This window comes from Paraburkholderia sp. RL18-101-BIB-B, from assembly GCF_046026985.1.
In the GTDB taxonomy this organism is placed as follows: domain Bacteria; phylum Pseudomonadota; class Gammaproteobacteria; order Burkholderiales; family Burkholderiaceae; genus Paraburkholderia.
Genome location: NZ_JARESV010000064.1, coordinates 1 through 42,400 on the forward strand (window position 1 = coordinate 1; position 42,400 = coordinate 42,400).

39 protein-coding genes and 1 pseudogene are annotated in these 42,400 nt (G+C 63.6%); 15 read left to right on the forward strand and 25 right to left on the reverse strand.

All coding sequences use genetic code 11. The features are described from left to right. Window positions 1-61 precede the first annotated feature (61 nt). From P0D73_RS41495 to P0D73_RS41505, 3 genes are all read right to left on the reverse strand, one after another. Window positions 62-1,732 carry a tannase/feruloyl esterase family alpha/beta hydrolase gene (locus P0D73_RS41495; protein ID WP_408177892.1) on the reverse strand — a complete coding sequence of 557 codons (1,671 nt, stop codon included), beginning with the start codon at window positions 1,730-1,732 and terminating at the stop codon, window positions 62-64. Beyond that, the gene (locus tag P0D73_RS41500; RefSeq protein ID WP_408177891.1) at window positions 1,729-2,862 is read right to left on the reverse strand and encodes an OpgC domain-containing protein; all 1,134 of its coding nucleotides are present in this window, start codon (window positions 2,860-2,862) and stop codon (window positions 1,729-1,731) included. The genes P0D73_RS41495 and P0D73_RS41500 overlap by 4 nt, the downstream gene beginning before the upstream one ends. Before the next feature lie 119 nt (window positions 2,863-2,981). After that, a complete protein-coding gene (locus P0D73_RS41505) occupies window positions 2,982-3,182 on the reverse strand; it encodes a hypothetical protein (protein WP_408177890.1) in 201 nt (66 codons plus the stop codon). A 233-nt stretch (window positions 3,183-3,415) separates the two neighbouring features. On the opposite strand from P0D73_RS41505, the gene P0D73_RS41510 reads away from it, so the two are divergent. From P0D73_RS41510 to P0D73_RS41520, 3 genes are all read left to right on the forward strand, one after another. Further along, window positions 3,416-4,609 carry an acyltransferase family protein gene (locus tag P0D73_RS41510; protein WP_408177889.1) on the forward strand — a complete coding sequence of 398 codons (1,194 nt, stop codon included), beginning with the start codon at window positions 3,416-3,418 and terminating at the stop codon, window positions 4,607-4,609. A 205-nt stretch (window positions 4,610-4,814) separates the two neighbouring features. Continuing rightward, window positions 4,815-5,609, forward strand: a complete 795-nt coding sequence (locus P0D73_RS41515) for a TSUP family transporter (protein WP_408177888.1) — start codon at window positions 4,815-4,817, stop codon at window positions 5,607-5,609. 89 nt (window positions 5,610-5,698) lie between these two features. Then, window positions 5,699-5,965, forward strand: a complete 267-nt coding sequence (locus P0D73_RS41520) for a hypothetical protein (protein ID WP_408177887.1) — start codon at window positions 5,699-5,701, stop codon at window positions 5,963-5,965. Between the two features lie 86 nt (window positions 5,966-6,051). Here P0D73_RS41520 and P0D73_RS41525 read toward each other — a convergent pair whose 3' ends face one another. After that, entirely contained in the window at window positions 6,052-7,956 is a 1,905-nt protein-coding gene (locus P0D73_RS41525) for an AAA family ATPase (protein ID WP_408177886.1), read from the reverse strand. Between the two features lie 531 nt (window positions 7,957-8,487). Between P0D73_RS41525 and P0D73_RS41530 the strand changes: the two genes are divergently transcribed. Next, window positions 8,488-9,513 (forward strand): NAD(P)H-dependent flavin oxidoreductase, encoded by a 1,026-nt coding sequence (locus P0D73_RS41530; protein WP_408177885.1) that lies wholly within the window; start codon window positions 8,488-8,490, stop codon window positions 9,511-9,513. Window positions 9,514-9,672: 159 nt separating this feature from the next. Here P0D73_RS41530 and P0D73_RS41535 read toward each other — a convergent pair whose 3' ends face one another. After that, window positions 9,673-9,966, reverse strand: coding sequence for a hypothetical protein (locus P0D73_RS41535; protein WP_408177884.1), 294 nt, complete (start codon window positions 9,964-9,966; stop codon window positions 9,673-9,675). 293 nt (window positions 9,967-10,259) lie between these two features. Here P0D73_RS41535 and P0D73_RS41540 point away from each other — a divergent pair, with 293 nt between their 5' ends. After that, window positions 10,260-11,300, forward strand: coding sequence for an AraC family transcriptional regulator (locus P0D73_RS41540; RefSeq protein WP_408177883.1), 1,041 nt, complete (start codon window positions 10,260-10,262; stop codon window positions 11,298-11,300). A gap of 4 nt (window positions 11,301-11,304) precedes the next feature. On the opposite strand, the gene P0D73_RS41545 is transcribed toward P0D73_RS41540, so the two are convergent. The 7 genes from P0D73_RS41545 to P0D73_RS41575 form a co-directional block, all read right to left on the reverse strand. Further along, on the reverse strand, window positions 11,305-12,618 hold the full coding sequence (locus P0D73_RS41545) for an MFS transporter (RefSeq protein ID WP_408177882.1): 1,314 nt from the start codon (window positions 12,616-12,618) through the stop codon (window positions 11,305-11,307). Between the two features lie 130 nt (window positions 12,619-12,748). Further along, window positions 12,749-13,603, reverse strand: coding sequence for an IclR family transcriptional regulator (locus P0D73_RS41550; RefSeq protein ID WP_132381976.1), 855 nt, complete (start codon window positions 13,601-13,603; stop codon window positions 12,749-12,751). A 97-nt stretch (window positions 13,604-13,700) separates the two neighbouring features. Beyond that, window positions 13,701-15,086, reverse strand: a complete 1,386-nt coding sequence (locus tag P0D73_RS41555; protein WP_408177881.1) for an MFS transporter — start codon at window positions 15,084-15,086, stop codon at window positions 13,701-13,703. 117 nt (window positions 15,087-15,203) lie between these two features. Continuing rightward, entirely contained in the window at window positions 15,204-16,037 is an 834-nt protein-coding gene (locus P0D73_RS41560) for a sugar phosphate isomerase/epimerase family protein (protein WP_408177880.1), read from the reverse strand. A 40-nt stretch (window positions 16,038-16,077) separates the two neighbouring features. Then, window positions 16,078-16,689: an NIPSNAP family protein gene (locus P0D73_RS41565; protein ID WP_132381971.1), complete on the reverse strand. Its 612-nt coding sequence runs from the start codon at window positions 16,687-16,689 to the stop codon at window positions 16,078-16,080. After that, a complete protein-coding gene (locus tag P0D73_RS41570) occupies window positions 16,689-18,473 on the reverse strand; it encodes an FAD-dependent oxidoreductase (RefSeq protein ID WP_408177879.1) in 1,785 nt (594 codons plus the stop codon). Before P0D73_RS41570 ends, P0D73_RS41565 begins: the two co-directional genes overlap by 1 nt. Before the next feature lie 99 nt (window positions 18,474-18,572). Then, complete coding sequence (locus P0D73_RS41575) at window positions 18,573-20,378, reverse strand: FAD-dependent oxidoreductase (protein WP_408177878.1); 1,806 nt, start codon at window positions 20,376-20,378, stop codon at window positions 18,573-18,575. Window positions 20,379-20,521: 143 nt separating this feature from the next. On the opposite strand from P0D73_RS41575, the gene P0D73_RS41580 reads away from it, so the two are divergent. The 3 genes from P0D73_RS41580 (at window position 20,522) to P0D73_RS41590 (ending at window position 23,178) form a co-directional block, all read left to right on the forward strand. Continuing rightward, entirely contained in the window at window positions 20,522-21,439 is a 918-nt protein-coding gene (locus tag P0D73_RS41580; protein ID WP_132381964.1) for an NAD-dependent epimerase/dehydratase family protein, read from the forward strand. A gap of 148 nt (window positions 21,440-21,587) precedes the next feature. Beyond that, window positions 21,588-22,430, forward strand: a complete 843-nt coding sequence (locus P0D73_RS41585) for a shikimate dehydrogenase family protein (RefSeq protein ID WP_408177877.1) — start codon at window positions 21,588-21,590, stop codon at window positions 22,428-22,430. Window positions 22,431-22,554: 124 nt separating this feature from the next. After that, entirely contained in the window at window positions 22,555-23,178 is a 624-nt protein-coding gene (locus tag P0D73_RS41590; protein WP_408177876.1) for an ABC transporter ATP-binding protein, read from the forward strand. Between the two features lie 83 nt (window positions 23,179-23,261). On the opposite strand, the gene P0D73_RS41595 is transcribed toward P0D73_RS41590, so the two are convergent. From P0D73_RS41595 to P0D73_RS41630, 8 genes are all read right to left on the reverse strand, one after another. After that, window positions 23,262-24,269 (reverse strand): zinc-dependent alcohol dehydrogenase family protein, encoded by a 1,008-nt coding sequence (locus P0D73_RS41595; protein ID WP_408177875.1) that lies wholly within the window; start codon window positions 24,267-24,269, stop codon window positions 23,262-23,264. A gap of 203 nt (window positions 24,270-24,472) precedes the next feature. Next, complete coding sequence (gene hmuQ, locus P0D73_RS41600) at window positions 24,473-24,787, reverse strand: heme-degrading protein HmuQ (protein WP_310816162.1); 315 nt, start codon at window positions 24,785-24,787, stop codon at window positions 24,473-24,475. A 159-nt stretch (window positions 24,788-24,946) separates the two neighbouring features. Further along, window positions 24,947-25,906 carry an O-fucosyltransferase family protein gene (locus tag P0D73_RS41605; RefSeq protein ID WP_408177874.1) on the reverse strand — a complete coding sequence of 320 codons (960 nt, stop codon included), beginning with the start codon at window positions 25,904-25,906 and terminating at the stop codon, window positions 24,947-24,949. Between the two features lie 316 nt (window positions 25,907-26,222). Continuing rightward, window positions 26,223-26,561: a copper-binding protein gene (locus P0D73_RS41610; protein ID WP_408177898.1), complete on the reverse strand. Its 339-nt coding sequence runs from the start codon at window positions 26,559-26,561 to the stop codon at window positions 26,223-26,225. 67 nt (window positions 26,562-26,628) lie between these two features. Further along, the gene (locus P0D73_RS41615; RefSeq protein ID WP_408177873.1) at window positions 26,629-27,924 is read right to left on the reverse strand and encodes a multicopper oxidase family protein; all 1,296 of its coding nucleotides are present in this window, start codon (window positions 27,922-27,924) and stop codon (window positions 26,629-26,631) included. A 1-nt stretch (window position 27,925) separates the two neighbouring features. Then, window positions 27,926-29,356: a TolC family protein gene (locus P0D73_RS41620; protein WP_408177872.1), complete on the reverse strand. Its 1,431-nt coding sequence runs from the start codon at window positions 29,354-29,356 to the stop codon at window positions 27,926-27,928. Next, entirely contained in the window at window positions 29,353-29,655 is a 303-nt protein-coding gene (locus P0D73_RS41625) for a hypothetical protein (protein ID WP_408177871.1), read from the reverse strand. Before P0D73_RS41625 ends, P0D73_RS41620 begins: the two co-directional genes overlap by 4 nt. A gap of 90 nt (window positions 29,656-29,745) precedes the next feature. Continuing rightward, window positions 29,746-30,168 (reverse strand): hypothetical protein, encoded by a 423-nt coding sequence (locus P0D73_RS41630; RefSeq protein WP_408177870.1) that lies wholly within the window; start codon window positions 30,166-30,168, stop codon window positions 29,746-29,748. A gap of 170 nt (window positions 30,169-30,338) precedes the next feature. Here P0D73_RS41630 and P0D73_RS41635 point away from each other — a divergent pair, with 170 nt between their 5' ends. From P0D73_RS41635 to P0D73_RS41650, 4 genes and pseudogenes are all read left to right on the forward strand, one after another. Then, a complete protein-coding gene (locus P0D73_RS41635) occupies window positions 30,339-30,536 on the forward strand; it encodes a heavy-metal-associated domain-containing protein (protein WP_132381944.1) in 198 nt (65 codons plus the stop codon). Window positions 30,537-30,567: 31 nt separating this feature from the next. Beyond that, window positions 30,568-30,963, forward strand: coding sequence for a CopM family metallochaperone (gene copM / locus P0D73_RS41640; RefSeq protein ID WP_408177869.1), 396 nt, complete (start codon window positions 30,568-30,570; stop codon window positions 30,961-30,963). A 110-nt stretch (window positions 30,964-31,073) separates the two neighbouring features. Further along, a pseudogene (locus P0D73_RS41645) lies at window positions 31,074-31,154 on the forward strand (DUF6632 domain-containing protein); the annotation flags it as partial. 115 nt (window positions 31,155-31,269) lie between these two features. Continuing rightward, the gene (locus P0D73_RS41650) at window positions 31,270-31,386 is read left to right on the forward strand and encodes a hypothetical protein (protein WP_408286585.1); all 117 of its coding nucleotides are present in this window, start codon (window positions 31,270-31,272) and stop codon (window positions 31,384-31,386) included. A gap of 45 nt (window positions 31,387-31,431) precedes the next feature. Here the strand turns inward: P0D73_RS41650 and P0D73_RS41655 are convergent, their stop codons facing one another. Beyond that, window positions 31,432-32,478, reverse strand: a complete 1,047-nt coding sequence (locus P0D73_RS41655; protein ID WP_132381938.1) for an AraC family transcriptional regulator — start codon at window positions 32,476-32,478, stop codon at window positions 31,432-31,434. Between the two features lie 231 nt (window positions 32,479-32,709). On the opposite strand from P0D73_RS41655, the gene P0D73_RS41660 reads away from it, so the two are divergent. Continuing rightward, complete coding sequence (locus P0D73_RS41660) at window positions 32,710-33,546, forward strand: class I SAM-dependent methyltransferase (RefSeq protein ID WP_408177867.1); 837 nt, start codon at window positions 32,710-32,712, stop codon at window positions 33,544-33,546. A gap of 273 nt (window positions 33,547-33,819) precedes the next feature. Here P0D73_RS41660 and P0D73_RS41665 read toward each other — a convergent pair whose 3' ends face one another. Further along, complete coding sequence (locus tag P0D73_RS41665; protein WP_408177866.1) at window positions 33,820-34,809, reverse strand: zinc-dependent alcohol dehydrogenase family protein; 990 nt, start codon at window positions 34,807-34,809, stop codon at window positions 33,820-33,822. 104 nt (window positions 34,810-34,913) lie between these two features. On the opposite strand from P0D73_RS41665, the gene P0D73_RS41670 reads away from it, so the two are divergent. Next, window positions 34,914-35,813 (forward strand): LysR family transcriptional regulator, encoded by a 900-nt coding sequence (locus P0D73_RS41670; RefSeq protein WP_408177865.1) that lies wholly within the window; start codon window positions 34,914-34,916, stop codon window positions 35,811-35,813. A gap of 97 nt (window positions 35,814-35,910) precedes the next feature. Next, window positions 35,911-37,239: a hypothetical protein gene (locus tag P0D73_RS41675; protein ID WP_408435666.1), complete on the forward strand. Its 1,329-nt coding sequence runs from the start codon at window positions 35,911-35,913 to the stop codon at window positions 37,237-37,239. A 31-nt stretch (window positions 37,240-37,270) separates the two neighbouring features. Here P0D73_RS41675 and prpF read toward each other — a convergent pair whose 3' ends face one another. From prpF to prpC, 3 genes are all read right to left on the reverse strand, one after another. Next, on the reverse strand, window positions 37,271-38,458 hold the full coding sequence (gene prpF / locus P0D73_RS41680; protein WP_408177863.1) for a 2-methylaconitate cis-trans isomerase PrpF: 1,188 nt from the start codon (window positions 38,456-38,458) through the stop codon (window positions 37,271-37,273). A 110-nt stretch (window positions 38,459-38,568) separates the two neighbouring features. Then, a complete protein-coding gene (gene acnD / locus P0D73_RS41685; RefSeq protein ID WP_408177862.1) occupies window positions 38,569-41,166 on the reverse strand; it encodes a Fe/S-dependent 2-methylisocitrate dehydratase AcnD in 2,598 nt (865 codons plus the stop codon). 306 nt (window positions 41,167-41,472) lie between these two features. Continuing rightward, a partial coding sequence (gene prpC, locus P0D73_RS41690; RefSeq protein ID WP_408435668.1) for a bifunctional 2-methylcitrate synthase/citrate synthase occupies window positions 41,473-42,400 on the reverse strand: 928 nt, incomplete at its 5' end.

Below are 42,400 nucleotides of genomic sequence, written 5' to 3' on the forward strand. Positions count from 1 at the left end.
AGGCCACTGACGCGCATGTGGGTCTTGCCACCTGCGAGGCATTTTTTTCAAGAACTGCCGGTCACGGCTCCGCGCAAACAAAACTGCTGGCGAGATTCACATTGCCCTTGCCGACATAGCGAGGAAACAGCGGATAGCGGCACAGCGGACGTGAGCGTCCATTGGTCGCCGCAGCGATATCCGTTGCCGTCAACGTCTCGGGCGATGCCCCGCGCGTCACCCAATTATCGAGCGCGCCTAGCAGATCGACCGATGGAATGAACGCGCCGCTGCCGTGCTGGAATCCCGGCACCATGTACAAGCGCATGAAACTATTGACCTGGTCGACACCGAACCGGTCGACCAGCGTGTCGTAATACGCGATCGTCTGGTTCGGGCTGATGACTTCGTCGGCGAGTCCTTGCAGCGTGATGAGCTTGCCGCCGCGCGCAATGTAGCGCGTGAGGTCGGGGTTCATCGCGCCGATCGTCTGCGACAGCGCGACCAGTTGCGCGCGATATTTGCCGGGATGTTGCGGGTCGAACCTGAGCGAGTCGAAGCTGGCGTCCCGCGTGACGAAGTAACGGATGTAGCCGTCGCCTTGCGCGAACAGGTAGCCGTTGGCGAAGAACGTCGGCACCGGCAGGCGCTCCGGCTGATGCGCGAGGCCGAGCAGGCCGGTCAGACGCGTGCCCTGAAAAATGTTGTAGCCGCCATAGCCGTTGACGTCCCACGCCAGACGGTAAGGCAAGGCAAGCCCGTCGCGCATCACGAGCAAAGTGGAGAGCTGCGTGTTCGTGAGGCATTCATCGTGCGACGGCGTGCGTCCGCTGCAGCGCAACGAGTCGATGATCTCCGTTTCGTGGTCGTGGCACGCGGCGACGTCGCTGACGATACCGTCCGCCGCGCCGTCGAGCCGGTCGCACGTGGCGAGGGTTCGTTGATAGACGTGTTCGAGCAGCAACGGCGGAATGAAGCCGCCGGGCGTGGTGTATTCCGCCTGGCCGAGTTTCACGCCGAGCAGGCGCACGCCGGAAAAATTGAGCGCGGGCGAATTGGCGATCACGCCGTCGTAGTCGTCGGGAAAGCGCTGCATCACGGTGTACCCTTCGCGGCCGCCGGTCGAGCCGCCGGCGAAATACATCCGTTGCGGCGGCCGTCCATACGCGCGCGCAATCAGGGCAAGCGCGGCATCGTGCGTTTTCTTCAGGTGCGCAAAGCCGAAGTTCGTGACCGCCTCGTCGACGAGGCCGAACACCGCGACCGATGAATCGCCGACGTGCCCCGAGTCGTCGCCGAAGGTCGCATAGCCTTGCGCGAGCGGCGCGCGGTTCGGCGAAAACGGCATCACGCCGGTGCCGCTCACCACCACGCCGTTGTAACCGCCCCCGCCGATCTGCAGCGCGCGGCCGTTCCAGCGACGCGGCAAGTTCAGATCGAAACGGATATCGGGTGTGGTGGCGTTGAACCCTTTAATGCGGCCGGTGATGCGGCAATATTCACCGCCTTGCTGATTGCCGGGCGCGGTGGCGCTCACCATCGCCGCGCTTTCGATCTGTACGCCGGCGGTCGGCAGCGCAATGAGTTCGGGCTGCAGGACGGCGCCCGCTAATTCCGCACAGCGCATGGCGAGCGGCGCTTCCTTGAGAGCGGCGAGCGCCGGGTGAGCGGCGAGCCACAACATCGCGCCGACAACGTGGATGACCGCGCGCGAGTCTCGCGCGACACGCGCACGACGCCGGCGCGACCTCATCCGTAACCCGCGCCATTGGCAGCCGCCGCCGACTGCTGCCCTCTCCAGCCGCGCCAGCCGCGCGCGATCATCAGCACGGCGCCGATGGCGACGAGATCGCCGCCGAGTCCGATCAGCACGCCGCGAAAGCCATGAAACATATGCGGCGTCGCCGTATCGACGATCAGCGAAACCAGTGTGCCCGCAACGAAACACACGAGCCCCGTGCGGCCGACCGTGACCACGGCAGGCAGCCGCCGCGCGAGCCACGCGATACTGCCCATGCGCACGAACTGCGCGGCGAGCCAGGCAATGACGATGAAGTTGATCACGCGGTCAGGAGACAGATTCTGTTTAAACGTGCCGGGCAACGGTTGCGTCAGCACAAAAAGTTTGACGATAGCGAACGCCAGCACCGCGACCACCGAGATCCGCGTGAACCAGCGCGCGGTGCGGGTTGCGTGAAAGCGCTCGCTGATGGGCTGCACCCGGCAGAGAATCCCGAGCACGAACATCAGTTGCCATGCAAACGGATTAAAAGCCCAGTCGGCCACGTCGTCAATGCTGAATAATGCGGCCAACGGCCGGGCCAACGCCCAGATCAGCAAGCTCAAGCCGAGCGCCATGAGCGACGACCGCCGCGCCAGCGGCACCGCGAACGGCACGCACAGCGCGAAGATCACGTACATGGGCAACACGCTCGACAGATAAGGCTGGCGCCGCAGCAGCATGATATCGAAGGCTTCACGCAGCGGCTGAACCGCGAAAGGCGGCCAGCCGGTGAGATCGACCATGGGACGGTTCAGATTGAGCGACGCGAGGATCGCGCCGGACAGCAGCGTCAATACCGCCGTCAACAGATAAGCGCGGTAGATTTCCCAGCAGCGCCTGACAAAGCGCATCTTCGCCGCGTTCTCGCCGCGGCCCGCGAGCACCGCCGTGTACGCCGCCGCCGACGCATATCCGCCCAGAAACACGAACACTTCCGCCGAATCGCACAATGCATACGCGTGCAACATCAGATGCGACAGCGTGCTGCCGGGAATGTGATCCAGCACGATGACAATCAGCACGACGCCGCGGAAGAAGTCCACTTCGATCGAGCGCCCACCAAGGGGACTTCCTCCGGGGCGGCCGCGACGGGTTTCCATTCAGGTTCTCGCAGGATAGGCGCGCGTCTGCCGCGCGTCGTTTTTCGTAGGAACACCATGACAATAAAACGTTCCCAGCGAGGCTGCGCGGTCCATCGGCGCCCGCTGACAACCTGCCTCTAATTTCGAATTACGTCGCGGCGATTTGAAATTCCGTTGTCGGCATGCGGTAATACTGAGTCGTCACACATTCGGTTCGCGGCAAGATTTGCGGCTTTAATTCGCCGGGCGCGAATGCAATCGGTAATCAGCGCAAAAAATAAATCGCAGAGAGCGATGCGCGATTTTTTTTGCTTTTTTTCATCGTAGGATGGTTTCATGCACGCCCGTCGGACCTCGCGCGTTTCGCGCGATGCCACCTTTCGACGGCGTCCACTCATGTGGACCGGACACGCGGCCGGCCGATCCGCGATCGGCCGGCACGCCGAGCGTCATTGCGACGCCTTTCCAACCGCCACGGCCGACCTGAGCGTCACCGATGCGCGCCGGTCCTTCCATTACCGCCCCGAACGGCTGCGCTGCGCGCGCCACCTTCGCACTGGAAGACGACCACATGAACAACAGAATTGCCGGCTTCGACGGATTGCGCGCGATCGCAGTCCTGATGGTATTTTTTCAGCATCGCCTGTTCGGCGACATCGGCGAGATCGGCCATCTCGGCGTATGGATCTTCTTCGCGCTGAGCGGTTTTCTGATCATCGGCATTCTGTCCGCGCAACGCACGCGCATTGAAAGCGGCGCCAGTCGATTCGGCGCTGAATTGAAGCGCTTTCTGTTTCGCCGAACCCTGCGCATCTTTCCGATTTACTACCTGATGCTGGTGGTGATGTGCGTACTGATGGCGTTCGGCATGGCAAGTCCCGAACTGGCGAGCGGCATGCCGTTTCATTTTGCCTATTTGTCGAACATCTGGATCGGCTCTGTGCTGCACTACTGGCCGGGGCGCTACTCGCATTTGTGGAGCCTCGCGATCGAGGAACAGTTTTATCTCGTGTTCGCGCCACTCCTCTTGCTGCTTGCCGCGCGCGGGCATCGCGCGGTGTGTCTCGCGATCGTCGCGGTCGGGCTCGCGTCGCTGCTGGCCATGCGCGCGGCGCATTGGCCGGACATCACCATCTACACGCACCCGCTGACGAACTTCTGGCTGCTCGCGTTGGGCGGCATGGGCGGCTTGATGATTGCGGGCAAAGCGGGCCGCTTGCGGGCGCGGCTAGGACACGGCGTGACGCTCTTCGTGCTGAGTCTCGGGCTCGTGGGCTTTTGCGCGACTGAGCCGATCTGGAGCCAGGTGGACAATCCATTGCTGTTCACCGTGGTGAGCGCCTCGTATGGCGTGTGCATCGCTGCGCTGGTGTGTTCGATTGCCTGCTGCCGCAACGCCGTCGTGATCGGCCTGCTCGAAACGAAATGGCTGGTGAGCTTCGGGCGAATCAGCTATGGCTTCTATCTCTATCACAACCTGATCCCCGACCTGACCCGCAACCATCACGCGGCGGCGCTCTTCGGCGGCACGGTGCCCGTGTGGGCGCACGTTGCGGGCATCGCCGGGTCGTTTGTGATTTCGCTCGTGATGGCGATGCTATCCTGGCGGCTGATCGAAGAGCCGATCCTTCGTTTGAAGACACGGCGTGCGCAGGCAACGGCCGCGACGTCCGCTTCGGCGTACACGCCGGCTGCGTTGCGCTCGCGTCGTGAGCGAGCGGAGCATTCGTCGAGGAATGAGAGCGCCGCGTCGGACGCGGTCTAACCCACGCGCGACTTACGTTTCACTGGCAAGCGGCGCAAGTGAGGGCACGGTATCATGCGGCCTCACTTAGCCGGCTGCTTCCGATCTTGCGTGACACGCGGGCACCGAACTGGCCGAACGATAACAACAAGCCACCGCCCGCGCGCTGTCCGGTCGATCCGATCCGCGCGGCCGGCTCGCGGATTCCGACACGCGCTTTCCAATCATGTCTCATCTCACTTTCGCCGGCGGCGTTCTGGGCGCAGGCCTGCAGGCGCTAAACCTCTACGCGTTGCTCGGCATCGTTGCCGCACTTCTGCTGGGCGGAATGGTCAAGGGCGTGGTCAGCATCGGCGTACCGCTCGTGGCGATGCCGATCCTGAGCCATTTCCTGCCGATCAAGGAAGCGGTTCTTCTGCTGTCGATGCCGATCATCCTCGGCAATATCCCGCAGGCACTCGAAGGCGGTGAACTGCTGCCGACCGTCCGGCGCATCGCCGCGCCGCTGATCGGCACGGTGATCGGCAATATCGTCGGCGTGACCGTATTGATTTCGCTCGCGCCGCATCGCGCGCAAGCGGCTGCCGGCCTCTTGCTGATGGTCGCGGCGTTGCTGTTGCTGGCGTCGCCACGGCTGACGCTGTCGCCGACGTGGGCCAAGCCGGCCGGGTTCGTACTAGGATTCGGCGCGGCCCTCATGGAGAGCATTGCTTCAGTGCCAGGGCCCTTGCTCGCGATGTATCTGATCGCCACCGGCGCGACGGGCAAAGCGTTCACGAAGCAGATCGCCATCATTCTGGTGGTGTCGATCATCACGCTCGTCGCGACATTCAGCGGCGGCGCGCATGCCAGTTGGACGGATCTCGCCATCTCGGCCTGCGCGAGCGTGCCGGTGATCGCGGGAATGCTGCTGGTGCGGCCCTTGCGAGACCGCTTGCCGCCCGCCGCGTTCCGGGTTCTCGTGCTGGTATTCGTGGCGGCCGCCGCAGCGCAGATGATCTGGAAATCCGGCGTTTTATAGGGTTTGCGCCGTTAGCGCTTACGCAAAACGGGCCGTGGTACGCGCATTGCTGCACAACGGTGTATCCCTAATCAACCGGAGAGCCCGTCGTGGCAACCATGGCCAATTCCCCGAATGAGCAAGAGCACGAGCCCGAGCGCCAGCCCGAAGAAGACCCGGGCGGCCCGCCTACCAGGGTGTCCAAGCCGATCGGCGACGCAATTCCCACGCCGGTCGAACCGGGTCTCGATCAACCGCTGCCAAAAAAAGGCGAAACACCGCCGCCCGCTGACGACGCCAACGCTGATGGCGAGGCGCTGGGCGACACCGAAACGCCTCCCGGAGTTCCTGAGCCCGGTCCGTCCGATTTCGCGTAACTAGCTAGCGCCGGGCAATAAAAAAGCGGCGCCATTTACTGGCGCCGCCCGTCGTTTGCCGTCGAGGCAGTCAGTCGATCATCGGTTCACGCCGCTTCCGGCTCGTGAACGATCTTCAGCGTGCTCTTGTGTTCCCTGATCAACCGGTACACGGTTTCTCCGGGCACGGTCTCCTGCTCGAGCAATTCGTCCGCGATTGCGCGCAGCACCGGCTCGTACGCGTGCAGCAAGCCGTAGCACAGTTCATTCAGCTCCTTGAGCAGCACATTCGCATGCTCGATGGCGCTCTTCATTTGCAAACCCGCGTACTGCGACGGCAGCGCCGCGAGGCTGAACAGATCGCCGTCGCTGTTGAAGCCGAATTTCGACACCATGTCGAGGCTGATGCGCGACGCTTCCTGCAAATCCGAAGCCGCACCGCTCGATGCTTCGGAGAACGTGAGAATTTCCGCGTTGCGGCCGCCGAGCAAAACCTGGATTTCGTTGCGAATCTCGGTCTCGCGATACAAATGCTTGTCCTGCGCTTTCGTGATGAGCGCAACACCCAACGCACCGCCGCGCGGCAGGATCGTGACCTCTTCCAGCACGCCCGTGCCCAGCAGCGCGGCGACGAGACCGTGCCCCGCTTCGTGCACGGCGATGCGCGTGCGTTCATCCTCGCTGAGCGCGCGCTCGGCGCCGCTCACGTCGCCGATGCGCGCAATCTTGATCGCTTCCATGAAATGCTTCGAGGTGATTTCGGTGTCGCCGGATTTGCGCGCGACGAGCCCCGCCTGATTCACCACCATCGCGACCGTTGCTGGCGACAGGCCCGTGGTCAGGCGCGCCAACTGATCGTAGTCGATGTCGGCCGCTTTCGACTTCAGCTTCTCCGCGTAGAAACGGAAAATCTTCGCGCGGTCTTCGCGATCGGGCAAACGGACCTGCACGGTGCGATCGAAGCGGCCCGGCCGGCGTAACGCCTCGTCCAGATTGTCGGGGTGATTGGTGGCCGCGACGATGATGACGCCTTCGTTCGAAGCGAAGCCATCCATTTCCGCCAGCAACTGATTGATGATGCGGTTGCTCTCCGCTTCGACCGGGCCGCTGCCCGTATCCGTGCGCTTGGCGAGCCCGTCGGCTTCGTCGATGAAGATCACCGTGGGCGCATTCTTGCGCGCTAGTTCGAACAGATGCTTGACCTTCTGAATGCCGACGCCGTAATACTTCGCGCTGAAATAGCTGCCCGTGATCGAGATGAAGTTCGCGCCGCACTCGCCGGCTAGCGCCTGGGCAAGCCGCGTCTTGCCGACGCCGGGGCCGCCCACCATCAGAATGCCGCACGGCGCGCGCACGCCCATCGACGTGAATTGCTTCGGGTCGGACAGATAGCCGCGAATGTCCGCGAGCGCCGCCTTTGCTTCGCCTGCGCCGATCACATCGTCGAAACGCAGGGCGGGCGCCCTGGCGAGCAGCGTGGCGCCGCCCCGCATTTCGCGGCGCATGAACCACACCATGCCGCCGATCAACAACAGCGGCAACAGCAGACTGATGGCGTCGCGCGTCTGGTCGAAGACCTGCACCCAGCGCGAGCCGCCGGTTTGAATATCCGCATCGGGAAGCCAGACGAGTTGATACGCCGCGGCCTCGTCGGCCTTCGGTTCGCCGAGCAGCAGCGCATGCGAGAACGTCGCGTTGTGGTCGGTGACGAAGTATTTCGTGCCGTCGCGCTTCGAAATCAGAATCGCGTTGGGGCTCACGCCGATCGCGGCAACCTTGGCGTCGTGAATATCGCGCAACATTTGCGAGGCGTCTTTCTCTTCATGCGTCCATGCCGAGGAATCGTGGCGCATCTGGCTCGCGACGCCGGTCAGCGCCGGCGCGACCTGCGCTGCGCGCTGCTGGTAATGCCACACGCCAAAGGCGAGCAACACTGCGATAAGCGCCGCCGTCACCGACATGGCGATCTTGCGTGAGCGTCTTTTACCAAGCGAGTTATTTCCCGGCTTCATGAGTCAGTTCCAAAAACGGGCCCAAAGCGAGCCCCGATACTTGTCAAAGTTCAGATGGGCAGAGGTTGGCGGAGGGGGATCGACTGATGCGACACCATGCATGACCGGAAGAAAGGACACCCAACCATACGTCCCTTTTAACAACGTGCACACGGCCAGTATGCCGTGCCGCCGCTCCTTCCAAATCGCAGAAAAGGCCTAGTTCTACCGTCTATCCGGCGCTTTCGAGCCGCCGGATTTTGGGGAGCGAGCGCTGCGTGCATTGCGGTAACAGACTGCTCCGGCGCACAGTTTATCAGCGCTAAATTCATTGCGTATTCTGCATATCTACTATTAACCGCTCCCTATTTAAAAGCGGTCAGAATTACTGAATATCACCTTGCCGCGCTCGCCTATCTTCTGACGAAAAATACCCGCTGCCGCCGCGCTCGTCTGCATCTACTCTAAAGAGACTGCCGTGGATGCAGGTTCGATGCGGCGAGCCGCACAATCCTGTGCATTACCGCCGCGCGACACGATGAGAGGACCGCCATGCACGACGACATCCCGCTGTTCGATACTGCGCTGACGCGTTTGCTCGGTTGCCGACACCCCGTGATTTCGGCCGGAATGGGCGGCCCGGCGCGCGCCGAGTTGGCGGTCGCCGTTTCCGAAGCCGGCGGATTCGGCCTGCTCGGCATGGTTGGGGAAGCGCCGGAAGTGATCGAGTGTGAGATCGCCGCGGTGCGCGCAACGACGAACCGGCCGTTCGGCGTCAATCTGATTCCTTTCCGGACGGAGCCCGCGCTGCTCGATGCGCAACTCGCCGTGTGCCGCGCGGCGCGGGTGCCGGCCATGTGCTTCTTCTGGGATGTCATGCCCGACGTTGTAAAACGGGCCAAAGATGCCGGCGCGCTCGTCCTCTGGCAGGTCGGCTCGCTCCAAGAGGCACTTGCCGCGCAACAGGCCGGCGTGGACGCGGTCATCGCGCAAGGCGTCGAAGCGGGCGGCCACGTGCGTGGACGCATCGGCATCATGGCGCTGCTGCCGGAAGTCGCGCAGCGTCTGCACGTGCCGGTGGTGGCCTCCGGCGGCTTCGCGACCGGCGCCGGGCTGATTGCCGCGCTAGCGCTCGGCGCAGCGGGCATTCAGTGCGGCACGCTATTCGTCGCGACGCATGAGTCTTTCGCGCACGACTATCACAAGCAGCGGATCGTCGATGCCCGAGCGGGCGACACCGTGCACACCGACCTTTTCGCGATCAACTGGCCACCCGGCTCGCCGGTGCGCGTGCTGTCGAACAGCGTGACGCGCGAGGCCGGCGACCGTCTGTTCGGCAATCATCCGCATGTGTTGCCGCGGGAAGAAATCGCCCACGATGATCAAGGGCCGATCTACAAGTTCAGCACGATTTCGCCGCTCCGCGATACGGTGGGCGATCTTGAGAAAATGGCGTTGTTCGCGGGGGAATCGTCGGCGCTGGTCGAGCGATGCGCGCCGGTGGCGGAAGTCATCGACCGGCTCATGAGCGAGGCGGTGGACGCAGCGGCACGGATTCGCGCCGCAGGTGTTCATTGACACTCAAGCACTGGGGATGTGCGACGCGCCTCTTCGGGCCCGTTCGCACCATCGCCATTTGCTCTCAGGTTCTGCTGCTTTTATTAGCGATGCCGGCATGCATCGATCTGGTTCTCCCCGACTGAAATCCGGTTCTCGCGTTCCTATGCTTCGACCGACTCAAGCGGCCGTGCGCGGCTTCAGCGCATTCCGCGCCATCTGCGCTTCACAAGCGAGTCTGTCGAGAAGTCTCGTCAGGCGGTGCCGCTGGCTGGCAATCAACTCGTAAGTTTCTTCCAGCGCCCGGATCCGTTTTTCCCAATACTCGTGGTCGAGCGGATACAGCCCGCCGGACGCGTCCCCACGCGTCAGGTACTCCACCACGTTCTCGAAATGTTGCAACTGGCTGTCTACCAGACTAGCCGGACGCCGAGCGCCGCGTTGCACGGTCGGTTGCATGTTCGTGCCGCTCATCTTTGATACCCCGTGAATTGCCTGTCGGCAAAGCGTGAACCTCGCGCCCTTGCATCGCGCGAATTGGCTCGGCGCTGTTTCAGCGCGCAGTTGCGATTCCGATAACGGGGCGGCGGTCGACTGCCTGCCGCGCCGTCAGCGAAAACGATCTGCATCTAATCACGCAACATTAATGCCGCTTTTTTGTTAGGCTTGACCGTACGTCTCAAAATTGGACGACGGCGCGTGAAATAGCCGCGTAGACACGCCGCGGCCCCGCCGGCACGCCTTTCTCGCTTGTAACAACCGATTCAATGAACCAGCGCACCCTGCCGCAACATCTGGCCGCGGCCGCCGCGGCCGATTCGCGCTCCGCCATTTCGACGAGCCGTTTCAGTACGCACGGACTGGCACCCGCCGAACAATTCCTCGCCTGGCGCCAGCGCGTGGGCCATGTGGTCGACGCGCCGCCGTCGAAAGCCCAGGTTGCCGGAGGATTTCGCGGTGAAATCGATTTGTACGCGGTCGGCGGCATGATTTTTACGGACTGCCGCACCGATTCGATGCTGCTGGAACGCTCGGTGGCCCGCGTATCCACCGACTCGCGGCGCGATTACGTGTTTCAGCTCTTCGTGGAAGGGGAAGTCGGCCACGTCACCGGCATGCACAAGAAACGCAGCGCGCCGGGTTCGGTGCCAGGCATCGTCGCATTCGATCTGAACCAGCCGTTCCGCGCCGAACGCCCCGAATGCCGCCTTCTGAGCCTGTTCGTACCGGCAGCGGTAGTGGACGAAGCGTTACGCGACGGCGCGGCGATTCACGGCCGCATCGTCCAGCAAGGCTCGCCGCTGACCGGCGTCGTGCTGGATCACATGACAGCGCTCGCCCGCGATATTGCGCGGCTCGATCCGGCCAGCGCCATCGATGCCTTGCAGGCAGGGACGCAGTTGCTGGTGGCCACGTTTCGCAAGGAGGCGCGCCTAAGCGGCGCGGGCCGCGCCGCGCTGCAGGCCGCGGTGATGGGCCGGGTACGCCGCTATATCGAAGCCAATCTGCACCAGGGCGACCTCACGCCAACCAGCGTGGTTCAGACGCTGCAACTGAAGCGCGCGACGATCTATCGCTGGTTCGAGCACGAAGGCGGTCTCGGCGCCTATATTCGCAACCGCCGGCTGCGCGAGGCGGCGGACGAACTAGTCCGTTATCCGCATGTGCAGGTGGCGGAAATCGCTTTTGGACTCGGCTTTCAGAGCGCGTCTGACTTCACCCGCGCGTTTCGCCGCGCCTTCGACATGAGCCCGCAAGACATGCGCGCCCGCGCCCTCGACCTGCAGCACTTGCGCAACGCGGCCTAGCGTTTCAGGCAGCCGGCTGCGACGCGCTTGCAGCGCGAGCGCCCGCCTCCGGTTCCGCCTCCGGGAACGCCTTTAGCGCGATCAGCGTGAGCGCGGTGGCGCCCATCAGATACCACGCCGGGATCATCGGATCGTCCGTCCGATTGATGAGCCACGTCACCAGAAACGGCGAAAATCCGCCGAACAGGACCACGCCCAAGCTGTAAATCACCGATAGTCCGGCCGCGCGCCGGTGCGCCGGAAACGCTTCCATCATCAGCACCGAAGCGGCGCCGGCGTTGTTCACCGCGAGCGCCACGTAAGCCGTGATGATGACGAGCGCCGCGAGATCGCCGGCGCCGTGAGTCAGCGCCCAGAAAGCGGGCCATGCCGCCGCCAGCGACGCCACGAGCGACGCGTATTGCAGCGTTTTGCGGCTCGCGAGCCGGTCGGCCGCGCGCGCGATCAGCGGCGTCACCACGAGAATCACCACGCCTGAGAGGCACGCCGTCAAAAGGCTGATCGCCGGCGGCCGGTGCAATGTACGCACCAGATAGGCCGGCATGTAGAACACGGTGACGTAGATGCTCACGGAAGGCGCCGCCATCATCAGAATGCCGCAGACGAGCGGGCGCGTGTGCTCCGCAAACAGCCGCCGCGGGCTGAGCCGCGTGCGCTCTTGCGGTGCGGCCGCCGGCATGCGGCGGCGCAGGTACCAGCCGACCGGGCCGATCAATCCGCCCAGCACGAACGGAATGCGCCAGCCCCAGTCGTGCATGGCGGCGGGCGACAGAAATGCCGTGGTGGCCGCCCCGACCAGTGCGGCGGCGAAAGCGGCCGCGCCCTGGCTGGCGCCGCGCCAGCTCACCATGAAACAGCGGTGCCGGTAGCCGGCCGACTCCATCAGCGACGCCGACGCCGGGCCGATCTCGCCGCCCGCCGCGAGCCCCTGCATCAGGCGCGCGAGCACCATCAGCACGGTCGCCGCCGGACCGATCGATGCGTAGCTCGGCAGACATGCGATCAGCCACGTGCCGAGCGTCATCAATGTGAGCGATACGGTGAGTCCGGCTTTGCGGCCGCGGCTGTCGGCAATGTGACCGATCATGATCGCGCCGAGCGGACGCATCACGAAGCCCGCGCCGAAGGTGGCAAGCGAGAGCAATAGCGACGACGCCGGATTGTGCGACGGAAAGAACAGATTGCCGATCACGACGGCGGAAAAGCTGTAGACGGTGAAGTCGTAAGCGACAAAACCATTGCCGATCACAATGGCGGCGACGATGCGCCTGAGTTCGGCGCGGGACAGCGGGGCCGCTTTGCCGGCAGCAGTGTGCATGAGTGGCCGTCGACGAATTCGTGGAGATTTTCAGGAAAGAAACGGAAGAAACGCGAGCGGGTTATTCAGCTCAACGGCCCGGCACGATGCAATTTGACGCGGCGCGGGCAAGTGGCAGGCCGCTCGACACTCAAGCGGCACGCGGCCGTCCTTTGCGCTTCGGCTCGACCGGCTGCACCACGGCCGCCACCGGCGCCACGCGCAGACTGCGCTTGAAATACGGCGAACTCATGGTGGCCGCGCCCATATCCGACGCGGCTTCGAGCAAGGCCGGCGCCAGCTCTTTCAGGCGCGCTTCCGGCAAACGGCTGGTCGGGCCCGCGAGACTGACGATCCCCACCACCAGCCCCGTCAACGGATGACGGATCGCCGCCGCCATCGAAGTCATGCCCGCCTCGTAGGTTTCGCTGGCGACGCCGTAGCCGCGCTTGCGCGCGCCCGCCAGGTCCTGCAGGAACTGCTGGATCGTCTTCGGCGCCTTCGGGCCGCGCGGGCCCGCCTTGCCGATGCCGCCCTGACGCGACACGAGTTCGAGCGCTTCCTCGTCGCTCATGGTGGCGAGCCACGCTTGGCCGCTCGCCGTGCAATGCAGCGGCGGCTGGCTGCCCATGTCCGGGTCGTAGCGCAAGCCGGATTTGGCGCCCTGCGCCTTGCCGACGAACGTGATGTGATCGTCCTCCACCACTCCCAACCGCGCCAGTTCGCCCGACGCGGCCGCCAGCCGGTCGAGCACCGGCTGCGAAATATCCAGCACGCCGCCGGTGGACAGCCACATCAGCGCGAGCGACACCAGTTTGAGCGCCAGCACGTATTCGCCGTGCTCGTCCTGCCGCACGTAGCCCTCCTCGCTCAATTCGGCCAGCAGGCGATGGGTGCCGCTGCGCGGAATATTCAGCGTGTCGGCGATCGCGGCCAACTGCATGCTGCCGCCCTGCTTCGCCAGCAATTCGATGATGGCCAGCGCCCGCTCCAGATTCCCCGCCATGTTGCACTCTCGATTCGATTTCGATACCGAATGAGAACACGATTCCATATCGGAACTCAAGAGCGCCCGCACGATGCGCCAATGAATCTCGCTGACCTCAGTGTCCGATGCCCGCGCTGACCTGCAGCACCGGCCCGCGATGGCGTGCGCCCTTGAGCAGCACCGCCGCCGCGCCGACCGCGGCCGGCAGCGCGAGCGACGTGAACACCTGGCCGAAGCCCCAGTTCGCGTGCAGCATGCCGGCGCCCAGCATCGCCCCCGCAATCCCGCCGAAGCGGCCGATGCCGAGCATCCAGCTCGTGCCGGTGGCGCGCATGCGGGTCGGATAGGAGCCCGCCGCCAACGCGCAGAATCCCGTGTTGGAGCCGTTCATGCAGTAGCCCATGCCGAACGCCAGCACGCTGATCGCGGTGATGCCGTGGCCGGGCAAGCCCATGTACCACGCCAGCACGCCGCCCATGAACACGGTTGCGCCCAGCGCCCGATGCGGATTGAAACGGTCCATCTGCCAGCCGATCGCCAGCGAGCCGATCGTGCCGCCCGCCTGAAACAGCGCGCCGACCACCGCCGCTTCGGCGAGCGTGAAGCCCGCGCCGCGAATCAGCGTCGGCAGCCAGCTGCCGAGCAGATACACGGTCAACAAGCCGGCGAAGTAGCAGACCCACAGCATCACCGTGCCGAATGCGTAGTCGCGCGACAGGATCAAACGGACCGGGCTGCGTTCGCACCGCGGCGTGTCATGCGCGACGAAGCGCGTGGACTGATCGGCGCTGCCGGGTTCGAGGCGGTTCATCACCGTCACGAGCCGCGCGCGGCGCGTTTCCTTGAGCGCCAGAAAGCGCGCGGATTCGGGCAGCCATTTGATCATCAGCGGCACGTAGAGAATCGGCAGGACGCCACCGAGAATCAGCACCGAATGCCAGCCGTGCGACGCGATCAGCCATGCGCTCACGAACCCGCCGCCGGCCGCGCCGAGCGTGAAGCCGCAAAACACCGTCGTCACCATCAGCGCGCGGCAGCGTTGCGGCGCGTATTCGGCCATCAGCGTGGCGGCGTTGGGCATGGATGCGCCGAGACCGAGGCCTGTGAGAAAGCGCAGCACCGTGAGTTCGCTGATGTTGCTCGCGAAGGCGGAGCCGAGACTCCAGACGCCGAAGAACAGCACCGCGCCCGTCATCACTGTCTTGCGGCCGAAGCGGTCCGCGAGCGGCCCCGCGCACAGCGCGCCAAACGCGAGACCGAGCAGGCCGCCGCTCATCACCGGACCGAGCGCGTCACGCGGAATCGCCCACGCGCTCGACAAAGCCGGCGCGATGAAACCGACCATCACGGTATCGAGTCCGTCGAGCGTGACGATGAACATGCACATCAACAACACGAGAATCTGAAAGCGCCCGACGGGTTGTTCGTCGAGCAACTGCTGCACGTCGATGACGCGCGAAGCGGACGCGGGTTTCCGCGGCGCCTTGAGTAAAGGTTCCATCAGGTGTCTCCGGACTGTTGTTATCGTTATCGCTATCGATTGAGGTTGCCGGTCTCATGCCGCGCGACATCTTTGGCGTGCGCTTCGGCGGACCGGCTCGAACGAAGATGAAACCGACTACGTCATCGCATAGGTCCGTTCGAGTACGGCGAGCGTCGCCTCGCGCAGCTTGCGGGCGCGCTCCACCGCGGGCGCGGTTTGAGCCCACCGTTGGGTCGGCACTTCGATACTGATCGGCAAATGATCCGGCAGCGCGCGCAGAATGCCGCCAAGGTCGAGGCCGCCCTCGCCCGGAATCAGACGCTCGCAACGCGCCTGGTAGAGCAGCGTGTCGAGGTCGGCAGGACGCTCGGCCGGTGCGTCGCAAAACTGCACATAGCCGAAGTATTCGCGTGGCAACGCGCGCAATGCGTCGGTCGATGAACCCGCGCGGTCGAAGTGAATCGGGTCGACGATCAGGCCGGTATTGCGCCGTGCCGCCGCCTTGACGATGCGCGCGCCCTGCGTGATGTCCTTCACTTCGGTCCATGGCATCGGTTCGAGCGAAGGCGATAGGCCGAGCGGCGCAGCCAGATCGCAGAGTTGCGCGAGATGCTCCGCGGTGCGCGCTTCGTCAGGATCGTTGCCCGCAACGAGTACGTAGCGCGCGCCAATTTCGGCGACGGTATCGAGCATCGGCTTGTATGCGGCCACATCGGTATCGGGCTTGAGCCGCAGAATCTCGACGTCGAGCACCTTGACGCCGGTGTCGCGCAAACACGCAAGCGTCTCGCGCTTCAACGGCGTCGTGCCGATGATGTCGTGGCGTACTTCGTGATCCGTGGCAGGCAACAGGCGCAGCCCGACGAAGCCGTAGCCTGCCTCGGCCGCGCACTCCACCATTTGCGACGGGCTCAGTTCGAGCACGGTCAACGCCGATAGCGAGAGCGCCCGTGAGTTGTGCTGGGTCATGTCATTTCCTGAGTTCGATTTCATCTCCGCGGGTCCGCGCTCAGCGCAACGGCGAGAACGGCGCCGGCACGCAGATCGTCGACTCCATCGTGGTCAGGTGCGCGGGGCCGCCCTTGGGCGGCCAGATGCCGTCCTTCACCGCTTCGGCGCGAATCCGCGAACGTTCGTCGACGCTCGCATACGGCCAGATGTTCAGAAAACGCGGCACGTTGCCGTCGAGCGAATACATCGCGCCGACCAGCGGCGAACGCTGCGTCCGCTCGGGCACCGCTTTCTCCCACGCGTCGATGGTGTGCTGCAGGCTCGCGAGCTTCGTGCCATAAACACGCATCTCGTAGATGCCGCCGTATACGGCCGGTTCGATCGGCGGCAGAAACGGAAAGAGCGAATAGCTGTCGATCTTCACGTCCGTGACGAATTCACCGCAGCCGAACGGGTTGCCTTCGAGCAGCATGCGTTTGCGCTCCGTGATCAACGCGGCTTCCGAATCGAAGCCGCGCAGCACCAGCACCTGGCCAAGCGCGCCGATATCGGAATGCCAGCAGCCGAGCAGCTTCGAGCCCGGTTGATCGCCGCTTGCCTGAATGCTTTCGAAGACCTGCGCGTTCGCGCCGATCTTCACCGTCAGTGTCACTACGTCGTAGAGCGTCATTACATGTGTCCTTGTGGCTGAATGATGGTGTTCGTGGTGTTCAAGGCGGCCGGGTTAGATGCGTCTTGCGCTACGTGCGCCGCGCGAGCTTCTCCGGCGATGGAAAGGCCCGCGAGATAACCGAAGGTCATCGCCGGGCCGAGCGTGATGCCGCCGCTCGGGTAGCAGCCGCCCATCATGCTGGCGCTGTCGTTGCCGACCGCGTAGAGGCCTGCGACGGCCTGGCCCGCGTGATCGAGCACGCGAGCAGTGGCATCGGTGGCGAGGCCCGCAAACGTGCCGAGGCTGCCGGGCAGCAGCTTGACCGCATAGAACGGCCCGTCTTCGAGCGGCGCGAGACACGGACTCGGCGCGTGCCGCGCGTCGCCCTGCACGCGGTTGTACGGCGTCGAGCCCTTGTGGAACTGCGGGTCGAAGCCATCCTTCGCGTAGCTGTTATAGGCCGCCACGGTGCTCTCCAATCCATATCGATCGATGCCGCATTGCGCGGCGAGTTCGGCAAGACTGTCGGCGCATTTCAGATAACCCGAGCGGCGATACGGCGCGGTGGGAAACGGAAACGGCTTCGAGAAGCCCAGCCCGTAGCGCCGCTGGAAACGATGATCGCAAACCAGCCACGCGCAGACCTCCTCACCGGCAGGGGTGGTACCGATCAGCGCGCTGACGAAATCGTGATACGACGAGGCTTCATTGACGAAGCGCTGGCCCGCGCGCGTCACCGCGATCACGCCCGGCTTCGCGCGCTCGATCAGATGCGGAAACGCGACGTCCGCGCGCCCCTCGCCTTGCGGCACGAGCGAGACCGGCGCCCAGGCTGCGGGCGTTTCGAGCGAAGCATCGAAGCGCGCACCGATCGATTCGCCGAGGCGAATGCCGTCGCCGGTATTGGTGAGCGGCGCGGCGGACCAGTGCTCGCGCCCCGACGGCGTATAGGAAAAAGTTTGCGCACGGCGCGCGAGGTCGTGGGGATAACCGCCGCAAGCCAGCACCACGCCACGCGCGGCGCGCACCTCATGCGGCACGCCGTCGATCTCGACACGTGCGCCCACCACGCTGCCCGCCTCGCGCAGCAACGCGACGGCCTCGGCGTTGGTGCGCAGATCGACGCCGAGATCGGCCGCGGATTTGAGCAGTCGCGCGACCAGCGCATTCCCGTTCACCAGATGCATGGATCGGCCGTAACGCAGCTTGTGGCCCGCGAACACCGCGAGCCTGCGCAGCACGTGCCATGCGGCGCGCACTGAACGCGTGGCGTTGAAGAAATGCGCGAGGTCCTGCCCTGAACCGATCGCCATGCCTTTGAGCGTCACCACGCCGAGCGGCTCGCGCAACCGCTCGATCAGCGGCCCGAGTTCGCGGCCGTCGAACGGCATTGCGCACACCGAGCGGCCGCCGCTCACGGCGCCGGGCGTGGTATGAAAATCGGGAATGCGGTTGCCGTCGACGAAACGCATGGACGTATTGCGTTCGAAGAACTCGATCATCTCGGGACCGTAGTCGAGCAACGCGTCGACCTTGTCCGCATCGAAGTGCGCGCCGAGTTCGTTGCGCAGATACGTGCGCGATGCTTCGGGTTCCTCGACAATGCCTGCGCGCGTTGCGAGCGGGTTGCCGGGAATCCACATCCAGCCGCCCGACCATGCGGTCGTACCGCCGAACACCGCGGCTTTTTCCGCCACCATCACGCGCAGCCCGCGCGTCGCGGCGGTGACCGCGGTGGAGAGGCCGCCCGCGCCGGAACCCAGCACCAGCACATCACATTCGAGTATCGGATCGCGCTTCATTACCAGTTCGTTTCGTCGGTTGGGAAGAGATCGTCTCCGATCTGTTTGTTGAATACTATTCCATTCTATAACTTCATTCAAACCAGGCTCACCCCTGGTTCATCGGAAGATTTTCTCTTTGGCCCGCTGTGGGCTTACGTCAGCGGGTTCCGACCACGCCGCCGACGAGGTCCGCGCGGCCGAAGCGGTTTGGGCGCACGCAGCCGCGTCGCGGCCGGCGAGATAGGCAAACGCGAGTCCAGGTCCCAACGTGATGCCGGGTCCGGGATACACGCCGCCCATCACCGATTGCATGTCGTTGCCGCATGCGTACAAGCCGCCGATAGGTTGATCGTCGCGACCCAGCACGCGGGCGTGCTGATCGCTGGCCAGTCCGGTAGCCGCGCCGATGTCGCCGGGATAGAGCCGCACCGCGTAGAACGGCGCGCGGCCGATCGGCCCGAGGCAAGGATTCGGTCCCGGCCAGTTTGCGTCGCCGTTAGCGCGCTGATAGTCGGTCGCGCCGCGCTGAAAATCCGCATCCACGCCGGTCTGCGCGTATTCGTCGATGCGCGCGACGCTATCGGTCAATCCACGTGGGTCGATGTCCAGCTTGCCCGCGAGTTCGTCGAGCGTATCGGCGCGTGTCAGATAGCCGTCGGCGAGAAATGGGGCGATGCCTTTGCCACCGGGACGCACCATGCCGAGACCGTATTTGCGCAAGCCTTCGGCATCCGTGACGAGATACGCAGGCACGCACGGCGACTGGCGATGCGCCTCCTGCATCGCGATACCGAACAGGTGATACGAAGTGTTTTCGTTGAGGAAGCGCTTGCCCGCCTGATTGACGACCACCATGCCGGGCTTGCCGCGATCCATCAGAAAGTGAGGGAACACCGCGGTCGTGCCATCCTTGCGCTTGCGTACGGAGACCGGCGCCCAGAACGCGTTGCTCAACGCGCCTTCGCCATAACGTGCGCCGATGGCGAGCGCGAGATCGTGCGCGCTGCCGGTGTGTCCCGGCGCGCCGGGACACCAGCTCGGATCGACGCCCGGCAGCATCGCGCTGCGCCGTTGCGGATGCCGGTTGAAGCCGCCGCTTGCGAGAATCACGCCACCCGTCACCGCGATTTGACGCCGCTGGCCGTTCTGGCTCAACGTGATTCCGTCGACACTGCCGTTTGCGCCGGTGCGCAGCGCTTCGAGTTTCGTGCTCACCAGCACGGTGACGTTGCGAGCCAGCAGCGAATAAAGCAGACGGCCGATCAGCGCATTGCCCATTACGAGACGCGTGCCGCGCGGCCAACTCATGCGGTCGCAAGCGTGGCGCGCGAGCAGCTTCACGGCGTGGCGCAGGGACTTGAGCGACTTCGTCATGCCGAGCAAATGACCGACGTCGTCGCGATCCACCATCATGCCGCCGAGCACCGTGAACTCGGGAATCGGCGGACGGATCAGCGCGAAGTGCTTGCCGAGCTTGCGGCCGTCGAAAGCGAGCGGCTCCAGCGCGCGGCCTCGTAAAGTCGAGCCTTCGAGTTCGGACAGATAGTCTGGATGAAACGGCCTCGCCCGATATTTCACATCCGAATTCGCCTCGATATGCGCGACGGCCTGCGGGCCGGCGGCCAGAAACGCGCGACGCAACGCCTCGCTGCTGCGCTCTCCCACCGCGCGGCGCAGAAAAGCCTCGGCGTTGGCGCTGCTGTCGTCCGGATTGACGGAAGGGCCGTGCATCGAGTCGGGAATCCACGTTGTGCCGGCCGAATAGGCTGTCGTGCCGCCCACGTATTCGGTGCTTTCCACCAGCAAAACGCGGGCGCCTTCGATGGCAGCGAACAGCGCCGCCGACATCCCTGCCCCGCCGGCGCCGATCACCACGACGTCGAACGTTTCGTTCTGCTGCAATCCGCTGAGTGTCTCCACCATGTCCTGCTCCTTTGCTCCTTGTCTAGGCCCCGACGCGTAGTTCGTCGCAGCTCGTCGACATCTGTAGAATTTGCTTTGCTTTCGGAATACTATTCCACAAATGCAAAAATGCAAAATACTTCTGCACTCACGGAGGAAAGACGATGCGCGTATTGGTGACGGGAGGAAGCGGGTTTCTGGGGGCGTGGATCATGCGACGCCTGCTCCGCAAAGGCATCAGCGTGCGGGCGTTCGATCTGCGCGCCGACACGCGCCTGCTGGAAGCGCTCGCGCCTGAGCAGGCCGCAACAGCGCAATGGGCGAGCGGCGACATGGCGAATCCAGCCGATGTGTCGCGCGCACTGAACGGCTGCGACGCGGTGATTCATCTCGCGGGCGTGCTCACGCCGGCTTGCGCGCTCGATCCGGTGCGCGGCGCGCAAATCAATCTGATCGGCACGCTCAATGTTTTCGAAGCCGCGCGCGCGGCCGGCTTGAAGAATGTGCTGTACGCGAGCAGCGCGGGCGTCTTCGGACCCGATGACGGCGCCGTGCCTTTTCCGCAGACCTTTTACGGCGCGTTCAAGCTCGCCTGCGAAGGCGCGGCGCGCGCGTACTGGCACGACCACGGCATTGCCAGCGTCGGCTTCCGGCCTCTCGTCGTGTATGGCGCAGGGCGCGAAACGGGTTCGAGTGCTGGACCGAGCCTCGCGTGCCGCGCAGCGGCGCGCGGCGAGCCGTACACGATTCCGTTCACCGGCTCGACAGGCCTCGTTTTCGCGGACGATGTCGCCGCCGCCTATGAAGCCGCTCTCGTACGAGCGCCGCGCGGCGCGCATGTGTTCACCTTGGCGGGCGACATCGTTTCGGTGGATCAGGTCATCGAACGTATCGGCGTGATCGTGCCGGGCGCATGTATCGATACAACCGGCGCGCCGTTACCGATCGCCACGTCGTTCCCCGTAGATCCAACTCTTGAGGAGTTGCTGCCCGATCTGCCGCACACGTCGCTTGACGAAGGACTGCGTCAGACCGTGGATTTCTATCGACAACCTGCTTCATTTCACATTCATACGAAATGATTTCATTCTTGAATGCTATTCCACAAAACGTTAGAGTTCGCAGGAACGGACCCACCGGTCAAGGATCCGTTCGCGCCGAACCCACTCAAGCAAAATCGCCCGGCATCGCGCAAGATGAAAACCGGGCAACACTCTGGAGACATACAACATGACGCAACCCGACGCCCCTTCTTTTTCCGCCTCGCTGGATGAAGGCCTCAGCGGCGCCACACGGGTGATTTTCATCGTCGGCGATCCGATCGCGCAGGTACGCTCGCCGTCCGGCGTGACCGCCGCTTTGCGCGCCGCCGGACGCGATGCGCTGGTGGTCCCCGCGCACGTCGCGCCCGCCGACCTGCCCGCGTTTTTTGCAGGCGTGACACCCATGCGCAATGTCGACGGCGTGATCATTACCGTGCCGCACAAGTTCAGCGCCACCGGGTATTGCGGCTCGCTCACCGAACAGGCGAGCTTTCTCGGCGCGGTGAACACGTTGCGCCGCACGGCGGACGGCAGTTGGCATGGCGGCATGTTCGACGGCACCGGCTTCGTCGCCGCGCTCATCGATACCGGTTGCGATCTGCGCGGCAAACGCGCGCTGCTGGTCGGCGCGGGCGGCGCGGGTTCCGCGATCGGACATGCGCTGGTTCAAGGCGGCGTGGCGTCGCTCGACGTGCGCGATAACGATGCCGAACGCACGGCGTCGCTGATCGGCCGGTTGAATGCGCTCGGACAAGGCGAGGTGCATAGTGTGGCCGCTTCCGTGGATGCGAATGCGTACGACGTGGTCGTCAACGCGTCGCCGCTCGGCATGCGAGCGGACGACCCGCCGCCTATCGACGTGTCGCGTCTGCCGGCCACGACGTTCGTCGGCGACGTGGTGACGAAGCCGCCGCTCACGCCGTTGATCGAAGCCGCCCGCGCGCGCGGATGCCCGACTGTGACGGGCACGCAAATGTTCGGCCGTGTGTGCGCCCGGATGGTCGAGTTTTTGCTGGATGCGGATCGGTGAATGAAGCTTCGGACGCGACAGCGGCTGCGGCTTGCGCTGCTACACTTGCGCAACGCCAACCTGTAGAAGACATCTGCCGCGCGACCCGATGCGGCGAGTCTTCTCCTGAATCACGCTCCAATCCATGCTTCGATTCGAAAACCTCAGCAAGCGCTACGGCGAACGCCTCATCTTTCAGGGATTGCATTACGACACGGCATCAGGATGCGTCGCGTTAAACGATGAGTCCGGCAGCGGCAAGTCGACATTGCTCGGCATCCTCGCGGGCACGATCGAGCCCGATACGGGCGAAGTGTGGCTCGGCGGCCATTCGCTGCGCAGTGCACCGCTCGCCGCGCAATCCGTACTCACCTACGTGCCCGAAGACTGCATGCCTTATTCGGATCAGACCGGACGCGAGTATCTGAGCAAAGTGGCATCGGCGAGAAACACCACCGTAACCGCTGACACGCTGTCGCTCGCGGACCGCTTCGGCCTCACGCCGCATCTCGACAAACGCTTTGAACAGATGTCGTTCGGTACGCGCAAGAAGTTTTTCCTGACGGCTGCCGTGCTTGGCGAAACCCAGGTGCTGATCGCGGATGAACCCGTCGGCGGACTCGACGCCGCCGCACGCGCCGTGCTGGTCGATCTGTTCAAGACACTGGCGCAAACGCGCACGGTGTTCTTCTCGAGCTACGACGAGGTCTTTACGGATGCGTGCGAGGCGCGCAGCATCAACTTCGCCGACTTGGGTAGGCACGACTAACGCGCCCTTGCATGCCACTTGGCAGCGCCACAAACAGCGCGAGCGAAACGGCATCCCGGCGTTCACTCGCGCATACGAAGCGCTTATACCGCCACGCAAATCTTCCCGAAGTGAGCGCCGGATTCCTCGTGCGAAAACGCCTCGCCGAGTTTCTCCAGTTCGAACGTGCTGTCGATCACCGGCTTGATGCCCATCACTTCGAGCGCCCGGATCATATCGCGCTGATCCTGACGGCTACCGACGATCAAACCCTGCAAACGCTGCTGCCGCGCCATCAGCGCCGCGGTCGGCACCGGCCCTGCCCGTCCGGTCAACACGCCGATCAGCGCGATATGCCCGCCGATCCGGCAGGCGGTGATCGACTGCGGCAAAGTCCCCGGACCGCCCACTTCGATCACATGATCGACACCGCGGCCATCAGTCAGCGAGCGGACCTGCTTGCCCCATTCGGGAGTGTCGCGATAGTTGATCGTGTGATCGGCTCCGAGCTCGTGAAGTCTGGCGAGCTTCGCGTCCGATGAAGACGTGGCAATCACCGAAGCGCCCATCGCTTTGGCCATCTGCAAGGCGAAAATAGACACGCCGCCGGTACCGAGCACGAGCACCGTATTGCCGGCCTTCAACTGGCCGTCCACGACGAGCGCGCGCCATGCGGTGAGCCCGGCTGTGGTCAACGTTGCGGACTCGGCGTGGCTATAGCCGCGCGGAGCGTGCGTGAAGTAGTGGCTCGGCAGCACGACGGCTTCGCGTGCGTAGCCGTCGATGCCGTCGCCGGGTGTGGTCTTGAAATCGGCGATGGCAGGCGGCCCGTTTTCCCAGAACGGGAAGAAGCACGACACCACGTGATCGCCCGCTTTGAATTCCGACACGCCCGCGCCGACTGCCTCGACGACGCCCGCGCCGTCCGCCATCGGAATCCGCCCTGCGTCCGCCGGCAGATTGCCGCTCACCACGCCGTAGTCGTGAAAATTCAAGGAGTTCGCGTGAATGCGCACGCGAATCTGGCCCGCCGCGGGCTGACCGGGATCGGCGATGTCGACGACCTGGAGATTGGCGACAGTGGCGGGCGAACCGATTTTGACGGCTTTCATGTTTCAGTTCCTCTGTGAGTTGCGCCGGCGCGTTAGGCGTCGCGGCGAAATGCTCGCAAAAGAATACCGCAAGCTTGCTCAGCGCGTCGTCGGACGCGCACAGGCTAGCGCGGGCGAAACGCGCGCTGAAAGCTCATCATGAGTGGGGGAAGTCCCTTCACGGCGCCCGTGAATGGCACGGGGCGCTCGCGAGGATCATGCATTCATTTGACGGTCTGAATGACTTCGAAGCCTTCGAATTCCGGATGCCCGAGATAGAGCACCCGGTTGTCGCCACCTGCGCTGCGATGCGCGGCGCGAAAGGCGTCGGATTTCGTCCACGCCTCGAACGACGCGTAGTCCTTCCAGATCGTATGGCTGGAATAGAGAACGTGATCGTCCTTCTGTGGACCCTTCAGCAGATGAAATTCCACGAAACCCGGCACTTCTTTCAGGTGCGTATCGCGCGTGGTCCACAGATGTTCGAAGGCGGCTTCGGATCCGGGCGTCACTTTGAAACGGTTCATGGCAATGTACATGCTGAAGGCCTCTTTGCAGTCACGATGTATCTGACGGCTTGCCGGACTCGAACGACACGTTCCCGCAAACCCGTCAGGCGGCCTTTCATTATATGCGCGCCATTCTTCCTACCGATGTCACGACTGCGAGCCACCCAGGCGATCCGATCGCATCCGCGTTCAGGCCGCCTTGTCCTGCGCCACCTGTTCGAGCCAGAGACGGCTGTCGGGAAACCAGAATGCGTCCGGCCGCGGCGGCGACACGAGCTTTACCGGCAGCGACGGGTTGAATATTCTGGACCATGCCGACAGATAGGACGGCGTCTTCACCAGATAACCGCAACGGGACAACAGCAGACTGGAGACGAGCGCTTCACGGCCGATTTCGAGTCCCGGATAGCCGCTGAAATGAACCGGCGTATTGCCATACGCGAGCAATTTAGCGGGAGCGACTTTGACCGGCTTGCTAAACGGCCAGGCGACGAAAAAGTCCAGAAACGCCTGTTCGTCGCTTGAAACGAAGACGTTGTCGAGGTGCGGATTTTCCGCAAGCGTCGTTTCTACGTGGCGGCAGAAATCGCCCCATGAAACCGGGATGGCCTCAAGCGATTTATCCGTGCCTCTGAAATGCGCACCGAGCGTGGACGCGCCGATCTCGAGCTTCTGGCAGATCGCTTCGACTTCATCGCCGATATGGCCGGCTGGCCGGTAATGTGCGAAGAATAGTTCGCTGGCGCTGTTGAGTTGAAGCTGAGTCTCGTAGCGTTGACGAAACCCAAGCTGGACCAGATCGCGAACCGTCGACTTTCTCACCTTGTGCGTGAACGGCGCCGCCGCCTTGCCATTCACGGACTCGAAGAAGGACGAGAACCAGTCGATCGCTCCTGCAGCGTCTCCGTAGAGGCCGCCGCGCGCGCTGATGCACGGCGTCAGACACTTCTCGTCGCAATACATCAGAATAAACAGGACCATCTGCATCACGGAGAAAAAACCAGAGTTCTCCTGAATTTCGATGGCGAAGATTCCCCTGTTTAATCGCTGCGTGGCATGAAGTGAAATGCGACGTGGTGTGGCGACCGAATGCTTGAACCCCTCGCTGCGTCGGATCTGTTTCGCCCGATCGACTACTTTTCTTAGCATGCCCGGCTCCTAATGAAATCTAGGTATTTTTAAATTCGCACGCGTCTATGCATGAAGAAGTTCATGACGTCCGAGCATAACATCTCAAACGCCTGGGGCGAGTAAGTTCCGCGTGTCTTAGTGAGCTAGCGCACAAAGGAATCGGTAAGACTTCCCCGTGAGTTGCGGCGGTTGCATGACGTGGGCGAAGCCATGCAACGTCGGACGATAAGACGGTGTGCGGGAGGCATCCAAACGGCAACGCGCGAACAGTAATGGTTTATCCGTATGACACGTTCAGCAAGAATGCGATAGGCAGACAACCCGCGTGTGGTGACTACTCTCGCTTCTCCAGTTTCACCACCGTCAGCGCCCCGTCCACCTCGTCCGCGACGAAGTCGATCCTGTCGCCGGACTTGACCCGCGAGAGCATTGCCGCGTCCTTCACCTTGAACACCATCGTCATCGCATCCATGCCGAGGTTTTCCAGAGGACCATGTTTTATGGTCAGTTTGCCGGCAGTTTTATCCACCTTCCTGATTTCACCATGAGACATCGCGGCTTGCGCACTGGCGTGCGCGCTCGCCGCTGCGTCAGTGGTTTCACCCGCCGCGTACGCCGAAGTGAAAACCATGATCACGCAACCAATCACCATCGAAGCCAACCCATTCTTCATCTCACACACTCCCACGTTAAATACGATCCACACGGCCAACCTGCTGCCGCCGCTGCCGCTGCCGACGTCAACCGTCCGGCAGTTCACCGGTATATTCATAAGCCACCGTTCCCCTCGGATGCCTGAACCAGCCCGGATCACGGTAGTCGTTGCGGCCCAGCCCTTCACGCACTTTCACCACCGTAAACATGCCGCCCATTTCCAGTGCGCCGAATGGGCCAGTGCCGGTCATCATCGGAAGTGTGTTGTCGGGCAGTGGCATCTCCATTGCCCCCATCGACCCGCCGGTACTGCCCATCGCCATGTAGTCGGGCACCAGCCGGTTGATGCGTTTGGCGAGGTCTTGCTGCGGCACGCCGATCATGCTCGGGACCTGATGCCCCATCGCGTTCATCGTGTGATGAGACTTGTGGCAATGAAATGCCCAATCGCCGGGACGATTCGCGGTGAACTCGATGGCGCGCATCTGCCCGACCGCGACATCGGCGGTGACCTCGGGCCAGCGCGCGGACGGCGGAATCCAGCCGCCGTCGGTGCCCACCACTTCGAAGTGGTAGCCGTGCAGATGAATCGGGTGATTCGTCATGGTCAGATTGCCGACGCGAATCCGCACACGATCGCCCGCCCGCACCGGCAATGAATCGATGCCCGGAAACACGCGCGCATTCCACGTCCACATGTTGAAGTCGGTCATCTCGTTGACGCGCGGTGTGAAGCTGCCGGGGTCGATGTCATAAGCGGACATGATGAACACGAAGTCGCGGTCCACCTGCATCACGCCGGGATCTTTCGGATGGACGATGAACGTCCCCATCATGCCCATCGCCATCTGCACCATCTCGTCGGCGTGCGGGTGATACATGAAGGTGCCGTGCTTCTCCAGCTGAAACTCGTAGACGAAGGTCTTGCCCGGTGGAATGTGCGGCTGCGTGAGGCCGCCCACGCCGTCCATGCCGCACGGCAGCAGCATGCCGTGCCAGTGGACCGTGGTGTGCTCCGGCAACCGGTTGGTCACGAAGATGCGCACCTTGTCGCCTTCGACCGCCTCGATGGTCGGCCCCGGCGCCTGGCCGTTGTAGCCCCACAGATTCGCGCTCATGCCGGGCGCGAGTTCGCGCACCACCGGTTCGGCGATCAGATGAAACTCCTTCCAGCCGTTCTTCATGCGCCACGGCAACGACCATCCGTTGAGCGTGGCGACCGGCATGTACGGCCGGCCACTCGACGGCGCGCGCGGCGGCTGCATCGAGGCTGTGGCCATCGTGGGTGCTTCGGGCAGCGACGCGGCGCCGGCCTTGCTCACCAGCGCGGCTCCCAGCAAAGCGGCGCCCGAGCCGCTCATAAAATGTCGACGTGACATCATGCTATTGACCTTCGGATTCAGTGGACGACGCCGTTTGCGTCGTGGAGGCGAGTGGCGTCGCGTTAGTGGCAACCGGCAAACGGCCGCCGAGTGCCTGTTGCAAATCGGCCTGCGCGAGCCAGTAGTCCTTCAGCGCGTCGATAGCGCTATTCACCGCGCCGATCTGGTCACGTGAATCGGCGAGCAGTTCGAACACGCTTGCGAGCATTCCGTTGTAGCGAAGCAGCAACTCGTCGGAGATGGTCTTGCGCAGCGGCACGACTTCGTCGCGATAGTGCTTCGCGAGGTCGTAGTCGGACACGTAGGCGGAATACGCTTCGCGCACCTCGGAACGCGCGTTGATCGCGGTCTGTGCGACGCGATTCGCCGACTGCATGTAGATCGCTTCGGCACGCGCGACTTTGGCGCTGCCCCAATCGAAAACCGGAATCTCGACGCCGATCTCGTAGCCCTGCTCGCGCCCGTCGGAAGTCGTGAAATTGTTCTGATAGCCGACGTCCAGCACGTTGATGAAACGCGTCGCTTTGCTTAAGCCCAGTGAACTGGCCACGCTTTGCGTTTGCAGTTTCGAGGCCTGGATGTCGAGCCTGTTTTGCATCGCAAAGGTTTCCAGATCGCGCAACTCCGGGCGTGTGGCAGGCAGATCCGGCAGACGCTCGGGCAGTGCGTAGTGCGCTTGCGAACCCCAGAGGCCCATCACGCGAGTGAGCTTTTCTCGCGCGGACACCGACTGCTGTTGCGCTCTTGCCACTTGCGCGATGGCTTCCGCGTAGAAGGCCTGCTCGCGCGCGTAATCGAGCTTGCTGAAGTTGCCGGCCTGCTGCATGCGCCATGCGAGTTCGGCACTGGCCTCGGCCGCGTCCTTCACCTGCTCCGCGTAGGCGGCCGATTGCGTGGCAGCGACTGCGCGGAGGTAGGCGCGCCGCGCATCGGCGGCGACCTCGAGCATGGCGTTGGCGGCCAGCAAGCGAGTCTGTTCGAAACGGCGGCTTTCGATGCGCGTCGTCAACGGCATCGTCAATACGCGCAACATGCCGAGCGTGAACGTGCGGCTGATACTCAGGTCATCGCCACCATGCGTGCGGCTGAACGAGAAGCCGGGATTCGGCAAGCGCCCGACCTGAACGAGGTCCGCTTCGGCGATGCCCAGTTCGCTGTACGAGGCCTGCAAACCGCGGTTGTTCAGCAGCGCGATCTGGACGGCGGCGTCCATGCCGAGCGGCGCGGAAAGCAGTTCTCGCGTGCGGTTGGCGACGGCATTTCGATCCTCGTCGGTCTTTATCAGTACGGCGTCTTTGCCGAGCCGCTCGGACGCGGCGGTCGACACCGTGCCGAAGCCGCCGTCGTTCGAGAACGTCGCGCAGCCGGCGAGCAGCGTCACCGCGATGGCAATTCCAATTGTGCGGGTGGCTGGAAACAGGCACGGCCTCATTTTTCCGCCCCTTCGCGGTCAGAACCGTGGCCGTCTTCTTTAGCGTCAGCGCTGCTCGACTGCATCGAACCGTGGCTCGCTCCAGCGTGCCCCGCTGGATTCGTCACCTCGCGATTGAGCGCTTGCCAGCTCGGCGCTTGCTGCTCACGGTATGGGCGATAGTCGGCCAGCGCGGAGGGCGCATCGATCGCCGGCACGGATGCCGCCGGGTCCGTCGGCTCGGGAAGTATGGGTGTAGCATGCGCGAGCGTCGGCAGACATGCCGTCGCGCCGAGCAGCGCCGCAATGAACGTTCGCATGATTCGTCTCGTCAAGTACGGCCATGACGGACGACGCACAGCCGTCCATCAAGGCGAAATGGAACAACGCAGCGTGAGGCTGCGAAAGAACTAGACGAGAGAAATGCGGGGAGGCCGTTCGACGCCGCCGGTCAGAAACGACGCGACGCGGACAGTGGGAGGCAGGGGAACAGCGAAATGAACCGCGTTGGCGGACGGGGACGCAACGGGCGTGATCGGCAGCGCGCCGCCGAAACAGCAGGACGCGCAAGTGGAGCACGCGTGCGCATGATGCTCGCCGCCCGCGGAACCATGATGCTGAAGATGGGTACTGCCGCTATTGTCGGCTTGCTTGGCCATCATCGCGACATGGTCGTGATGCTGGGCCATTGCACCGCCTGCCTCATGGCGCGCGGGCGTCGCATCGCCCACGGAATGCGAGGACTCGCATTTCATGGAGACGGCCGCGAACGACTGAACCGGGAGGCTCAGCACAAGCAGCACGACAGTGAAGAGTTTGCGCCAGTAAGACATGGGTACGAAGTCTAGCACGCAGGTTTGCAAAATCGTAAGGCTGGGACGATGCCGCGCGTGATGGCTTTGCGTACGCGGCTACGGTTTTCAGCCAATCACGAAAACCTGCTTGACCTTACCGCCGTGGGAAGGTCCACGCTTGAGTCATGACTTTTCATTGGAGGTAGGAAATGGAATTTGCCATCCCGGATATGTCGTGCGGCGGTTGCGCCAACGCCATCACGCGTGCAGTCACGAGTCTCGACCCTGCAGCGAAGCTCGAAGTCGATGTCCCCGTTAAAATCGTCAAGGTCACGTCGACGCTGGCAGCCGAACAACTCATCGAGGCCATCGAGGCGGCGGGCTTTCATCCGTCGCTGAGAGCCTGATGGACAACCTTTTTCCCAACGGACAATCACAATGAAAAAACTTCGCGCCTTTCGTGCCCTTTACCTCTTCAGCGGCTTTGCGTTTGCTGTCGCGGCCGTGCCCGTCCACGCCCAGCAACCGGCCGCCATGCCCGGCATGGACATGTCCAAGTCAGCGGATGCAGGCTCCGGCGATGCGACGCAAGCTTTCAAGGCCGCCGACGACAAGATGATGCAGGACATGAGCGCCGACTATACGGGCAACGCCGACAAGGACTTTGTCGCACACATGATTCCGCATCATCAAGGGGCGATCGAAATGGCGCAGGTCGAGTTGAAGTACGGCAAGGATCCGGCGCTGAAGCGGCTGGCCAGAAACATCATCAAGGCGCAGCATGACGAGATCGCATTCATGAAGAGTTGGCAGGCGAAGCATGGGGTGAAGTGAGGGCCCGGCGCGATTCGAAGGAGACGATCATGACCGACACTCAGCGGCTCAATTACCTACGCGTCGCGCTGGTCTTGACGGGCATCACGTCCATTGGACTTTACCCGCTAATGATCGTCTGGCCCGACGGTTGGGTCTGGCATACGGGACATTCGGAATATCCCCTGATGATTGTCGGCATGTACGCCACGCTGGGTGTGTTCCTGATTTTCGCGGCCCTGAATCCACTCGCTCATCTGAGCCTCATCTGGGTTCGCGGTGTGGTCGAGCGTGGTGCATGGCGGGATCATGGCGATCCAGGCCCTGATGAATGCCCCGTACCGCGGCCATCTTCTCGGAGACGTGCCGGCGCTTTTACTCGCGGCGCTCGTTTTAGGGCTGCTCACTCCCCGCGGCGACAAAGCCAGATTTCTACGGGAGTGACGCTAATTTCAGATTCTTGCCGCTTCGCCTACACGGCCGTGGCGTCTAAGCACCTCTTTCATCGAACGCACCGTCCACGCCGCCTGCCGCCGCAACGGCAGCAGCAGAAACACCAGCCATCTCACCCCGGCTCCGCCGCCACCCCGCCGGCGGCATCCCGAACTCCCGCTTGAAAGCCCGATTGAACGCCGCCTCCGACTCGTACCCTACCTGATCCGCCACCGCCGCCAGCGACTTCGTCCCGCCACGCAACTCCTGCGCGGCGATCTGCAAACGCCAATGCGCGAGATACTGCATAGGCGGCTGACCGAGCAACTGCGTAAATCGCTGCGCCAGCGCGGACCGGGACAAGCCCGCTTTGCGCGCCAGTTCGTCGACTGTCCAACCATGCGCCGGCTGCGCATGCATCAGCGCGAGCGCACGACCGACAAACCGATCCCCCACGCCCGCCAGCCAGCCTTTCCGGTCGGACGGCAGCGCATCGATGCAACGCCGCACCGCCTCCACGAAAAGCAGTTCCGATAGACGCGCGAGAACGATCGCGCTGCCTACGCGCCATTCCGCCGCCTCGGCCGCCGCGAACCGTAACGACGATTCGAGCCACGCGGACTGCGGGTCGTTGCGCATGTCGACCTTGAAGATGCGCGGCAGCGCGGACAGCACCGGGTTGCTCAACGTGTCGTCGCACGCGAGAAAGCCGCACACCAGACGCGTGCGCTCTCCACCACCGCCGTAGCGAAGCGCCATCAACTGTCCCGGTGAATTCCGCAGCTGACTCTCGAGCAATTCGCCGGTGGGTCCAGGCGTGATGTCGAGCGAACTGCCGAGCAGATGCGCTTCGCCTTGCGGCACGACGAGCAGTTCGCCGGCAGCGACGTAAATGGCGGATTCAGGGTCGTCCGGGAGCGCAGCCCAGCAGCCGCCCTCGGTGATCAGGTGGTAGGAGACGATACGTTCCGCTGGGGGAAGGAAACTGCCGCACAACGCTGCGTTCGCCTGGCCGTACAAACACCAGGGTGCAGTGAAGTCGCCGTTTAGATACACCGCACCACCAAGGCGAACCAGGCGGAGGACGTCGGAGAGCGCATCCATCATTGTTTCCAGGAACTTCGGCGTCCTGCACAAAAGATCTGGACGCCTGGTCATTCATCGATTCAACAGCCGCACTGATACTAGCATCCATGCGAATCCCTTACAACAATGCTAAGGAATCTTGAATGAATCGAATACTTAACGTCAGTTAAGGAGGCACCACATGAATTCGTAAGTCCTGGCGCAATAACACTAGCGTGCATCGCACAAATTTTTCTCTGGAGCATCCCCATGTCTGAAGTCCATTCTTCTTCATCACACACCTCCGAATTCGCTGACGTCAAAGCGCGCCAGCACGCCGCGTGGGAAACGGGCAATTACGCCGTCGTCGGCACGACGTTGCAGATCGTCGGAGAAAATTTGTGCGAGGCACTCGATCTACGCGCCGGCAGCCGCGTGCTCGATGTCGCGGCCGGCAACGGCAATGGCACGCTCGCCGCCGCGCGCCGCTGGTGCGATGTCGATTCGACCGACTACGTGGCCTCGCTGCTCGACGCGGGTCAGGCTCGCGCGCGAGCGGAAGGTCTGACAACGGTGCAGTTCCGCGAAGCCGACGCCGAAGCGCTGCCCTACGCGGACGCCACCTTCGATGTCGTCATGTCGACCTTCGGCGTCATGTTCACGCCCAATCAGGAGAAGGCGGCAAGCGAACTGGCGCGCGTGTGCAAACCCGGCGGCAAGATCGGTCTCGCGAACTGGACGCCCGATAGCTTCATCGGCCAGGTGTTCAAGACGATCGGCAAATACCTGCCTCCGCCGCCTGGCCTCAAGTCGCCGGCATTGTGGGGCACCAGGGCGCGGCTCGACGAACTCTTTCACGGGAATGTGCGGAGTGTCGCCGTAACGAGCCGCGAATTCATGTTCCGTTACCGCTCGCCCGCGCATTGGCTCGAGGTATTCCGGACTTATTACGGCCCCATCAACAAGGCATTCGCCGCGATGGACGACGAACGGCAAGCGGCCTTCCAGCGCGATCTCATGACGCTGATGGAAAGCCGCAACCGTTCCGGCGACGGGACACTCGTGCTGCCCAGCGAGTATCTCGAGATCGTGATGGTGCGGCAATGAACGGGGTCGGCCGCGTACTGGCCGGCGCGGCTGTCTACTTTTTCAATCGATGGCCAAAGGCCAGCGTCGTCGGCTTGCGGTGTATGTCGCTGGCTTTCGGCCTGCCGCTGTTTTCGTCCGTTTGCTTCTTCGGTCTTCGGTTCGTTCTCGCCAGCTTCGGGCTGATGTCTTAGGCTTCACCGTTGCATCAAACCCGATTTTTCCCGGCTTCGTCCTTTCCGGACGAAACCGGATGTCCGCAAGGTCGCGTGACCGTTTGACTTCGCGCCGTTGTCAAACCGTCACGACGATCTTGCCCAATTGTTCGTTCGACTCCAGAAAGCGATGCGCGTCGACGATGCGCTCGAACGGAAATGTGGCGGCAATGACCGGCTTCAGTGACCCCGCCGCGAGTCCATCGAGAATGAACGCCTTGGCGGCCGCCAGGCGCGCCGGATCGCTCAGGATCTCGTGCACGAGGTAGCCGCGCAGCGTGAGTGACTTGCTCAGCACGGTGAACAACGGGAACGGCGTCGGCTCGGCGCTCAGGCCGCCGAATTCGATGAGCATGCCGCCGCGAGACATCGCCGCCGTGAGCGGCTCGAATATCGGACCGCCGATCGGATCCAACACCACCCTCACGCCGTCCGGCCCGGCAACGTCTCTCAATCTGGCAGCCAAATCTTCCTCAGCCGAAGCGATCACATGAGCCGCGCCCTGCTCGAGCAAAGCCGCCTTCTTGGCAGACGTCCGCGTCACGGCAATCGGGTTCGCGCCGACCATGTTGGCGATCTGGATCGCGGCCAGACCGACGCTGCTCGATGCCGCAGTCACAGCAACCCACTCGCCCCGCCTCAGTCCGGCAATGTCGATCAACGCGCCGTAGGCAGTCAGGTAGGGCATCCAAAGGGCCGCGGCTACCTCCCAACCGAGCGACGACGGGTGCTTGACCACACGCCCCGCCGGCACATTGATCAGCTCGGCATGAGCCGGCCAGCGTACCATCGATACCGGCGGCACGATGCTGACGGCATCGCCGGACGCGAAATCCCCCACACCCGCACCGACCGCTGCGACCACGCCCGCCGCCTCGAGCCCGAGACCGGACGGCAACGCCGGTGTCTCGATGTAGGTGCCCGCGCGCAGCAACGCCTCGGCGCGGTTCAGGCCCAACGCCTTCACACGAATCTGAACTTCGCCCGCTGCGGGCCGTGGAACCTCCACGTCTTCGATACGCAGCACGTCGGGCCCACCATGCCGATCAAAACGGATCGCGCGCGCCATATAGCCTCCACTCGGAATCAATTGAACCGAATACACTATGACAGCCCGCATCAGCGGGATAAATGACGCAATAACTAGAACAGTCGAAACCGGAGCTTCCGAATATGGATCGCCTCATGAGCATGGCCGTGTTCGTCAAAGCCGTCGATCTGGGCTCGTTCGCGGCCGCGGCGGACGCGCTGGCCCTGTCGGGACCAATGGTCGGCAAGCACGTGCGGTTTCTGGAGGAGCGCCTGGGCGTGCGGCTCATCACGCGAACGACGCGCCGCCAGAGCCTGACGGAGTTCGGCCGCGCCTACTATGAGCGCTGCCGCGTCGTGCTCGCCGAAGCCGACGCGGCCGATGCGCTCGCCGCCGACCAGCTTGCCGAGCCACGCGGCAAGCTGCGTGTCACGATGCCGGTGCACTTCGGCAGACGCTGCGTCGCGCCCGTCCTGCTGGCGTTCGCACGACATAATCCGGCACTGGAACTGGATCTGTCGTTCAACGACCGCTTCACGGATCTCGCCGAGGACGACTACGATCTCGCCATCCGGACCGGCGAACTGGAGGACAAGGCGGGGGTGATAGCGCGGCGCATCGCGCGTCAACACATGATCGTGTGCGCGTCGCCGTCGTATCTGGAGATGCATGGCGAGCCACGGCGGATAGAGGAACTCGGCGGACATCAGGCGATCATCTACCGACGCTCCGGCCGGATTCGCCCATGGCTGTTTCCGCAAACCGGCCACCCGCCGATAGCGATCACGCCGCCGAACCGATTGCGGCTCGACGACCTCGACGCAATCGCCGACGCCGCGACCACGGGCATGGGTCTGGCGTGGCTCCCCTCGTGGCTGGTGCGCGAGCGCATTCAGGCGGGCGAGCTCGTGCAGGTGCTGCCGGATCAGCCGGCGTTTCTCTACGACGCCTACGCGCTCTGGCTGCAAACACCTCACTTGCCGCGCAAGGTGCGTCTGGCGGTCGACGCATTGGTCGATGCGTTACCCCGGCTCATGACGTGAACGGTCCGCTTCGTTTTACTGGACACGCCTGCGCAAGCGCGATAAAGCACCCGTGACGTTGCGCACATGATGGCTCCCGGATAGATGGGAGAACCACATGTTCACGCGCACACACGAAACGCAGTCGACAACGAACCTCGCCAGCATGAGCAATCAGGCCACCACCCCCAAAGAGGAAAAAAAAGAGAGCACTGCGCAGCCCTCGGTGTCGTCAAAGATCGCGGCGTTCGAAGCACTGAAGCAGCCGCCGACGCGCTCGCCGGCGGACGTCACGCCGCACACGCCATCGGCCAGCTTCGCGCTCACGTCCGGCGCAAGCAACAAACAGCCGCAGGGACAATCCACGGCCACGAGCGCGAGCACGACCACAGGTGCGAAGGCCGGGCCGCCGCCAATCAAACCGAAGCCGCAGGGACTGACCGTGAAGACATCGAGTCTGGCCGGCCACTCCGGCAATGCTCGAACATCCAGCACGAACGACGCCGAGGCGCCGGCGCGCAACGAAGAAGAATCGAACGCGACGGTGAGCGGTCCCTCCGTGTCGAATCGCAACGACCCGCCGGCCTCTTTCCGCCTGGCCAAAGCATCTACTGCAAACGTGCAATCCGCCTCGACGTCCAGTTCGAGCACCTCAGCGCCTACCGAGGTCTCCAGCGTCGCGCCCACGCACGCGATTGGACCGACCTCGGCCACGAGCAACGTCGGCGCGGCTGCAAACGTCGCCTCCGCTCACCACGACGACCGGACGCCCGCGGAAATACAGCACGCCTTCAAGACAAGCGGCCTGTTGATCCGTACGCTGCAAATGAAGAACGCGCACCACGAGTTCCACAACTGCAACGTCTCGATCGACGCTGCCCGCGAACAGGCAAAAACGGGCGGACACGGCGGCCTGCGCAAATGGTCATTGGCCCACGCGGAACTCGAGCCGCAGTACTACAAGATGGGCGCTAACGTGTCCACCTTGGCCCGTCCGTGTGCGGTTCTCGCGATGCCCGACCTGGTCGGCAATCACGTGGTCGGCGTGTATGAGAAAGACCATTCCTCGGGCGGCATCACAGATACGATGAAACCCCTCACGCCGGACGACAGGAAGAAGCAGATAGGCGGCCTTCTCGGCACGCTGAAATCCAATCAGGCGCAGCACGGCTCGCTGGAAAATTCGGAGATTCAGACGGTCGGCATCGCGCCGGGCAGTATCGCCGCCTTGATGTTCGATCCCATGTCGGGGCAGGCAGGCAGGACGACATGGCAGAACAGCAAGCCGAAGTTCGAAGAGATGCTGTCAAAAGCGGGACCGGAATTTCACGGCCGCAACTTCCCTGTCTTCACCTTTGCCAGCAAGGGCGGCCGGACGGAGTTGACGCATATCGACACGCTGAGAGCGTCACCTCCACCGGCGGCGAGCGGGCCTTCGACAGACTAACAAGCGAATCGGCGCGTTCGCGCCGGCCGCCTCATCTTTCCTGCGGTACCCGCACCCAGCCTTCCATCAGCACCCGCGCGCTGCGGCTCATGATCGCCTTGATGACCGTCCACTCGCCGCCGCTTTCGCTCGCCTCGGCGCCGACCCGCAGCGTTCCCGAAGGATGTCCGAAGCGCACCGACTCCTTCGCGCCGCCGCCCGCCGCGAGATTCACGAGGGTCCCCGAAATCGCCGCCGCCGTGCCGATCGCGACCGCCGCCGTGCCCATCATCGCGTGATGCAGCTTGCCCATCGACATTGCCCGCACCAGCAGATCGACGTCGCCCGCGCCGATGCGCTTGCCGCTCGACGCCACGTAGTCAGCCGGCTTCGCGACGAACGCGACCTTCGGCGTATGCTGGCGCGTCGCGATCTCGTCGAGATGCTTGATCAGCCCCATGCGCAGCGCGCCGTGCGCGCGGATCGTCTCGAACATCGCGAGCGCCTTGTCGTCGCTATTGATCGCGTCCTGCAACTCCGTGCCCTTGTAGCCAATCGACTCGGCGTCGACGAAGATGGTCGGAATGCCCGCGTTGATCATCGTCGCCTTCAGCGTGCCGACGCCGGGCACTTCCAGATCGTCCACCAGGTTACCGGTCGGGAACATCGAGCCGCCCGCGCCCTCTTCTTCCGCTGCGGGGTCCATGAATTCGAGCTGCACTTCCGCCGCCGGGAACGTCACGCCGTCGAGTTCGAAGTCGCCGGTTTCCTGCACGGCGCCATCGGTCATCGGCACGTGTCCGATGATCGTCTTGCCGATGTTCGCCTGCCAGATGCGCACGGTCGCCACGCCGTCACGCGGAATCCGGCTCGGATCGACAAGCCCCGCGCTGATCGCGAACGGCCCGACGGCGGCCGAGAGATTGCCGCAATTGCCGGTCCAGTCGACGAAGGCCTTATCGATCGACACCTGGCCGAACAGATAGTCCACATCGTGATCGGGCCGGCTGCTTTTGGCGATGATCACCGTCTTGCTGGTGCTCGACGTCGCGCCGCCCATGCCGTCGATCTGCTTGCCGTACGGATCGGGGCTGCCGATCACGCGCATCAGCAGCGCGTCGCGTGCGGCGCCGGGCACCTGGGCCGCTTCGGGCAAGTCTTGCAGGCGGAAGAACACGCCTTTACTGGTGCCGCCACGCATGTAGGTGGCCGGAATCTTGATCTGGGGTTGGTGGGCCATGAAAGTCCTGTCCTGATGAGAGCGGGTGTCATGGCCTATCGCGCCATATCACCCGTCCCGCGTTAAAACGTTCGTCGCATCGAGCGAAGCGATCTAAAAACCAGCCAGCCTCAAGCCGCCTTCTTCGACGACTCGAGAAAGTCCTGCGCAAAGCGTTGCAGCACACCGCCGGCTTCGTAGATGGAAACCTCTTCGGCGGTATCGAGCCGGCACGTCACCGGCACCTCGACCCGCTCGCCGTTCTTGCGCTGGATCACCAGTGTGAGGTCCGCGCGCGGCTTGCGCTCGCCGACCACGTCAAAGGTTTCCGTGCCGTCGATTGCCAGCGTGAGCCGGTTCACACCAGGCTTGAACTCCAGCGGCAGCACGCCCATGCCCACCAGATTCGTGCGGTGAATCCGCTCGAATCCTTCGGCGACGATCGCTTCCGCGCCGGCAAGACGCACGCCCTTCGCCGCCCAGTCTCGCGACGAACCCTGCCCATAGTCGGCGCCGGCAATCACGATCAGCGGCTGCTTGCGCTCCATGTAGGTTTCGATGGCTTCCCACATGCGCGTGACCTTGCCTTCGGGCTCGATACGCGCCAGCGAACCCGCCTTCACCTTGCCGTCTTCGAGCACCATCTCGTTCTTCAGCGTCGGGTTCGCGAAGGTGGCGCGCTGCGCCGTCAGGTGATCGCCACGGTGCGTCGCGTAGGAATTGAAGTCCTCTTCCGGCAAGCCCATCTTCGCCAGATATTCGCCCGAGGCGCTGTCCGCCAGAATCGCGTTGGACGGCGACAGGTGATCGGTCGTGATGTTGTCGCCGAGCACGGCGAGCGGACGCATGCCCTTGAGCGAGCGCTCGCCCGCGAGCGCACCTTCCCAATACGGCGGACGGCGAATGTACGTGCTCATCGGGCGCCAGTCGTAGAGCGGATTGGCTTTCTCGCCCGTGTCGACAGAAACGGCGAACATCGGCTCGTATACCTTGCGGAATTGCTCCGGCTTCACGCTCGACGCGACGATCGCATCGATCTCCGCATCCGATGGCCAGATGTCCTTCAGCGTGACCGCATGGCCGTCGGCATCGATACCGAGCACGTCCTTCTCGATGTCGAAACGGATCGTGCCCGCAATCGCATACGCCACCACCAGCGGCGGCGACGCGAGGAAAGCCTGCTTCGCGTACGGATGGATACGGCCGTCGAAGTTGCGATTGCCCGACAGCACGGCGGTCGCATACAGATCACGCTCGACGATCTCTTTCTGGAGCACCGGATCCAGCGCACCGGACATGCCGTTACACGACGTGCACGCATACGCGACCACGCCGAAGCCCAGTTGCTCCAGCTCGGGCAGCAACCCGGCTTCTTCCAGATACAACGTGACCGCCTTCGAGCCCGGCGCGAGCGAGGTCTTCGCCCACGGCTTGCGAGTCAGTCCGCGCCGGTTCGCATTACGCGCGAGCAAACCCGCAGCGATCATATTGCGCGGATTGTTGGTGTTCGTGCAGCTCGTGATCGCGGCGATGATCACCGCGCCATCCGGCATCAGGCCCGGCTCGTTCTCCACCTTGCCGCTGATGCCGCGCGCCGCCAGTTCCGACACCGGCAACCGGCGATGCGGGTTCGACGGGCCGGCGAGCGTGCGCACCACTGTCGACAGATCGAACTTCAGCACGCGTTCGTATTCGGCCTGCGCAAGGCTGTCGGCCCACAGGCCGGTTTCCTTCGCGTAGGTTTCCACCAGCTTGACGAGTTCGTCGTCGCGGCCGGTGAGCTTCAGATACTTGATGGTCTGTTCGTCGATGTAGAACATCGCGGCCGTGGCGCCGAATTCGGGCGCCATGTTGGCGATGGTCGCGCGGTCGCCGAGCGTCAGCTTGGCCGTGCCCGCGCCGAAAAACTCGAGGTACGCGCCGACCACTTTTTCCTTGCGCAGGAATTCGGTCAGCGAGAGCACGACGTCGGTCGCCGTGATGCCTTCAGCCGGCTTGCCCGTCAGTTCCACGCCGACGATATCCGGCAGGCGCATATACGACGCGCGGCCCAGCATCACGCTTTCCGCTTCGAGCCCGCCCACGCCGATCGCGATCACGCCGAGCGCGTCCACCATCGGCGTATGCGAGTCGGTGCCGACCAGCGTATCGGGAAACGCGACGCCGTCTTTCACCTGCACGACCGGGCTCATGCGCTCCAGGTTGATCTGGTGCAGGATGCCGTTGCCCGGCGGAATCACGTCGACGTTCTTGAACGCGCGCTTGGTCCAGTTGATGAAGTCGAAGCGGTCTTCGTTACGGCGGTCTTCGATTGCGCGGTTCTTCGCAAACGCGTCCGGATCGAAACCACCGCACTCGACGGCGAGCGAATGGTCCACCACGAGTTGTGTCGGCACCACCGGATTGACCATCGCCGGATCGCCGCCTTGCGCGGCAATCGCGTCGCGCAGGCCGGCAAGGTCGACCAGAGCGGTCTGGCCGAGAATGTCATGACACACCACGCGCGCCGGGAACCACGGAAAATCCAGTTCGCGCTTGCGTTCGATGATCTGCCTGAGCGACGCGTTCAACGTGACCGGATCGCAACGGCGCACTAGGTTTTCGGCCAGCACGCGCGACGTGTACGGCAGCTTGTCGTAAGCGCCGGGCTGGATCGCGTCGACCGCGGCGCGCGTGTCGAAGAAATCGAGCTGGGTGCCGGGAAGGCGTTTGCGGTTTGCAGTATTCATGGCGTAGGGGACAAAACAGTAATGATCCGGGGACGATGGCGGCGGCCGATCACGTCGGCGGCCCCTTTTTTAATCGCGTCTCCCTGGCGGGCCAGTCAGGCAGTACGTGTAGTTTAGCTTGCGGCGGCGTGCTGGTCGGGTTTGCGCGCGGCCACGTTAATGCGCCGCAAAAAACGGCCTCGGCCCGGGGTTTCAGCGAGCCAAGGCCCAACTTCATTGCGCCGCGCTCTTAAGACGCAATGGAGGAGAAACGCTTGCATTCGCGCGGCTACGCGTTCACGCGCCCGACTTCGATAAAAGGCACCCTCAAACGCGCTTCGCGAGCGGCACGAACGGCAGGTCGTCAGGTCCGGTGTAATTCGCGCTCGGACGGATGATCTTGTTGTCGACGCGCTGCTCGATGATGTGCGCGCTCCAGCCGGCCGTGCGCGAGATCACGAAGAGCGGCGTGAACATGGCCGTGGGCACGCCCATCATGTGATACGAGACCGCGCTGAACCAGTCCAGATTCGGGAACATCTTCTTCGCGTCCCACATCACCGACTCCAGCCGCTCGGCGATATTGAACAGCTTGCTGTTGCCCGCTTCCTTCGAGAGCTTCTTCGCGATTTCCTTGATGACCTTGTTGCGCGGGTCGGAGATCGTGTACACCGGGTGGCCGAAACCGATCACCACTTCCTTGTTCTCGACGCGACGGCGGATGTCCGCTTCGGCTTCATCCGGCGTCTGGTAGCGCGACTGGATCTCGAACGCGACTTCATTGGCGCCGCCGTGCTTCGGCCCGCGCAGCGCGCCGATCGCGCCGGTGATCGCCGAATAGATGTCCGATCCCGTGCCCGCGATCACGCGACCCGCAAAGGTCGACGCGTTGAACTCGTGCTCGGCGTACAGGTTCAGCGACACGTGCATCGCGTCGACCCACGCCTTCGACGGCTCCACGCCGTGCAGCAGATGCAGGAAGTGGCCTCCGATCGAATCGTCGTCGGTTTCCACTTCGATGCGCTTGCCGTTGTGCGAATAGTGATACCAGTAGAGCAGCATCGAGCCGAGCGAGGCCATCAGCTTGTCGGCGATGTCGCGCGCGCCCGGCAGGTTGTGATCGTCCTTCTCCGGCAGCACGGTGCCGAGCACCGACACGCCGGTGCGCATCACGTCCATCGGATGGGCGGCGGCCGGAATCCATTCGAGCGCGGCCTTGACGTTGGCGGGCAGGCCGCGCAGCGCTTTCAGCTTG

What these genes read in the sequence shown, in the direction of transcription:
- P0D73_RS41495 (WP_408177892.1), bottom strand. Translation starts at nt 1,732, where the DNA reads ATGAGGTCGCGCCGGCGTCGTGCGCGTGTCGCGCGAGACTCGCGCGCG.
- P0D73_RS41500 (WP_408177891.1), bottom strand. Translation starts at nt 2,862, where the DNA reads ATGGAAACCCGTCGCGGCCGCCCCGGAGGAAGTCCCCTTGGTGGGCGC.
- P0D73_RS41505 (WP_408177890.1), bottom strand. Translation starts at nt 3,182, where the DNA reads ATGAAACCATCCTACGATGAAAAAAAGCAAAAAAAATCGCGCATCGCT.
- P0D73_RS41510 (WP_408177889.1), top strand. Translation starts at nt 3,416, where the DNA reads ATGAACAACAGAATTGCCGGCTTCGACGGATTGCGCGCGATCGCAGTC.
- P0D73_RS41515 (WP_408177888.1), top strand. Translation starts at nt 4,815, where the DNA reads ATGTCTCATCTCACTTTCGCCGGCGGCGTTCTGGGCGCAGGCCTGCAG.
- P0D73_RS41525 (WP_408177886.1), bottom strand. Translation starts at nt 7,956, where the DNA reads ATGAAGCCGGGAAATAACTCGCTTGGTAAAAGACGCTCACGCAAGATC.
- P0D73_RS41530 (WP_408177885.1), top strand. Translation starts at nt 8,488, where the DNA reads ATGCACGACGACATCCCGCTGTTCGATACTGCGCTGACGCGTTTGCTC.
- P0D73_RS41535 (WP_408177884.1), bottom strand. Translation starts at nt 9,966, where the DNA reads ATGAGCGGCACGAACATGCAACCGACCGTGCAACGCGGCGCTCGGCGT.
- P0D73_RS41540 (WP_408177883.1), top strand. Translation starts at nt 10,260, where the DNA reads ATGAACCAGCGCACCCTGCCGCAACATCTGGCCGCGGCCGCCGCGGCC.
- P0D73_RS41545 (WP_408177882.1), bottom strand. Translation starts at nt 12,618, where the DNA reads ATGCACACTGCTGCCGGCAAAGCGGCCCCGCTGTCCCGCGCCGAACTC.
- P0D73_RS41550 (WP_132381976.1), bottom strand. Translation starts at nt 13,603, where the DNA reads ATGGCGGGGAATCTGGAGCGGGCGCTGGCCATCATCGAATTGCTGGCG.
- P0D73_RS41555 (WP_408177881.1), bottom strand. Translation starts at nt 15,086, where the DNA reads ATGGAACCTTTACTCAAGGCGCCGCGGAAACCCGCGTCCGCTTCGCGC.
- P0D73_RS41560 (WP_408177880.1), bottom strand. Translation starts at nt 16,037, where the DNA reads ATGACCCAGCACAACTCACGGGCGCTCTCGCTATCGGCGTTGACCGTG.
- P0D73_RS41565 (WP_132381971.1), bottom strand. Translation starts at nt 16,689, where the DNA reads ATGACGCTCTACGACGTAGTGACACTGACGGTGAAGATCGGCGCGAAC.
- P0D73_RS41570 (WP_408177879.1), bottom strand. Translation starts at nt 18,473, where the DNA reads ATGAAGCGCGATCCGATACTCGAATGTGATGTGCTGGTGCTGGGTTCC.
- P0D73_RS41575 (WP_408177878.1), bottom strand. Translation starts at nt 20,378, where the DNA reads ATGGTGGAGACACTCAGCGGATTGCAGCAGAACGAAACGTTCGACGTC.
- P0D73_RS41580 (WP_132381964.1), top strand. Translation starts at nt 20,522, where the DNA reads ATGCGCGTATTGGTGACGGGAGGAAGCGGGTTTCTGGGGGCGTGGATC.
- P0D73_RS41585 (WP_408177877.1), top strand. Translation starts at nt 21,588, where the DNA reads ATGACGCAACCCGACGCCCCTTCTTTTTCCGCCTCGCTGGATGAAGGC.
- P0D73_RS41590 (WP_408177876.1), top strand. Translation starts at nt 22,555, where the DNA reads ATGCTTCGATTCGAAAACCTCAGCAAGCGCTACGGCGAACGCCTCATC.
- P0D73_RS41595 (WP_408177875.1), bottom strand. Translation starts at nt 24,269, where the DNA reads ATGAAAGCCGTCAAAATCGGTTCGCCCGCCACTGTCGCCAATCTCCAG.
- hmuQ (WP_310816162.1), bottom strand. Translation starts at nt 24,787, where the DNA reads ATGTACATTGCCATGAACCGTTTCAAAGTGACGCCCGGATCCGAAGCC.
- P0D73_RS41605 (WP_408177874.1), bottom strand. Translation starts at nt 25,906, where the DNA reads ATGCTAAGAAAAGTAGTCGATCGGGCGAAACAGATCCGACGCAGCGAG.
- P0D73_RS41610 (WP_408177898.1), bottom strand. Translation starts at nt 26,561, where the DNA reads ATGAAGAATGGGTTGGCTTCGATGGTGATTGGTTGCGTGATCATGGTT.
- P0D73_RS41615 (WP_408177873.1), bottom strand. Translation starts at nt 27,924, where the DNA reads ATGATGTCACGTCGACATTTTATGAGCGGCTCGGGCGCCGCTTTGCTG.
- P0D73_RS41620 (WP_408177872.1), bottom strand. Translation starts at nt 29,356, where the DNA reads ATGAGGCCGTGCCTGTTTCCAGCCACCCGCACAATTGGAATTGCCATC.
- P0D73_RS41625 (WP_408177871.1), bottom strand. Translation starts at nt 29,655, where the DNA reads ATGCGAACGTTCATTGCGGCGCTGCTCGGCGCGACGGCATGTCTGCCG.
- P0D73_RS41630 (WP_408177870.1), bottom strand. Translation starts at nt 30,168, where the DNA reads ATGTCTTACTGGCGCAAACTCTTCACTGTCGTGCTGCTTGTGCTGAGC.
- P0D73_RS41635 (WP_132381944.1), top strand. Translation starts at nt 30,339, where the DNA reads ATGGAATTTGCCATCCCGGATATGTCGTGCGGCGGTTGCGCCAACGCC.
- copM (WP_408177869.1), top strand. Translation starts at nt 30,568, where the DNA reads ATGAAAAAACTTCGCGCCTTTCGTGCCCTTTACCTCTTCAGCGGCTTT.
- P0D73_RS41650 (WP_408286585.1), top strand. Translation starts at nt 31,270, where the DNA reads ATGAATGCCCCGTACCGCGGCCATCTTCTCGGAGACGTGCCGGCGCTT.
- P0D73_RS41655 (WP_132381938.1), bottom strand. Translation starts at nt 32,478, where the DNA reads ATGGATGCGCTCTCCGACGTCCTCCGCCTGGTTCGCCTTGGTGGTGCG.
- P0D73_RS41660 (WP_408177867.1), top strand. Translation starts at nt 32,710, where the DNA reads ATGTCTGAAGTCCATTCTTCTTCATCACACACCTCCGAATTCGCTGAC.
- P0D73_RS41665 (WP_408177866.1), bottom strand. Translation starts at nt 34,809, where the DNA reads ATGGCGCGCGCGATCCGTTTTGATCGGCATGGTGGGCCCGACGTGCTG.
- P0D73_RS41670 (WP_408177865.1), top strand. Translation starts at nt 34,914, where the DNA reads ATGGATCGCCTCATGAGCATGGCCGTGTTCGTCAAAGCCGTCGATCTG.
- P0D73_RS41675 (WP_408435666.1), top strand. Translation starts at nt 35,911, where the DNA reads ATGTTCACGCGCACACACGAAACGCAGTCGACAACGAACCTCGCCAGC.
- prpF (WP_408177863.1), bottom strand. Translation starts at nt 38,458, where the DNA reads ATGGCCCACCAACCCCAGATCAAGATTCCGGCCACCTACATGCGTGGC.
- acnD (WP_408177862.1), bottom strand. Translation starts at nt 41,166, where the DNA reads ATGAATACTGCAAACCGCAAACGCCTTCCCGGCACCCAGCTCGATTTC.